At 55.4% G+C, this 57,671-nt stretch carries 50 protein-coding genes (1 of these 50 running past the window's edge); 31 read left to right on the forward strand and 19 right to left on the reverse strand.

What is annotated here, in order from left to right; translation table 11 throughout:
• Positions 1 to 788: 788 nt before the first annotated feature.
• From L383_RS23575 to L383_RS23540, 8 genes are all read right to left on the reverse strand, one after another.
• Entirely contained in the window at positions 789 to 1,169 is a 381-nt protein-coding gene (locus L383_RS23575; RefSeq protein WP_023332197.1) for a hypothetical protein, read from the reverse strand.
• A gap of 436 nt (positions 1,170 to 1,605) precedes the next feature.
• A complete protein-coding gene (locus L383_RS23570) occupies positions 1,606 to 2,073 on the reverse strand; it encodes a GNAT family N-acetyltransferase (protein WP_023332198.1) in 468 nt (155 codons plus the stop codon).
• 296 nt (positions 2,074 to 2,369) lie between these two features.
• Positions 2,370 to 3,140, reverse strand: a complete 771-nt coding sequence (locus tag L383_RS23565; RefSeq protein WP_023332199.1) for an SAM-dependent methyltransferase — start codon at positions 3,138 to 3,140, stop codon at positions 2,370 to 2,372.
• Positions 3,141 to 3,150: 10 nt separating this feature from the next.
• On the reverse strand, positions 3,151 to 3,408 hold the full coding sequence (locus L383_RS23560; RefSeq protein WP_014882706.1) for a YjhX family toxin: 258 nt from the start codon (positions 3,406 to 3,408) through the stop codon (positions 3,151 to 3,153).
• 238 nt (positions 3,409 to 3,646) lie between these two features.
• The gene (locus L383_RS23555) at positions 3,647 to 5,584 is read right to left on the reverse strand and encodes a putative bifunctional diguanylate cyclase/phosphodiesterase (protein ID WP_014882707.1); all 1,938 of its coding nucleotides are present in this window, start codon (positions 5,582 to 5,584) and stop codon (positions 3,647 to 3,649) included.
• A gap of 17 nt (positions 5,585 to 5,601) precedes the next feature.
• Positions 5,602 to 6,096, reverse strand: a complete 495-nt coding sequence (locus L383_RS23550; RefSeq protein WP_032628721.1) for a putative pterin-binding protein — start codon at positions 6,094 to 6,096, stop codon at positions 5,602 to 5,604.
• A gap of 320 nt (positions 6,097 to 6,416) precedes the next feature.
• Positions 6,417 to 7,634 carry an L-dopachrome tautomerase-related protein gene (locus tag L383_RS23545; RefSeq protein WP_023332200.1) on the reverse strand — a complete coding sequence of 406 codons (1,218 nt, stop codon included), beginning with the start codon at positions 7,632 to 7,634 and terminating at the stop codon, positions 6,417 to 6,419.
• A gap of 45 nt (positions 7,635 to 7,679) precedes the next feature.
• Positions 7,680 to 8,474, reverse strand: a complete 795-nt coding sequence (locus L383_RS23540) for an SDR family NAD(P)-dependent oxidoreductase (protein ID WP_023332201.1) — start codon at positions 8,472 to 8,474, stop codon at positions 7,680 to 7,682.
• Positions 8,475 to 8,572: 98 nt separating this feature from the next.
• On the opposite strand from L383_RS23540, the gene L383_RS23535 reads away from it, so the two are divergent.
• Positions 8,573 to 9,472: a LysR family transcriptional regulator gene (locus tag L383_RS23535; protein ID WP_023332202.1), complete on the forward strand. Its 900-nt coding sequence runs from the start codon at positions 8,573 to 8,575 to the stop codon at positions 9,470 to 9,472.
• 35 nt (positions 9,473 to 9,507) lie between these two features.
• Here L383_RS23535 and L383_RS23530 read toward each other — a convergent pair whose 3' ends face one another.
• Together L383_RS23530 and L383_RS23525 are read right to left on the reverse strand one after the other, a co-directional pair.
• Complete coding sequence (locus L383_RS23530) at positions 9,508 to 11,292, reverse strand: diguanylate cyclase (RefSeq protein ID WP_023332203.1); 1,785 nt, start codon at positions 11,290 to 11,292, stop codon at positions 9,508 to 9,510.
• A gap of 118 nt (positions 11,293 to 11,410) precedes the next feature.
• Positions 11,411 to 12,520, reverse strand: a complete 1,110-nt coding sequence (locus L383_RS23525; protein ID WP_014882713.1) for an AI-2E family transporter — start codon at positions 12,518 to 12,520, stop codon at positions 11,411 to 11,413.
• Between the two features lie 345 nt (positions 12,521 to 12,865).
• Between L383_RS23525 and mmuP the strand changes: the two genes are divergently transcribed.
• From mmuP to tauD, 6 genes are all read left to right on the forward strand, one after another.
• A complete protein-coding gene (mmuP, locus tag L383_RS23520; RefSeq protein WP_014882714.1) occupies positions 12,866 to 14,266 on the forward strand; it encodes an S-methylmethionine permease in 1,401 nt (466 codons plus the stop codon).
• On the forward strand, positions 14,253 to 15,185 hold the full coding sequence (gene mmuM / locus L383_RS23515) for a homocysteine S-methyltransferase (protein ID WP_023332204.1): 933 nt from the start codon (positions 14,253 to 14,255) through the stop codon (positions 15,183 to 15,185). Before mmuP ends, mmuM begins: the two co-directional genes overlap by 14 nt.
• Before the next feature lie 224 nt (positions 15,186 to 15,409).
• On the forward strand, positions 15,410 to 16,372 hold the full coding sequence (gene tauA, locus L383_RS23510) for a taurine ABC transporter substrate-binding protein (RefSeq protein ID WP_023332205.1): 963 nt from the start codon (positions 15,410 to 15,412) through the stop codon (positions 16,370 to 16,372).
• Between the two features lie 10 nt (positions 16,373 to 16,382).
• Positions 16,383 to 17,150 carry a taurine ABC transporter ATP-binding subunit gene (tauB, locus tag L383_RS23505; RefSeq protein WP_014882717.1) on the forward strand — a complete coding sequence of 256 codons (768 nt, stop codon included), beginning with the start codon at positions 16,383 to 16,385 and terminating at the stop codon, positions 17,148 to 17,150.
• Positions 17,147 to 17,974 (forward strand): taurine ABC transporter permease TauC, encoded by an 828-nt coding sequence (gene tauC / locus L383_RS23500; RefSeq protein ID WP_023332206.1) that lies wholly within the window; start codon positions 17,147 to 17,149, stop codon positions 17,972 to 17,974. Before tauB ends, tauC begins: the two co-directional genes overlap by 4 nt.
• Positions 17,971 to 18,819 carry a taurine dioxygenase gene (gene tauD, locus L383_RS23495; RefSeq protein ID WP_023332207.1) on the forward strand — a complete coding sequence of 283 codons (849 nt, stop codon included), beginning with the start codon at positions 17,971 to 17,973 and terminating at the stop codon, positions 18,817 to 18,819. The genes tauC and tauD overlap by 4 nt, the downstream gene beginning before the upstream one ends.
• An 88-nt stretch (positions 18,820 to 18,907) precedes the next feature.
• Here the strand turns inward: tauD and L383_RS23490 are convergent, their stop codons facing one another.
• The gene (locus L383_RS23490) at positions 18,908 to 20,611 is read right to left on the reverse strand and encodes a bifunctional ornithine lipid synthase OlsF (RefSeq protein ID WP_023332208.1); all 1,704 of its coding nucleotides are present in this window, start codon (positions 20,609 to 20,611) and stop codon (positions 18,908 to 18,910) included.
• Between the two features lie 72 nt (positions 20,612 to 20,683).
• The gene (gene hemB, locus L383_RS23485; protein ID WP_008503294.1) at positions 20,684 to 21,658 is read right to left on the reverse strand and encodes a porphobilinogen synthase; all 975 of its coding nucleotides are present in this window, start codon (positions 21,656 to 21,658) and stop codon (positions 20,684 to 20,686) included.
• A gap of 450 nt (positions 21,659 to 22,108) precedes the next feature.
• On the opposite strand from hemB, the gene L383_RS23480 reads away from it, so the two are divergent.
• Entirely contained in the window at positions 22,109 to 24,883 is a 2,775-nt protein-coding gene (locus tag L383_RS23480; RefSeq protein WP_023332209.1) for an autotransporter outer membrane beta-barrel domain-containing protein, read from the forward strand.
• A 92-nt stretch (positions 24,884 to 24,975) separates the two neighbouring features.
• Positions 24,976 to 25,599 carry a helix-turn-helix domain-containing protein gene (locus tag L383_RS23475; RefSeq protein ID WP_023332210.1) on the forward strand — a complete coding sequence of 208 codons (624 nt, stop codon included), beginning with the start codon at positions 24,976 to 24,978 and terminating at the stop codon, positions 25,597 to 25,599.
• 2 nt (positions 25,600 to 25,601) lie between these two features.
• Here L383_RS23475 and ampH read toward each other — a convergent pair whose 3' ends face one another.
• Entirely contained in the window at positions 25,602 to 26,762 is a 1,161-nt protein-coding gene (ampH, locus tag L383_RS23470; protein ID WP_023332211.1) for a D-alanyl-D-alanine-carboxypeptidase/endopeptidase AmpH, read from the reverse strand.
• 204 nt (positions 26,763 to 26,966) lie between these two features.
• Between ampH and L383_RS23465 the strand changes: the two genes are divergently transcribed.
• The 3 genes from L383_RS23465 to L383_RS23455 all read left to right on the forward strand — a co-directional run bounded on the left by L383_RS23465 (position 26,967) and on the right by L383_RS23455 (position 29,948).
• Positions 26,967 to 27,500, forward strand: coding sequence for an isochorismatase family protein (locus L383_RS23465; RefSeq protein ID WP_023332212.1), 534 nt, complete (start codon positions 26,967 to 26,969; stop codon positions 27,498 to 27,500).
• A 115-nt stretch (positions 27,501 to 27,615) separates the two neighbouring features.
• Positions 27,616 to 28,836, forward strand: a complete 1,221-nt coding sequence (gene sbmA / locus L383_RS23460; RefSeq protein ID WP_023332213.1) for a peptide antibiotic transporter SbmA — start codon at positions 27,616 to 27,618, stop codon at positions 28,834 to 28,836.
• Positions 28,837 to 28,850: 14 nt separating this feature from the next.
• Positions 28,851 to 29,948, forward strand: a complete 1,098-nt coding sequence (locus L383_RS23455; protein WP_023332214.1) for a DUF1615 domain-containing protein — start codon at positions 28,851 to 28,853, stop codon at positions 29,946 to 29,948.
• Here L383_RS23455 and L383_RS23450 read toward each other — a convergent pair.
• The gene (locus tag L383_RS23450) at positions 29,945 to 30,244 is read right to left on the reverse strand and encodes a DUF2755 family protein (RefSeq protein WP_014882725.1); all 300 of its coding nucleotides are present in this window, start codon (positions 30,242 to 30,244) and stop codon (positions 29,945 to 29,947) included. The genes L383_RS23455 and L383_RS23450 overlap by 4 nt on opposite strands.
• Before the next feature lie 249 nt (positions 30,245 to 30,493).
• Between L383_RS23450 and L383_RS23445 the strand changes: the two genes are divergently transcribed.
• On the forward strand, positions 30,494 to 30,724 hold the full coding sequence (locus tag L383_RS23445) for a DUF2754 family protein (RefSeq protein WP_014882726.1): 231 nt from the start codon (positions 30,494 to 30,496) through the stop codon (positions 30,722 to 30,724).
• On the opposite strand, the gene ddlA is transcribed toward L383_RS23445, so the two are convergent.
• Complete coding sequence (gene ddlA, locus L383_RS23440) at positions 30,721 to 31,821, reverse strand: D-alanine--D-alanine ligase (RefSeq protein WP_014882727.1); 1,101 nt, start codon at positions 31,819 to 31,821, stop codon at positions 30,721 to 30,723. The genes L383_RS23445 and ddlA overlap by 4 nt on opposite strands.
• Before the next feature lie 103 nt (positions 31,822 to 31,924).
• On the opposite strand from ddlA, the gene L383_RS23435 reads away from it, so the two are divergent.
• The 5 genes from L383_RS23435 (at position 31,925) to adrA (ending at position 36,264) form a co-directional block, all read left to right on the forward strand.
• On the forward strand, positions 31,925 to 32,608 hold the full coding sequence (locus tag L383_RS23435; protein WP_023332215.1) for an extensin-like domain-containing protein: 684 nt from the start codon (positions 31,925 to 31,927) through the stop codon (positions 32,606 to 32,608).
• Positions 32,609 to 32,776: 168 nt separating this feature from the next.
• On the forward strand, positions 32,777 to 33,991 hold the full coding sequence (locus L383_RS23430; protein WP_023332216.1) for a multidrug efflux MFS transporter: 1,215 nt from the start codon (positions 32,777 to 32,779) through the stop codon (positions 33,989 to 33,991).
• A 210-nt stretch (positions 33,992 to 34,201) separates the two neighbouring features.
• Positions 34,202 to 34,462, forward strand: coding sequence for an anti-adapter protein IraP (gene iraP, locus L383_RS23425; RefSeq protein WP_014882730.1), 261 nt, complete (start codon positions 34,202 to 34,204; stop codon positions 34,460 to 34,462).
• Between the two features lie 275 nt (positions 34,463 to 34,737).
• Entirely contained in the window at positions 34,738 to 35,058 is a 321-nt protein-coding gene (gene psiF / locus L383_RS23420; protein ID WP_014882731.1) for a phosphate starvation-inducible protein PsiF, read from the forward strand.
• A gap of 102 nt (positions 35,059 to 35,160) precedes the next feature.
• Positions 35,161 to 36,264 (forward strand): diguanylate cyclase AdrA, encoded by a 1,104-nt coding sequence (adrA, locus tag L383_RS23415; protein WP_023332217.1) that lies wholly within the window; start codon positions 35,161 to 35,163, stop codon positions 36,262 to 36,264.
• 14 nt (positions 36,265 to 36,278) lie between these two features.
• Here adrA and proC read toward each other — a convergent pair whose 3' ends face one another.
• Entirely contained in the window at positions 36,279 to 37,088 is an 810-nt protein-coding gene (gene proC / locus L383_RS23410; RefSeq protein WP_014882733.1) for a pyrroline-5-carboxylate reductase, read from the reverse strand.
• Between the two features lie 97 nt (positions 37,089 to 37,185).
• Here proC and L383_RS23405 point away from each other — a divergent pair, with 97 nt between their 5' ends.
• The 5 genes from L383_RS23405 (at position 37,186) to ppnP (ending at position 39,824) form a co-directional block, all read left to right on the forward strand.
• Positions 37,186 to 37,644, forward strand: a complete 459-nt coding sequence (locus tag L383_RS23405; protein ID WP_014882734.1) for a YaiI/YqxD family protein — start codon at positions 37,186 to 37,188, stop codon at positions 37,642 to 37,644.
• Between the two features lie 144 nt (positions 37,645 to 37,788).
• Entirely contained in the window at positions 37,789 to 38,313 is a 525-nt protein-coding gene (gene aroL / locus L383_RS23400) for a shikimate kinase AroL (RefSeq protein WP_014882735.1), read from the forward strand.
• Between the two features lie 44 nt (positions 38,314 to 38,357).
• Positions 38,358 to 38,549, forward strand: a complete 192-nt coding sequence (gene yaiA / locus L383_RS23395; RefSeq protein WP_014882736.1) for a protein YaiA — start codon at positions 38,358 to 38,360, stop codon at positions 38,547 to 38,549.
• A 238-nt stretch (positions 38,550 to 38,787) separates the two neighbouring features.
• On the forward strand, positions 38,788 to 39,465 hold the full coding sequence (locus L383_RS23390) for an AroM family protein (protein ID WP_014882737.1): 678 nt from the start codon (positions 38,788 to 38,790) through the stop codon (positions 39,463 to 39,465).
• Positions 39,466 to 39,536: 71 nt separating this feature from the next.
• Entirely contained in the window at positions 39,537 to 39,824 is a 288-nt protein-coding gene (gene ppnP, locus L383_RS23385; protein WP_014882738.1) for a pyrimidine/purine nucleoside phosphorylase, read from the forward strand.
• A gap of 46 nt (positions 39,825 to 39,870) precedes the next feature.
• Here ppnP and rdgC read toward each other — a convergent pair whose 3' ends face one another.
• A complete protein-coding gene (rdgC, locus tag L383_RS23380) occupies positions 39,871 to 40,785 on the reverse strand; it encodes a recombination-associated protein RdgC (RefSeq protein ID WP_014882739.1) in 915 nt (304 codons plus the stop codon).
• Between the two features lie 123 nt (positions 40,786 to 40,908).
• Here rdgC and mak point away from each other — a divergent pair, with 123 nt between their 5' ends.
• The gene (gene mak, locus L383_RS23375; protein ID WP_014882740.1) at positions 40,909 to 41,814 is read left to right on the forward strand and encodes a fructokinase; all 906 of its coding nucleotides are present in this window, start codon (positions 40,909 to 40,911) and stop codon (positions 41,812 to 41,814) included.
• 98 nt (positions 41,815 to 41,912) lie between these two features.
• On the opposite strand, the gene sbcC is transcribed toward mak, so the two are convergent.
• Both sbcC and sbcD read right to left on the reverse strand, forming a co-directional pair.
• A complete protein-coding gene (gene sbcC, locus L383_RS23370; RefSeq protein WP_023332218.1) occupies positions 41,913 to 45,044 on the reverse strand; it encodes an exonuclease subunit SbcC in 3,132 nt (1,043 codons plus the stop codon).
• The gene (gene sbcD / locus L383_RS23365) at positions 45,041 to 46,246 is read right to left on the reverse strand and encodes an exonuclease subunit SbcD (RefSeq protein ID WP_023332219.1); all 1,206 of its coding nucleotides are present in this window, start codon (positions 46,244 to 46,246) and stop codon (positions 45,041 to 45,043) included. Before sbcD ends, sbcC begins: the two co-directional genes overlap by 4 nt.
• Positions 46,247 to 46,432: 186 nt before the next feature.
• Between sbcD and phoB the strand changes: the two genes are divergently transcribed.
• From phoB to L383_RS23330, 7 genes are all read left to right on the forward strand, one after another.
• Positions 46,433 to 47,122: a phosphate response regulator transcription factor PhoB gene (gene phoB, locus L383_RS23360; RefSeq protein WP_008503265.1), complete on the forward strand. Its 690-nt coding sequence runs from the start codon at positions 46,433 to 46,435 to the stop codon at positions 47,120 to 47,122.
• Positions 47,123 to 47,143: 21 nt separating this feature from the next.
• Positions 47,144 to 48,439 carry a phosphate regulon sensor histidine kinase PhoR gene (gene phoR, locus L383_RS23355; RefSeq protein ID WP_014882743.1) on the forward strand — a complete coding sequence of 432 codons (1,296 nt, stop codon included), beginning with the start codon at positions 47,144 to 47,146 and terminating at the stop codon, positions 48,437 to 48,439.
• 409 nt (positions 48,440 to 48,848) lie between these two features.
• Positions 48,849 to 50,168, forward strand: a complete 1,320-nt coding sequence (gene brnQ / locus L383_RS23350) for a branched-chain amino acid transporter carrier protein BrnQ (protein ID WP_014882744.1) — start codon at positions 48,849 to 48,851, stop codon at positions 50,166 to 50,168.
• An 80-nt stretch (positions 50,169 to 50,248) separates the two neighbouring features.
• The gene (proY, locus tag L383_RS23345; RefSeq protein ID WP_032628726.1) at positions 50,249 to 51,622 is read left to right on the forward strand and encodes a proline-specific permease ProY; all 1,374 of its coding nucleotides are present in this window, start codon (positions 50,249 to 50,251) and stop codon (positions 51,620 to 51,622) included.
• 156 nt (positions 51,623 to 51,778) lie between these two features.
• Complete coding sequence (gene malZ, locus L383_RS23340; RefSeq protein ID WP_023332221.1) at positions 51,779 to 53,596, forward strand: maltodextrin glucosidase; 1,818 nt, start codon at positions 51,779 to 51,781, stop codon at positions 53,594 to 53,596.
• 89 nt (positions 53,597 to 53,685) lie between these two features.
• The gene (locus tag L383_RS23335) at positions 53,686 to 56,307 is read left to right on the forward strand and encodes a DUF2339 domain-containing protein (protein ID WP_023332222.1); all 2,622 of its coding nucleotides are present in this window, start codon (positions 53,686 to 53,688) and stop codon (positions 56,305 to 56,307) included.
• Positions 56,304 to 57,671 carry the 5' portion of a DUF3999 family protein gene (locus L383_RS23330; protein WP_023332223.1) on the forward strand. The gene runs 18 nt beyond the window's last position, so only the first 1,368 of its 1,386 coding nucleotides appear in the window; the start codon lies at positions 56,304 to 56,306; the stop codon falls past the right edge of the window. The genes L383_RS23335 and L383_RS23330 overlap by 4 nt, the downstream gene beginning before the upstream one ends.

Here is a 57,671-nt window from a genome sequence, read left to right on the forward strand (position 1 = left end):
GGTATCAATTCGGGTATCTAGGGATTTATTAAAAACAAAACACAGTAAATACATGTTGTTATTTGCTGTGTTTTACTCCTATTATCGGCACCATCTAATAAAATCAATCAGTTAGCGTCAAAAAATATACAGGGTTCTATCTTTCATTATCATCCTTGATAGACGCCTTTGTGTTGTATTGGCTCAAGTCGAGTACAATGTTTTGACCTGGCAGCTACCAGTCCCAGAAGCTGAAAGAGTTGCTGAACTCTCTAAACACATCACTTGAACCCTTGGGTATACGTTCCGCGCTTCGCGCGGTGCTCAATAATGCTACACGTCGAGATGATGTGGGGGAGGATAAAACAGCGTAATGTTGGGCAGACTAACCGGATCGGAAAAGAAACTGGCTCTGCCATGGTTTAGATAGCCGGAGCATAACGCTCACCTGGAAAGAGTTAGTGCTAAGGGGTTATCCTCTCTTCGGAAGCGCTACGCACCGTCTTTTCTTATGTGCCTAACAATAATGATCTACACCATTATGACTTTCATTGTAATTTCTCTCAGCTTTACGTTGAGCCCTGGCATATTCAGCGTAGGGGGGAGCATGTAAAAAAGCTAACCAAAAATCAGTTACAAAACGCAACAACCGCAAAATTCACACCCGTAAATTTCTGGCAACACCGGAGGGCAAATCATGGTTAGGGCGCATGAAAGTCAAAGAAGCTGAAATTAAGCTGGCTACAGAGAAGCGAGGAAATTTACCTAAGGGTGAAGGGTCTGTTGCTTTTAGCATATGCCCCCCTTCCTCAACTTTTTTGTGCGTCAGCCGCGATTCTTACACCACAGATGAAATCACCAAGACCAGCCCCAACACTGGTCCCATCAGCCACGTAATCACCTTTAAAAGCCAAACTTCCATCCATATAGAAAAATTTTATTTCACCATATCCATTATCACAATCTGTGTTTTTCATACTAATTTTGTAATATTCAACTTTTTTATCTGTTTTTTCATACATGAACAAAGCAGATGAATCACCTTTTACATTTCTGAATGTGCCTTTTTTGACTAAAAAAGCGCCATCTTTATTCGTTGTAACTTCAATCCAATTGCTTGAAGTCTCAGCGAAGGCAACTTGTGTAGCAAAAAGAGCCGACAAGCTCAGTAAAGTGATTTTCTTAACCATATGCGCCATTCCATTTATTTAAGAATTATCTTGATTTTATCCTTGTTTTGGAGAGTGTACAACGATAAGTCAGTCTGACATTTAGCTACTGCTGAATTTTTCGTATCCCAAAAAATAAGGGGACATGACCCCCCGGAGCTTACTTCTTCAATTCACCAGTACATTGATACCTCATAGTGACTATTGTTTCCATATATCACCTTGAGGATGGCTGAGAACAAAAAGAAGTTAAACCGCCGAAAGGCTCGGCACAAGAAGATCCCCATGCAGCGCAACTCCGTGCTGCCACTTGAGCACCTTGCCAAACGTTAACTTTAGGTGGTTCAGGAAGCCTTACTATATTCATAGAGTATCCGTGGCGATTCAATAGAAGATACTCACCAAACTTAAGACCAGCTACACATGGTCTTTTTAATTCTGTAGCGATCAACTAATCTCAACCCTGTTTTTCCCCACCCGTATAAATATCAGGCCGCGTAATCGTCCAGGCATAGTTTTCCCTGTTAACGGGCTCGTAGCCAAATTTCTCATAAAGCCAGGGCGCGGTGGTAGTAAATAACATGATCCTGCGAAGCGGCTCAAACACGGGGTGACTGTGAATGCATTCCATAACCCATCTTCCAAGCCCCTCACCCTGATAGTCTTCAAGTATATAAACATCGCAAAGGTAGGCGAAGGTTGCATAATCCGTTATCAGACGCGCGAAACCAATCTGGTTTCCATTATGGTAAACGCCAAAATTAAGGCTGTTTTCTATTGAGGAAGAGACTATGTCCAGGCGAATACCTTTTGCCCAGGTTGATCTCGTCAGATATTCATGGATGGCCTGCACGTCCAGCTTTTCTCTGTCTGTACTCACCAGGTAGTCATTCTTATACCATTCATAGTTGTCTGAAATACTCACGTTGGCTTCATCCCGGTAGAGAGAGGGAAATCTACCTTATCATTCGACTACCAACTTGTAATGCCTCATTCGTTCAGAACTGGGAACCAGGAGTTGACCAGTCAGGGCGTTTCACAAGGCAAAAAAGCCTTACCGCCCCGGAGGGGGCGGTAAGGGCAGGCGAAAGTGAGGCAATATCCTGGACAACGAAAATTGGTCATCCACTGTTTCTTCAGGCTTCTGCATAAACAGGCCATCAGACTATTACCCCACGGGTTTCGACAACGATTTATACTCTGTGTGATCCGGTTTCCCCTTTAGGCGGTACCGCAAACGTCCTCCTGTCGTGCCATTAACGCAAACACGCCCCAGCCGAGGTATTCCCGCGTGTAGGTCACATGGCGTTCAGGCGCGCTTTTCAGCTCCGCTCGCACCTCCTGCGCAAAGTCATCGTCAGGGTGTTGCTCCAGCCAGCGACTCAGCGTCATCCATTTCGCGGCTTCGTATCGGTCCCAGCCTTCCTGGTCGGCCAGCACCATTTCCACCAGGTCATAGCCTTGCCGATCGAAAGAGGCGACGAGGTCGGGCAGGGTGAGAAAGTCTGCGATGGACGAGGCGCCACAGGCCCGAGCCACCTCATCCGTTGCGGGAAGCCGCCGCCAGTAAGGTTCGCCGATGAGCATGATTCCCCCGCGCTTAAGGCTTTGTGCCAGCAGGCTCATCGTTCCGGCGACGCCACCTGCAATCCATGTGGCGCCAATACACGCCGCCACGTCACATTTTTCATCCGCAACGTAACCTGCCGCGTCGTTATGAATAAATTGAACGCGTTCGGCAACGTCCAGTTCCTCTGCGCGCAGTTTGGCCTGCGTAGTAAAGAGCGGGCTCATGTCGATGCCGGTGCCGGTAATTCCGTGGTCGCGTGCCCATGAGCAAAGCATCTCTCCCGATCCGCTGCCGAGATCGAGAATGCGCGTGTCTGGCTTCATGCGTAACACGCGGCCCAGCGTGGCGTACTTTTCTGGCGTAAAGGGGTTATGAATGCGGTGTTCGCTTTCGCTGACGGTAAAAATACGTGGGATATCCATATTCCTCTCCTTAACGATTGTCAGGCTGAGCACGAACGTTGTTCAGCCCGGTGGTATTGATGCGGTAGGGCTGACCCTTAACGGATTTGATCAGCTTTTTAGTTTTGAGTTTTTTAAAGACGGCGAGCGTGCAATCAGACAGCAGGAGCCCTTCGCGGCTGTAGCATTCCACGGCGGTGACGCGGCCGGACGTATCGCGGACGTGCACAATACGGCCACCTTTGGCGAGAACGTGTAAGGTACGTTGTTCCTGACGGGATAAATTCATACTGGAAAACCTGTTTAATCATCATGTGCAAAACGTGCAAACACACAGCGGTGCCCGCATTCGATTTCGGCGCATTGATAATCAGTCCGGCCTGAAAGGTCGGGGAGCTGATTATCGGATGATGACATTCTCCAGCATCAAAGCCTCGGGTTGAGTTGAAAGGTATTTACGGGGTGAATGGTAACAGCTGGTGAGGGGATGTGAATACCCACGGCTGAAAAGTGTGATCCCGGTGGGATCACGCTGCACCGCTTTTTATTTTTTTGTCGACTTCAGCCTGCGGTTTTCCGAACAGATAGCCCTGCACGAGGTCGCAGCCAAGCGCCTGAAGACGTTCGAGCTGAGCTTCGGTTTCGACGCCTTCTGCAATGACCCTCATATTAAGACTCTTCGCCATACCGGCGATCAGCTTAACGATATTCAGCGCTTCATCTTGCGTGGATATGGGATTCACAAAGGATTTATCTATTTTGATTTTATCAAAGTTGAGTTCACTGAGCCGTGAGAGCGATGAATACCCGGTACCGAAATCATCGATCGAAATTCTTACCCCCAGCGATCTGAGCTTTTTGAGAATAGTGACTGGCGTGTTGCTGTCACTGAAGAGTGAAGACTCGGTGACTTCTAACTCAAGGCGATTGGCCGGTAGCCCAGTCTCTTTCAGAATAGACTGCACCATCGCCGTAAAGGATTTCGTGCCTAACTGAACAGGCGAGACGTTCACCGAGATCCGTGCCGGAACCGCCCAGGAAACGGCCTCCCGGCAGGCAAGCTCAAGCACATTTTTACCGATCTCATTGATCATCCCTGTTTTTTCAGCGACAGAGATAAAGTAATCCGGCGACAGTATTCCCTTCTGCGGGTGTATCCAGCGAATAAGCGCTTCATAGCCGTAAATATCATTGCTGAATGCATCGACAATAGGCTGGTAATACACAACAAATTCATGGTGATCGAGCGCCAGCGCCATATCATGTTCAAGGGTTCTGCTTTCCTGCAGTTTTTGCAGCATCCACTGACGGAAGACTTTTATCTGCTGCGAGCCCTCTTTTTTGGCTTCGTAGAGGGCGAGATCGGCAAACTTGTAAAGATAATCAGAGCGTCGTTCGTTATCCGATAAAACAATACCCACGCAGGTGGCAATTTTTATCAGCTGGTTATTAATCGTATAGGGCTGGCTGATATGATCGCTGATCTCTTTGGCGCGTGAAACCGCAGCGCTTTCCGTCAGGCCGCTTGAGAGAAGGGCAAACTCGTCGCCACCCAAACGGTAAAACGTATCCGTCGCGCTGCTCATTGAGGTAAGGCGGCGGGAGACCTGGTTCAGCAGTAAATCTCCGGCATCATGACCATAGGTATCGTTGACCTCTTTAAACCGGTCTAAATCAAATAACATCACCGTGACGGGGATATGGTTTTTATCCGCCTGAAGATTAATTTTGTTGAGATCGTCCCAGAAGAAAAGGCGGTTTTTCATACCGGTCAGGGAATCATGATAAACATCATACTCCAGCTTCGCGTTCTGAATCTGCAGCGTTTCTTTTGATATCTGTAGTTCGTCAGCCAGGCTTTTAACCTGCATGTGGGCTTTGAGAATGTTTTTATTCTGGTAGATCATTAAAAAGCCCAGAATAAAGCTTAAGATCACCAGAAGTAATGAAAGTGCGGAGTAAATATAATACAGGATTTGGATTTTTCTGTTTGATTCATTAACTGTATTAATATCTTTTGTTAATGCCGTGGCCGAAAGTTGGCTGAGCGGCGCATCAAGCATATGCATATTTTTCAGGTATGCCTGTAACTCCGAATGGCTCATTTTTTCGAGATTGCCATCCAGATACGCCAGTATTTTCTCTAAACGCGAAGCGAGTTCCTGGTGCATTTTATCGCTGTCAATATAGCGACCTAAATCCCCGCCGTTCATTAAATCGCTCTGGCTTAGCATAATTTCAAGACGCATGCGGACCTGGTCTATCGTAACGTCATCGGTATCGGTTGCGTATAGACCAAGCCATGATTCAAATCGGTAATACTCTGATACCAGTTGAGCCACGGACCAGGACTCGGTGTATTGAGTCAGTTTTTGCAACTCCTGCTGTCGATCGTAAACAAGGAATGCAATATATCCTGTCGTGATAAAAAGAGAAAAAATGATACCAACCAGTATCCTGTTCATTATGTTCTCCTGAACTGCTACTCAATCTTCATTTTGCTAACCTGCCATGCTGAACGCGAATAATAAATTTGATTATTCAACTCAGGAAGACTGTCATAAGGGTAAACAATGAACGACGGGCCTTTGTCGCGGATGCGCATATATTCGCCATTGACCTTTAAGGCAAGAATGGCGTTGTATTTTTTGAAGTCGCTAAGAGGGATGACGGTAGAGTAATCATTGAGCGCAATGACGTTAACGTTAGTACCCTTTGCCCCCACATAATCCATGAGTTTTCTCATTGGGACACCCTCAAACTTAGTACGTCCGTTATACCAGGGCGATGTCGTCTCGAAACTCACCATCCCTAGTTTTTCAAGGCTGGCGAGATCAAACACTGCTTTTCCCTCTTCGTTGGTATTTTCTATATTACCGTAAATCGTCAAAATAGGTTTTCCAACAGGTTTTGGCAGTTCACCTGCCCAGGCTAAAGTTGGCACCAGACAGCACAACAGCATTAAGGTTAATCTCATTTTGACCCCCACTTTTTTAACGAAGTATATGAATTATAATTTAGTTATCACAGTAGTTTACATATTTTGTTGAGTAGCGGTTGTTACTGCACGTTTAGTTTAGTAAAAACCATTAAAAACAATGGGTTGGGTGGTTTTGGGGTAGGGTGTTTGATTTGTGGATGGTGCTACTGAAATTTTGAGACAAACTAACGTTACTTGAATAAGCTCTTTTGCGTTTAAAAAATAATCGTTTTAAATGAGCGTTATTTTCTCACGACACAGATTTTACCTGTCCATCACAGCTAAAAAAGCGCCACCCATGGGGTGGCGCAGCCATATTAGCGAGTGTTCATCGGCGGGTTCGTGTCCTGTCGCAAGCGCCACAGATCGTACCGTTCATGGCCTGGTTTGACCATTCCAGCGAAGTGGTCATTAAGGCTACTTGATGTGAAGATCAGGTCACCGTCCGGGCGAATAGCCGGTGTGTCTGGCCACTTTATGGCTTCATTTGCAGCAATAAGTAACATTTTACGGGTCTTCGGATCATATCTGACAATGCCGTTATGGGTGACATCTGTAATATAGAGGTAGCCTTTTGCATCGGTCACCAAACCGTCAGTATTACCTCCCACCGTGCCCAGATTCTGAATTTGAGCGGCAATCTGCGCATCAGTTGAATCATGTTGCTTCAGCACGGCAGTGGGCACCGCGTATGCATGTGTTCCCGTCGTCACCGTCCAGTACAATGTTTCTGCATCGGGAGACAGCGCAATGCCGTTGATACCAATCAATAGCGGTTTACCTGGCCATACCTCCGCGCCATGGGAAATGACGTTTACCCCCGGTTCAATCTGCAGGGCAGGGTGACTATTCAGCACGCGTCGGGCTGTGCCGGTGGCGAAATCAACGACGATCAGGCCGACACGGTTTTCTGGCGCACTGCGCGACCCGCTGTCGGAAATGTATGCGATACGATGATTCTCATCGACAACGACATCATTAAGGAAACTTGCCTTACGATCGGCCACGCCGTCCAGGGGGATACGTTTAACCGTTCGGCCCGAGTCGAGATCCAGTACGACCAATTTCTGCGAGCCTGAAGGGGATTCCGTTTCTCCCGCGATGAACCCCATATCCAGCGCCCATAACCAGCCGTTTTTACGATCAACATAAAAGCCGAGCACGTTGCGCAGGTTCTGATCGGGAGCGGAATCAACCGCATTACGCTCGAGGGACGGAAATGCTGTCAGGCGCGCGGGTCCGGACTGAGGATCGGTGTCGAGAATATTCAACGTGGCGGGGGCGCTGGCTGAAATCAGTCGGGGCGTACTGACAAAAGCCCGGCCCTTTGCATCAAAGTGAATGCCTGCTAAGGGGGCATTCACCGACCCGGAAAACACGGCTGGCATTTGCACGTTTTCAGGTTTATCCCAGCTTACGCCTGAGTAGCTGCGCCAGTGCTCAAGAGGCATCTGATCCGCCGCGCTGGCGCAGCTTGCGAAAGAGAACAATGCCGCCATTGCAATGGCGGGGAAAGTACCGATACGGTAGGACATACATGCTCCGGTGATGTGAGTAAGACGCGGTTTCTTAATGCGGTATCAAAGAATGGAGCGGAACGTTCCGCCTTCGACGCGTACCGCAGCCCCGTTTGATGCCGCGCCGAGTGGGCTTGCCAGTAGCGCGACCATAGCGGCTATCTCGTCAGCCTCGATCATTCGCGCGATCAGGGAACTGGGGCGGTAGGTCTGGAAGAAATGCGCTTCAATCTGCTGGTCTGTCATGCCAGGTTCAGGCGCTGTCTGGCGCAGGTAATCAATGATTCCGTCAGAGCGGGTTGCCGATGGCAGTACGCTGTTGACCGTTACGCCGGTACCCTTCGTCAGCTCTGCCATTCCTCGCGATACGGCGAGTTGAGCTGATTTACTGACGCCGTAATGCACCATGTCTGGCGGAGTGAAAGCGCCAACTTCGCTGGACATAAAAATCACCCGGCCCCAGTTGCGTGCTAGCATGCGTGGGAAGTAATGCCGTGAAAGACGAACGCCTGACATCACGTTAATGTTGAACATGCGTAGCCATTCCTCGTCGGTGATATCAGCGAAAGGGGTGGCTTCATAAAAACCCAGGTTATTGATAAGAATATCGGTATCCGTACAGGCCTTAATCAGCGCTTCTGCACCTTCAGCGTTAGCCAGATCGGCGACAATGGCTGATACCCGGGCCTGGGGAGCTGCCTGAGCAATTTTCGCTACCGCATTGTGCAGTTTTTCCCGATCGCGTCCGGTAATCGTGACGGCAACACCTTCGCGCGCAAGAGTACTGGCGATAGCCAGCCCAATGCCTGCGGTGGCCCCTGTAACAAGTGCTGTCTTACCGTTGAGTTGAAGATCCATCGTTTTTGCCTTTTGGTAACAAGTGCGGCTACTTTACTCATCGCTCAAACGGAGATAAATTAGCGAAAATGAAAAACATTTGTTCCTGAAAGAGCAAGATGAGCAGAAAATTCGATTATCTCGGCGATGTTGAGGTCTTCATTACTGTTGTTGAACATGGCTCATTTACCGCTGCAGCGGTCGCCCTTTCAACCACGCCCTCAGTGTTGAGTCGTGCGGTCTCCCGCCTTGAAGTGCGTCTTGGACGACAGCTATTGCAACGCACCACACGTCGTGTGGGACTAACGGAAGCCGGACGGATTTATCTTGAGCAGGCGCGTTCTGCTTTTTCCCTGCTTGATGACGCCGAACGCGATGGCCGGGGGCAGGAGGGGGATCTGACTGGCCGGGTACGGATCAGCGTCCCGACCACCTATGGGCATTATTGTCTGCCGCCCTTGCTGGCCCGCTTTTCCCAACAGTTTCCGCGCGTTCAGGTGGAGCTGAACATTACCAATCGCAATGTCGACCTGATCGCTGAGGGATTCGACCTGGCTATTCGCCTGGGTCAAATGCCTGACAGTGGATTCGTCGCGCGTAAATTGCAGGATGCGGCACTGCTGTTGGTTGCTTCACCCGCTTACCTTCATCGCATGGGAATGCCGCAGACGCTCGATGAACTGCGGCAGCATATGTGCCTGCCTTTTATTATGCCGCGTACCGGCCGTATTGCGCCCTGGGTATTTCGTGTGGATGAGCGGGATGTTGACTGGCAGCCAGATTCAATCATCGAGATTTCAGATGATGTCCTTGGCGTGGTTTCGCTGGCTGAACATGGAATAGGGATCTGTCAGAGCTACGAATTCATTGTCCGCGAGAAGATACAGCGCGGCCAGTTAGTTGAGATACTTCCGCAACTTCGTGGACGATCGCGACCTTTCTCGCTCATCTATGCGCCCCATCGACGCCAGTCAGCAGCCACACGGGCCATGATTGATCTTCTGGCGTCAGAACAATGACATGAACATCATGCGTCATGAATAAGAGTCTAACCTTAACCCGCTTCCAGCATTCCAAAACTCACAATCCGCGCCCGGCCCAGCTCTTTCGCCCGGTATAAGGCGACATCCGCGGCGCGCAGCAGGTTGTCGCTCTGGGCATGCTCTGGATAGCTGGCAATACCAATCGAGACATCCACCGGGCCAATCTCTGAGAGGCCGTAACGCAGCGACAGCGCACGTACACCGTCATAAATCTTCTGCGCACAGGCATGCGCTTCTGCTTCTCCGGCGCCGGGAAGCAGTACCAGAAACTCTTCCCCCCCGAAGCGAAAGGCCAGCCCGCTGTCATGCCCGGCCCGCTGAACAATCAGCGCCACGCTTTTAATGACCAGGTCTCCGGCCTCATGGCCGAAACGGTCATTAATGCTCTTGAAGTGATCGATGTCGATCATCAGGCAGCTAACCGGTTCATCGTTACGCATGGCTTGTGCCATCTGGGTGTGCAGGGTGTCTTCCAGATGATGGCGATTACGCAGGCCGGTGAGCTGGTCAAACAGGGCTTTTTCCAGTAACGCGTCGCGCAGACGTTGGTTCGCCAGCGCCAGTCCTAGCGCCTCAGCCATCAGTTCAAGATACGGGCGGGAAGGGGCATTGTCCGCGTTGATGTTCTGGAAAGAGAGCAAGCCAATGGCCTCACCCTGGGCGATAAGCGGCACGCACAGCGCGCTGTTCGTCGTCTCTTCCTGCAGGTGATAGCAGGCGATATCCGGCTCACCGTTGACCGGCGGATGGCTCTGACCACGACGCACGGCCCAGCACTCGTCAGGATGGAATGTTGTCTCGTCACCCACCGGCGCAAGCCATTGCGCGACGCAGCGCATCTGCCACGGATCCCGGTCGAGAACGTAGAGTCGGCCAGGGATCCCCGGTGCAATATTGGGCGCAAACAACTCCGCCACGTTAATCACATCGTTTACGTTCTCACATCCCTGCAGCCTCTGGGTCATGCGCGCCAGCAGCTCGCGGATGGCCCAGTCGGCATCGCGCTCTTTTTCCAGACGCTGGCGCGCAAGGCCGTTTTCACGGAAGATGCGGATAGCCTGCGCCATATCGCCGATCTCATCAATCTGGTTGAAGTTGGGCGTTTCCACCGCGTAGTCCTGTGATGCCAGGCGGTGCACCACGTCGCTCAGGCGCACGACAGGACGCAGCACGCGGCGTTTTAATATAAAGCCAAGCACAAACAGGAACAGCAGGGCGGTGAGGCCAACCATCAACTCAGAGGCCGTTCGCAGCGCTTTCGATTTTTTTGTCGCCTCCCGTACGGACGTGATCACACGTTTATCGAGTATCTGGCGAAAGTGATCGATCTGGTTCTGGGCGCGCTCAAGCTCTTGCTCATAAGAGGCACCATAGAGCAGGGCGATGGCCTGAGCGTCTTCACCCCGCGCCGTGTTCGCCAGGGCCATTTGCTGTTCGTCCTGCAGCTCATCAACGATCTTTAAGCCTTCATGCAGCAGGGCAAGCTCGTCATCCGATGCGCCAGCGTCCTGCAGTTTTTCCAGCTTCAGCTCGATGTGCTTCAGGCTATTCTCTGACTGGTTATACTCTTTGAGGATTTGAGGATCTTTTTTGACGACGTACAGGCGCGCTAAATCGGACTGTACCCAGGCATCAGTTTCAATATTTTCCGTCAGCTCATCAAAACGTTGACGCTGTTCAATGGCCTGACGCTCGGCGGTGTCGGCGCCGGAAGCCAGCAGCATGATAATGCCGGACGCAATGGTCAGGCAGACCGTGGCACCATAGGCCCAGTTAGTAATTGTCGCGATTCGCACCTGGTGATCCTTTTACAACTTGAAGAGGATGGCGTTCTTCAGATTATAGAAAACGGCTGATTTAAGGCGAAAAAAAGGCGGCACAGTGCCGCCTGGTGGGGTATATATCGTCACATCCTTACAAATCTGGAGGGTTTTTTCCCTCTTCAATGAAATCGGCATCCAGCTCTTCAGCATTTCCTTCGTGGTCGCGGCCGGAGAAGAGGTTCCAGCAGGCGATAAACAGCGCGGCAATCAGCGGCCCAATGACAAAGCCATTAATGCCGTACAGCTCCATGCCGCCGAGGGTGGAGATCAGTATCAGATAGTCCGGCATTTTGGTGTCTTTACCCACCAGCAGCGGTCGCAGGATGTTGTCCACCAGTCCGACGACAATCACAAAGAAGCCGACAATGAACAGCCCCTGCCAGATCTGGTGCGTGGCGAACAGGAAGATGGCGGCAGGGACCCAGACAATCGCCGAACCGATGGCAGGTACCAGCGAGAGGAAAGCCATCAGCGCGCCCCAGAGGACGCTGCCGTCGAGGCCCACAATGGCAAACGCAATCCCGCCGAGTATGCCCTGGACCACCGCCACCGCCGCCGTGCCTTTTACCGTGGCACGCGATACGCCGACAAATTTGGCGAACAGGTGTTGTTTGGCGAAATCAGACAGGGGCAGGGAGTCGAGGATCTGGCGCACCAGATACGGTCCGTCTTTCAGCAGGAAGAACAGCAGATAAAGCATGATGCCGAAGCTAATCGCAAAGCCAAACGTACCTTTGCCGATCAGAAACGCGCTACCCGCCAGATACTGCCCGCCCTGCAGCGCAACATCGGAGAGTTTTTTCTGGATCTGCGCCGCGTTGTTCAGGTTGTGATCCGCGAGGAAGCCGCTGGCCCAGTCCGGCAGGTGGTTAAAGATGCTCGCCACCACTTCCGGAAACTGCGTGTTGTTCTCCTGAAGCTTCGTGTACACCACGTTCAGCTCAATGGCGAGTGAGGAGAGGATCACCATCAGCGGAATAAAGACGATCAGGCAGATAATGCCGATGGTCAGCAGCGAGGCCAGCCCGTTGCGATCCCCCAGCGCGGTGCGCAGCTTGTTTTTTACCGGGTTAAAAATCACGGTCAGAATAGCGGCCCACAGTATTGCGGAGAAGTAGGGCGACAGCACGTCGAAGAAGGCCCATGTCACAAGGGCGAGGATGAAAATAAAGAAACCTTTGGTCAGTCCGTTAAAGCGCATCAGTCATTCCTGGTTACTAAGAAACTGTTCGACTATAGAACTGATTGTGAGAATTACCAACCTTTGCGCCTTACCTGTTCTGTGGACAGTGTTGCGGTATGAATCCACTCTTCACGGATCCCACTTTCGACTGACCGAAGATCGTCTCTTCCCGCACCATGATATACATATCAGCTTGCGGAGGTGCTTATGGCCTGGCGTCCTTTTCTCTATGTGATCCTGACATCCCACCCCAGACTCAGCGCGCGGCGCGCTCGTTTGCGTCTGGTCATCTAGCTTTTTATTAACAATCGCGGTATAACACCTTCTTTGGATGTTTAGATGTCCATACGTATAGAAGGTAATATGCAAACACAACAAGAAAATGGGCAGCTGAAGCGCACCATGAAAACACGCCACCTGATTATGCTCTCGCTGGGCGGCGTGATTGGGACTGGGTTATTTTTTAATACGGGCTATATCATTTCCACGACCGGGGCGGCGGGCACGCTGCTGGCATACCTGATTGGCGCGCTGGTGGTCTGGCTGGTGATGCAGTGTCTTGGTGAGCTTTCCGTGGCGATGCCGGAAACCGGCGCGTTCCACGTTTATGCCGCCCGTTATCTTGGTCCGGCGACGGGCTACACCGTGGCGTGGCTCTACTGGCTCACCTGGACGGTGGCGCTCGGGTCGAGCTTTACCGCCGCCGGGTTCTGCATGCAGTACTGGTTCCCGCAGGTGCCCGTCTGGACGTGGTGCGTGGTCTTCTGCGTGGTGATTTTTGGCCTTAACGTCATCTCCACGCGCTTCTTTGCTGAAGGCGAATTCTGGTTCTCGCTGGTGAAAGTTATCACCATCATCGCCTTTATTATCCTCGGCGGGGCGGCGGTCTTTGGCTTTATCCCGATGCAGGACGGTTCTCCTGCGCCGGGGTTAAGCAACATTACCGCTGAGGGCTGGTTCCCGCACGGTGGCCTGCCGATCCTGATGACCATGGTGGCGGTGAACTTTGCCTTCTCCGGCACCGAACTTATTGGTATCGCGGCGGGCGAAACCCAAAATCCGCACAAGGTCATTCCGGTCGCAATCCGCACCACCATCGCGCGGCTGATTATCTTCTTTATCGGCACCGTGTTTGTACTGGCGGCGCTGATCCCGATGCAGCAGGCGGGCGTGGAAAAGAGCCCGTTCGTGCTGGTGTTTGAGAAGGTCGGTATTCCTTACGCGGCAGATATCTTTAACTTCGTGATCCTGACGGCAATCCTCTCGGCGGCCAACTCCGGGTTGTATGCCTCCGGGCGCATGCTGTGGTCGCTCTCTAACGAGAAAACGTTGCCGCGCTGCTTTGCCCGGGTGAACAAAAATGGCGTGCCGTTGACGGCGCTTTCGGTTTCCATGCTCGGTGGCGTGCTGGCGCTGTTCTCAAGCGTTATCGCCCCGGACACGGTGTTTGTCGCGCTCTCGGCCATTTCCGGCTTTGCGGTGGTGGCGGTCTGGATCAGCATCTGCGCGTCGCACTTCGTTTTCCGTCGCCGACATCTGCAGTCCGGCCAGCCGCTCTCTGCGTTGCAGTATCGCGCACCGTGGTATCCGCTGGTGCCGGTACTCGGTTTTATTCTCTGCGTGGTTGCCTGTGTCGGCCTGTGGTTTGACCCGAGCCAGCGTATTGCCCTTTATTGCGGGCTTCCGTTTGTCGCCCTGTGTTATGGTGCGTACTACCTGACCCGAAATATGACATCGCAGGAGCCTGAACATGTCGCAGAATAATCCGCTTACCGCCCTTCTCGAAAAACAGCCGTATGTGGTGCTGGATGGGGCGATGGCAACGGAGCTGGAAGCGCGCGGGTGTAACCTTGCAGACAGCCTCTGGTCTGCCAAAGTGCTGGTAGAAAACCCGGAACTTATCCGCGAAGTGCATCTTGATTATTACCGCGCAGGGGCGCAGGTGGCGATCACTGCCAGCTACCAGGCCACGCCCGCGGGCTTCGCGGCACGCGGGCTGGACGAGGCACAGTCCCGGGCGTTGATTGGCAAAAGCGTGGAACTGGCGCGTAAGGCGCGCGAAGCGTATCTGGCTGAAAACCCGCACGCAGGTACGCTGCTGGTGGCAGGCTCCGTGGGGCCGTACGGCGCGTATCTGGCGGATGGTTCGGAATATCGCGGCGACTACGTGCGCAGCGCCGAGGCGTTTACCGCCTTCCACCGCCCGCGCGTGGAAGCGCTGCTGGATGCGGGGGCAGACCTGCTGGCCTGCGAAACGCTGCCTTCGTTTGGGGAAATTAAGGCGCTGGCGGCGCTTCTGGCGGAGTATCCTCGCGCCCGGGCGTGGTTCTCGTTTACCCTGCGTGATAGCGAGCACCTGAGCGACGGCACGCCGCTGCGTGAGGTGGTCGACGTGCTGGCAAACTCCCCGCACATTGTCGCGCTGGGCATCAACTGCATCGCCCTGGAAAACACCACCGCGGCGTTGAAACATCTGCAAAGCCTGACGGCGCTGCCGCTGGTGGTCTACCCGAACTCGGGCGAGCACTATGATGCGGTGACCAAAACCTGGCACCACCACGGCGAAGCGTGCGAGACGCTGGCGGGCTATTTGCCTCAGTGGCTGGCGGCTGGAGCGAAATTAATCGGTGGATGCTGTCGCACCACACCGAAGGATATTGCTGAGCTAAACGCAAAGCGCTGACTTCTCTGCCGGGTGGCGGCTACGCCTTACCCGGCCTACGGATAGCACAATTTGTAGGCCGGGTAGGCGTAGCGCCACCCGGCACAAACCAACCGCACAAAACCAACTATCCTTTCTCACTTTTTATCTAAAAACGAATCGTTATGAGCGATGCGTTTTAATTCCTTTATCAAAATTCCCGCGCCGGAAATACTGCCCTCATAACAACAAGGGGAGCAGATATTATGGCAATTTCATCGCGAATCACACTTCTCGGCGCGCTGGCGCTGTGGGCCTTTCAGGCGCAGGCGGTAGACGTCACCGTCGCGTATCAAACCTCTGCGGAACCGGCGAAAGTTGCGCAGGCGGATAACACCTTTGCCAAAGCGAGCGGCGCGAACGTCGACTGGCGCAAGTTCGACAGCGGGGCGTCCGTCGTGCGTGCGTTAGCCTCCGGCGACGTGCAGATCGGCAATATCGGATCCAGCCCGCTGGCGGTCGCGGCCAGCCAGCAGGTGCCGATTGAGGTGTTCCTGCTCGCCTCGCAGCTCGGTAACTCTGAAGCGCTGGTGGTGAAGAAAAACATCACCAAGCCGGAAGACCTGATCGGCAAGCGCATCGCCGTGCCGTTTATCTCTACCACCCACTACAGCCTGCTGGCGGCGCTCAAACACTGGGGCATCAAGCCGGGGCAGGTTCAGATTCTTAATCTCCAGCCACCCGCGATAATCGCGGCCTGGCAGCGTGGGGATATTGACGGAGCCTATGTCTGGGCCCCAGCCGTGAACGAGCTGGAAAAAGACGGCACCGTGCTGACCGACTCCGAAAAGGTGGGCCAGTGGGGCGCGCCGACGCTCGACGTGTGGGTCGTGCGCAAAGACTTTGCTGAGAAACATCCCGAGGTGGTGAAAGCCTTTGCCAAAAGCGCCCTCGACGCCCAACAGCCCTATATCAGTAACCCCGATGAATGGCTGAAGCAGTCCGCCAATCTGGAAAAACTCGCCCGACTGAGCGGCGTGCCGGAAGCGGACGTGCCGGGGCTGGTGAAAGGCAATACCTACCTGACCCCTGCGCAGCAGGTGCAGCAGCTGACCGGGCCGGTGAACAAAGCGATTGTCGATACCGCCACCTTCCTGAAAGCGCAGGGCAAAGTGCCCGCGGTAGCGGCGGATTACAGCCAGTACGTCACCGACCGCTTTGTGAAATAAGGAGTCCGCCATGCTGAGCATAACGAACCTGTATGCCGATTACGGCGGCAAACCTGCGCTGGAGGAGATCAACCTGACGCTGGCCAGCGGTGAACTGCTGGTGGTGCTGGGCCCCTCCGGGTGTGGGAAAACTACGCTACTGAATCTGATTGCCGGTTTTGTCCCTTATCAGCGTGGCACCATCCAACTGGAAGGCAAAAAGGTGGAAGGCCCCGGCGCCGAGCGCGGCGTGGTTTTCCAGAATGAAGGTTTGCTCCCCTGGCGCAACGTGCAGGAAAACGTGGCATTTGGGCTACAGCTTGCGGGGGTGAACCGCGAACAGCGGCTGGAAACGGCACGGCAGATGCTGAAAAAAGTGGGTCTCGAAGGGGCGGAAAAACGCTTTATCTGGCAGCTTTCCGGCGGTCAGCGCCAGCGTGTCGGCATTGCCCGTGCGCTGGCGGCAAACCCGCAGCTGTTGCTGCTGGACGAGCCGTTCGGCGCACTGGACGCCTTTACCCGCGAGCAGATGCAAACCCTGCTGTTGCGTCTCTGGCATGAGACGGGCAAGCAGGTCCTGTTGATCACCCACGACATCGAAGAAGCGGTGTTTATGGCGACCGAGCTGGTGCTGTTATCGCCGGGGCCGGGGCGCGTGGTGGAACGCTTGCCGCTCGAGTTCGCGCGCCGTTATGTCGCCGGAGAACCCGTGCGCAGCATCAAATCCGATCCGCAGTTTATCGACCAGCGTGAGTACATCCTAAGCCGCGTGTTTGACCAACGGGAGGCTTTCTCATGAGCATCGTCTTCAGTGAAAAAACGCGCCGCACGCGTCAGGCGCTGCGCTGGCCGTTCTCCCGCCAGCTCACGTTGAGCGTCGGGACGCTGCTGGTGTTACTGGCGGTGTGGTGGCTGGTGGCGGCACTGCAGTGGATCAGCCCGCTTTTTCTGCCGCCGCCGGGACAGGTGCTGGCCAAACTTATTGCCATCGCCGGGCCGCAGGGGTTTATGGATGCCACGCTCTGGCAGCATCTGGGCGCAAGCCTGACGCGCATTCTGGTGGCGCTGCTGGCTGCGGTGATGATCGGCATTCCGGTTGGCATCGCGATGGGCTTAAGACCGACGGTGCGCGGCATCCTCGATCCGCTGATTGAGCTTTACCGCCCGGTGCCGCCGCTGGCCTATCTGCCGCTGATGGTAATTTGGTTTGGCATCGGTGAAACGTCAAAAATCCTGCTGATCTATCTGGCGATTTTCGCCCCGGTTGCGATGTCGGCGCTGGCGGGCGTCAAAAGTGCCCAGCAGGTGCGGATCCGCGCGGCGCAGTCGCTGGGCGCCAGCCGGACACAGGTGCTGCTGTTCGTGATTTTACCGGGCGCGCTGCCGGAGATCTTAACCGGGCTGCGCATCGGCCTCGGCGTGGGGTGGTCCACGCTGGTGGCGGCAGAGCTGATCGCCGCCACGCGAGGATTAGGGTTTATGGTGCAGTCGGCGGGAGAGTTCCTGGCGACTGACGTGGTGCTGGCTGGGATCGCGGTCATTGCCGCGATCGCCTTCGGATTAGAGCTGGGGCTGCGCGCTCTACAGCGTCGTCTGACGCCCTGGCATGGAGAAATACAATGAGTGAACGTCTGACCATTACCCCGCTGGGGCCGTATATTGGCGCGCAGGTGTCGGGCCTGGATGTAACCCGTCCGCTGAGCGATAACCAGTTCGAGCAGCTGTATCACGCGGTGCTGCGCCATCAGGTGGTGTTCCTGCGCGAGCAGGCGATCACCCCGCAGCAGCAGCGCGCGCTGGCGCTACGCTTTGGCGATCTGCATATCCATCCGGTCTATCCGCATGCGGAAGGGGTGGAGGAGATTATCGTCCTGGATACCCATAACGATAATCCGCCGGATAATGACAACTGGCACACCGATGTGACCTTTATCGAGACGCCGCCCGCAGGGGCGATCCTCGCGGCAAAATTGCTGCCGGAGACCGGAGGCGATACGCTGTGGGCGAGCGGCATTGCGGCTTTCGAGGCGCTGTCCGCACCGTTCCGGACGCTGCTGAGTGGTCTGCGGGCGGAGCACGATTTCAAAAAATCGTTCCAGGAATACAAGTACCGTAAAAGCGAAGAGGAGCATCAGCGCTGGCTGGATGCGGTTGCAAAACATCCTCCGCTGCTGCACCCGGTGGTGCGTACCCATCCGGTCACGGGCAAGCAGGCGTTATTCGTGAACGAAGGGTTTACCACGCGCATTGTGGACGTGACGGAAAAAGAGAGCGAGGCGCTGCTACGCTTCCTGTTTGCGCATATCACCAAACCGGAGTTTCAGGTGCGCTGGCGCTGGCAGGAGAACGATCTCGCGATCTGGGATAACCGCGTGACGCAGCACTATGCCAATGCGGATTATCTGCCGCAGCGTCGGATTATGCAGCGGGCGACGATTTTGGGGGATAAGCCGTTTTATCGCCCATGATCCTGTAGTACCTGTAGGTCGGGTAAGGCGTAGCCGCCACCCGGCAATTTTGCACCGTTTTTGCCGGGTGGCGCTGCGCTTACCCGGCCTACAAAGAGTGTACCCCTATATACCGCTGATAGCGGTTCGTCTTCAGGTAGCACAAATCCACCAGCACCAGCCCGTCGACGCAGTTGTTGAACGCCGGGTCGCTGCCAAAATCAATAAACTGCACGCCGCCCGGTTCGCACAGCTCGGAATACTGCTTGTAGAGTGGCGGAATGCCGCAGCCCAGATTGCCGAGCAGGGATTTCAGCTTCGTCAGATCGTCCACGTAATCCACGCCGCCAAACTGTGCCAGCACGTCCGGTAACGATGCAGGATAAGGCTGGCGCGACGCGGCCAGCGGATGGTTTGCCGGGAACCACAGACGGTAAAATGCCACCAGCAGATCCCGCGCCGCTGGCGGTAAGCCTCCGGAGATCGAGACCGGGCCAAACAGATAACGGTAGTGCGGATAACGTGCCAGATAAGCCCCAATCCCGGACCAGAGATAATCCAGGCCGCGGCGTCCCCAGTAGCGCGGCTGAATAAAGCTGCGACCCAGTTCAATGCCGTGCTCCAGCACGTCCTGCATTTTATCGTCGTAGTGGAACAGGCTGTAGCTGTACAACCCTTCCGGACCCCGATGCGCAATCTGCTTTGCGGTGGGCATAAAGCGATACGCCCCCACGATCTCCAGATCCTCATCATCCCACAGGATCAGGTGCAGATAATCGTCATCGTAACGGTCGGTGTCCCGGCGCTTGCCGCTCCCTTCCTCCACCGCACGAAACGCAATTTCGCGCAGGCGGCCCAGCTCGCGCAGCAGCGGAGCCTCTTCCTGGCCGTTGCGCTGCCACAGATAGATGAGCTTACCGTCGCCGGTTTTGCCCAGACACTCGGCCTGCGTCAGCGCGCGTTTCAGAGTCGCCCGGTCCTCCGGACGAGCAATGGCGCACTGGGTTTTAAAGACGCCAGGCATTCCCTTGCCAAGACGCATCACGTGCTGACGGCACTGCTCGGCCATCTCACGCGACGAAAGGGTGGCGCTGTGCCAGTGATGCCAGGCGATCTGCTGGCCGATTTTAATCGGCAGCTGGCTATGGCGGCGGCGGAACATCTGCTGCATTAACAGCAGCATCGACAATGTCGGCGACACCAGCGTGCTGGCATAAAAGAGGAGACTATTGTGCGCCTGAATATGCACCGGCAGCAGCGGCGCGCGCAGCTTGCTGGCGAGCTTGATAAAGCCCGGGTGCCATTTTTTATCGTGAATGCCTTTGCGCGTCGGACGTGAAACTTCTCCCGCCGGGAAGAAGATCAGTACGCCCGCATTTTGCAGATGTTGTTCCATCTGCACCAGGGAGGATTTCGCCGTCCTGCCCCCCATATTGTCCACCGGGATAAAGAGTGAACTGAGAGGCTCAAGGTGGGTCAGCATCCGGTTGGTCACGACTTTTACGTCACGGCGTACGCGGGAGACGGCGTACAACAGCGCCAGCCCGTCCAGCGTACCCGTCGGGTGGTTGGCAATAATGACCAGCGGGCCATGTTCGGGGATTTGTTCGAGATCGCGGGCGGAAACGGTGCAGAGAATATCAAGGTGCTCCAGAACTTGCTCCACCATGTCCAGTCCTTTGAGGTGGCGGTGCGCGGCGGCAAACTGCTGGAATTCTTCTTCGTAAAACAGTCTTTTTAACAGACTTTTTTGCCAGGGTGCAGGCCTCGCCTGAGGCCAAAGATCGTCGAGAACGCTATCGAGGCTAAACATGGTTACTCCTCCTGCCGTCTTGCGAAGACAGTAGAAGGAGCAGATGTCGGTTGTATTGCAGTTTGGTGAAGATTAGCGGAGGATTTTTTTCTCAGCCAGATCCAGCGCGAAGTAGCTGAAGATCAGGTCCGCGCCCGCACGTTTGATCGCACCCAGGCTTTCTAGGATCACTTTCTCTTCGTCAATCGCTCCCGCCTGCGCGGCGAATTTGATCATCGCGTACTCGCCGCTCACCTGGTAAGCGCCCAGCGGCAGTTCAGTGCGTTCGCGGATGTCGCGCAGAATATCAAGATACGCGCCAGCCGGTTTGACCATCAGGCAGTCTGCGCCCTGAGCTTCATCCAGCAGGGATTCGCGAATCGCTTCCCGGCGGTTCAGCGGGTTCATCTGATAGGTTTTACGGTCGCCCTTCAGCGCCGTGCCAGCCGCTTCACGGAACGGGCCGTAGAAGGAGGAGGCAAATTTGGTGGAGTAGGACATGATGGCCGTGTCGGTGAAGCCTGCCGCATCCAGCGCCTGACGAATCGCCTGAACCTGTCCATCCATCGCGGCAGAGGGGGCGATGAAATCTGCACCCGCAGCGGCCGCGACCACGGCCTGCTTGCCGAGATTCAGCAGGGTGGCATCGTTATCCACGCCATGATCGCACAGCACGCCGCAGTGGCCGTGAGAGGTGTATTCGCAGAAGCAGGTGTCTGACATGACGACCATTTCCGGCACGGTCTCTTTGCAGATGCGGGACATACGGGCGACAAGGCCATCTTCTTTCCACGCATCGCTGCCGGTGGCGTCGGTATGATGGGAGATGCCAAAGGTCATCACCGAGCGGATCCCCGCGTTGGCGATGCGTTCGATCTCGCGCGCCAGATATTTTTCCGGAATGCGCATCACGCCCGGCATGGCTTCGATGGCTTTGTAGTCATCGATCTCTTCTTCAACAAAAATCGGCAACACCAGATCGTTTAAGGTCAGGGTTGTCTCTTCAAACATAGCGCGCAGTGCAGGTGACTTGCGCAGACGGCGGGGACGTGCAATTAAATCGGTCATGGGATGCCTGATGTTTGTGGAACAAAGAGGCCTAGTGTACCTCAAAGTGAAGGCCGTTGTTTTACGAAAGTAGGCTTTTTTCTTTTCTCAAATTGACGGCTGAAGAACCTTTTTTCACTCTACACTCGCGCGGTCTGCTTTTTTCATGAAAAGGGGAATGATTAGTATGATTTCTATATCAGATAGAATATATAAAAAATAATGATCTATTTATTTTAATAATATTAATGTGAGTTATGAAATTAATTTTCAACTTTCTGTTTTTATAATGTTTATAATGATTGCCTGCTGTGTGGTTGACCTTTTTTCTGTTTTTTGTCTGTATGCGGACTTAATGGAATCATTCATTGAACCTTTTCTAAATGCAACTGCATAATTCTCTCCGCAATTGAATATTGCACAATGATTTGACGGACAAACTTGCTTACGTCCCTGAGGAGGGATGACCCAATGCAAACATGGAAAAAGAAACTGGTTGTATCTCAACTTGCATTAGCCTGTACCCTGGCTATCGCTTCTCAGGCCAATGCGAAAGATATTTCCGGTACGACGTATAATACATTTGGATATGATAACGCCGCCTCAACCCCGTGGTATTATGGTTATGCTGACTGGGATTACACTGATGCCAGCCACGACGGTGATATTTATCCGGTGATCAATAAATCAACGGTGAATGGCGTTATTTCGACGTATTATCTGGATGACGGCATCAATGGTCATTCAAATGCGCTCAGCATTTCTAACAGCACCATCAACGGTATGATTACCTCTGAGTGTATGACCGCAAACTGTGCCGACGGCGTAGACGCCGACGGTACCGCACATACTCAGTTCGATCGTTTTAGCCTGACTGTCGATAACAGCACGATCAACGACGCTTACGAGCATTACGCTTATGACGTCGTGAAGGGCGAAACATCGGAAACCCATTACCTGGATACCTACGCTCTCGGTAACGCGATTACGCTGGACGTGGAGTCTGATATTGTTATCCAGAATAATTCCCACGTAGCGGGCATTACGCTAACGCAGGGCTATCAGGAGCTCGATAATACTCCGTATGACGGCGTTGAAGGCGTGGCGAACAGCGCAAACGTGTTCACCGATACGCTGGTGGTTAAAGACTCCGTGCTGACGTCAGGCGCCTACAGCGATCTGGGTACCAGCGGATTCTACGGTCAAACGGCTAAGCCGAGCGACTACGGTGAAACCCACGCCACGGGTGCGGATGACGCGGCGCTGATCGTTGCGGCCAGCGCATCTGACAACGCCATGCAGACCACCGCCACGTTCGACCATTCTACCGTCACCGGCGACATCCTGTTCGCCAGCACCTTCGATAACAACTTCTACGAAAATGGCGATCCGGCAACCGATACCACCGATGATGGCGTCTATAACCCAACCACTAATGGCTGGGATGGCACCGACAGGCTGGACGTGACGCTGACCAACGGCAGCAAGTGGGTCGGTGCGGCGCAGTCCAGCGTTGAAGCCATTGGCACTTCGCAGATGTACGGTCTGGGTTACAGCAACGTTGACTGGCATGCGCTGGCGCCTAATAGCATCTGGCCTGACTCCACCTTTGACAGCAACGGCCACGTAGCGGGCGAAGAGGTCTACCAGAGCGGCCTGTTCAACGTAACGCTGGACAACGGTTCCGAGTGGGATACCCGTAAGATCTCTAACATCGACGCGCTGGCGGTGAATAACCGCTCTCAGGTCAACGTTGAAAACGCTGGCCTGCTGGCGGACTCCATTACCCTAACCAATGCTTCATCGCTGAATATTGGCGACAGCGGCGGCGTAGCGACCGACAGCCTCTATCTGGACAGCGATAGCCGTGCAGCTCTGACCGAAGAGACGGCCGCGCTGTATGCGAATACGATCACCGTCGATAACGGTGCCGAGCTGGCGCTGGGTCTGGGTCAGGTCGACACGCACAATATGGTGCTGACCGACGGCGGCGTACTGAACGTAGCCAGCCGTGATTACTTGCTGAACAGCGATCTGAATAACGCGCGTTATATCACTAACGATCGTTACAGCGCGGACTACGACTATGGTGTCGTCGCACTGAACTCAGACGGCCATCTGGCGGTGAACGGTGACGTTGCCGGTAACTATAAAGTGCGCATTGATGATGCGACCGGCGCAGGCTCTGTCGCTGATTACAAAAACAAAGAGATCGTCCGTGTTTATGATAACAATCCGGATACTGCAGCCCACTTTACTGCCGCAAACAAAGCGGATTTAGGGGCTTACACCTATCAGGCACAGCAGCAGGGTGATACCGTTGTCCTTGAGCAGAAAGCGCTGACCGACTACGCCAACATGGCGCTGAGCATTCCTTCTGCCAATACCAATATCTGGAATCTGCAGCAGGATACCGTCGGTTCGCGTCTGACCAACAGCCGTCATGGCCTGGCGGATAATGGCGGAGCCTGGGTGAGCTACTTCGGTGGCAACTACGACGGTGACAATGGCGTTATCAGCTACGATCAGGACGTGAGCGGCATTATGGTCGGTCTGGACACCCAGATTGACGGTAACAATGCGAAGTGGATCGTCGGCGGTGCAGCAGGCTTCGCGAAGGGGGATATCAGCGATCGTACCGGTCAGGTCGATCAGGACAGCCAGACGGCAATGATCTATGCCTCTGCGAAGTTTGCGAACGATATGTTCCTCGACAGCTCCCTGAGCTACACCCGCTTTAACAACGACCTTTCAGCTACCATGAGCAACGGTCAATACGTTGACGGTGACACGACCACCGATGCGGTTGGCTTTGGCATGAAGCTGGGCTATGACTGGAAACCAAACCTGTCTGGCTACGTAACCCCTTACGCGGCGGTATCCGGTCTGTTCCAGTCCGGGGATGATTATCGCCTGAGTAATGACATGCGCGTTGATGGGCAATCTTACGATAGCCTGCGCTATGAACTCGGCCTGGATGCGGGTTATACCTTCAACTACGGTGGCGAGCAGGCGCTGACGCCTTACTTCAAGCTGGCTTATGTCTATGATGATGCTGATAACACTGCGGATATCAACGACGACAGCATCGACAACGGCGTTAAAGGCTCTGCGGTGCGTGTAGGGCTGGGTACGCAGTTCAGCTTCACGAAGAACTTCAGCGCGTACACGGATGCCACGTATCTTGGCGGCGGTGACGTTGACCAGAACTGGGGCGCCAATTTGGGTGTGAAATATACCTGGTAATACCTGAAAGCGGGGGAGAATATCCCCCGCTTTTTTACGATAAAAACAAAAAACAATATTGAACCGACCAATACGGATGTCTTGAGGTCTGCATGAACGTTAATGCGAAACCGCTTTCTGAATTAAGCCGGCTCGAACAGTGTCTGATAGCAGCCAGTAGTACGTTTCAATGTGCTCCACAACAAATCATTACTTCTCACGAGTGCAATGAGTCACGCACGGTCGTATTACAGACCGGTATAATCGAAATCTATCGTTATCCAGATGAATTGCTGTTGGGGATCGCGAAAGCGCCATTTATTTTTGGGCTATCCACCGTGATGATTAAACACTGTCACGAATACAAAGTTATCGCCAAAACACCCTGTACGGGTTTTTATTTATCCACGGAAACCACCCGTCAGCTCATACAACAGAATGCGCTCTGGAAAGAGGCCTTCACCTGGTTATCATGGATAAATTACATTCTTGCGAAACGCGACATGCAGCTGGTGGGAAATAATTCTTATCACCAGATCCGCGCCATGTTGCTGAATATGGCGGAGTGGGATGAAACGTTGCGCTCGAAAATTGGTGTGATGAATCATATTCAACAAAGCACCCGTATTTCGCGCTCGGTTGTTGCAGAGGTTCTCGCTGCGCTGCGGCAGGGAAACTACATTAATATGAGCCGGGGCAAGCTGGTCAGCATCAACCGCTTGCCCACGGAATATTAAGATCAGTTAGACGCGGTCAGCACCTGGGCTTTATTGGCGCTCAGTTCAGCCACCAGGTTATTAATGCCATCACTCATATTAACGAAACGCGTATGCGGGGAGCGGGTGACCACCACAAATGCGCCCACGTTGGACTGCGGGATCATCGCCATATAGGTAATGAACCCGCCACCGCCGCCGGTTTTCTGAATAATACCCGGACGGCCATTTTTTGGTGCCATATAGACCCAGCCCAGGCCGAGCGCATCGGCTTTACCCGGTACGTCCATTCCGACCACACGGTGCAGCTGAGTTCGCTGATAAATCAGGGTCTGCATACGGTCGGCCTGGCTGCTGCGCGAATAGAAATCCGATGAGAGGAACTGCTGCATCCAGCGCATCATGTCGCCTGGGGTGGAATAGACCCCGCCGCTCCCCACTGCCGCCAGCGTGTTGTTACACGGGCTTGCGCCTTTCTCCGCCACCATCAGGCGACGGCACTGGTCCGGAGAAGGGGTAAAGGTGGTGTCTTTCATCCCCAGCGGACGGGTTATCTGCTCTTCAAACAGCTGCGTGTAGGGTTTGCCCGCAGCCGCTGAGAGGGCATCCGCCAGCAGGTCGAACGCCAGATTGGAGTAAGAGGCCTGCGAACCCGGGGCCGCCTTCAGCGTGGCGGTGCTCAGGTAGTTCCAGCGCTGCTCACGGGTGGGCCAGACAAACACGTCGCGGTGCGCCGCTCCGCCAGGCTGCTCACGCGGCAGCGCGCTGGTGTGCGTCGCGAGGTTCACAAGGCGAATGGGCGTTCCCTGATACGTCGGCACTCGTGCACCCGGTGGGGCGTATTTGCTGAGCGGATCGTCGAGCTTCACCACGCCCTGGTCGAGCAGTTTCACCAGCATTTCGCTGGTCATCAGCTTGGTTAAGGACGCGATGCGAACGACGGAATCCAGCTGCGGGTGAATGTTATTGCCTGGGCGCGTTTCACCGAAGCTGCGGAATACGCGCTGGTTGCCATCAATAACCACCATTGCCATCCCGGTTGCGCCGCTGCCGTAATAGATCAGGTTCGCGTAGCGATCGGCAATGTCTGAAGCCAAAACGGGAGCCGTCAGCGGTTGGGCCGCCTGGGCGGTGGAGAAGCTCACCGCACACAGCGCGGCAAAAGAGAGCAGACAACGTTTCAACGAAAAGCATCCATGAAGTGAATGAAGAAAGTAATGGGTATTTATACTACTAATCTCTACCGTGCAATGCCCGGAATAGCATAACGATAGCCAGAAAAACGTAACCATGGGTAAATATGAATAATTTACTTGCGAGCGCTCTCCCATTTTCTGGCATCGGGCTTATGATAGGCACCAGTATTACTCAATCTTACGGAGAACGGTATGTCTGAAAAGCGTGTGGTCATGGTGGTTGATATGCAAAACGGGGTATTTGAAAACCCTCGTCATCAGCGCGAAAAGTGTGTCTCTCTGATCAACCAGCTTACGCAGGCGGCCGACACCGTCATTTTTATTCAGCATACCGAGGCCGGGGGGCTGGAAGAAGGAAGTGAAGGGTTTGCGCTGCTGCCTGAACTCCATCAACCGGCTGATGCGCTTTACGTTACCAAGACCGCCTGTGATTCTTTTTACAACACATCGCTTGAAGCGCTGTTACGTGAACACGGAATTTGTGAGTTTGTCATCTGCGGCTGCGCCACGGATTACTGCGTGGACGCGACAATTAAAAACGGCGTCAGTCGGGGCTACCACATTACCGTGGCTGAGGATGCCCATACCACCGCGAATCGCCCGGCGGCTGAAGCACAGATTCTGATTAACCACCATAATGACGTCTGGCGTAACTTCATTGCACCGATGAACCCTCCCGCGGTGAAACGCACCGAAACAATTCTCGAAAACTGGAAAGCGAACTAATAATCAACCCTCGGGTCTGACCTTTTTGCCCGAGCCGGTCTTCCGGCCCGGGCAGGGTATTCGTTTGGTCATGTGTTGAGCACAGCAACAACCATAACAACAAGAAGGAAGCATCATGTTTAAGTCTTTTTTCCCAAAGCCGGGGCCATTTTTCCTGTCGGCATTTATTTGGGCTCTTATCGCGGTCGTTTTCTGGCAGGCGGGCGGCGGTGCATGGCTGGCACGCATAGCCGGGGCGACAGGCGACGTGCCGATTAGCGCAGCGCGCTTCTGGTCACTGAGCTATCTGCTGTTTTACGCCTACTACATGCTGTGCGTAGGGCTGTTTGCGCTGTTCTGGTTTGTCTATTCTCCGCACCGCTGGCAGTACTGGTCGATTCTCGGTACCTCGCTGATCATCTTTGTGACGTGGTTCCTGGTGGAAGTGGGGGTGGCGGTAAACGCCTGGTATGCACCGTTCTACGATCTGATTCAGACCGCACTGAGTTCGCCGCACAAGGTCACCATTAACCAGTTCTACCATGAAGTCGGCGTCTTCCTCGGTATCGCGCTTATTGCGGTGATCATTGGTGTTATGAACAATTTCTTCGTCAGCCACTATGTTTTCCGCTGGCGTACCGCGATGAACGAACATTACATGGCGCACTGGCAGCATCTGCGTCATATCGAAGGTGCCGCGCAGCGTGTGCAGGAAGACACCATGCGTTTTGCCTCCACCCTTGAAGATATGGGCGTCAGTTTCATCAACGCCATCATGACGCTGATTGCTTTCCTGCCGGTACTGGTGACGCTCTCTGCGCATGTGCCGGATCTGCCGATTGTCGGCCATCTGCCGTATGGTCTGGTGATTGCCGCGATTGTCTGGTCGCTGATGGGCACGGGCCTGCTGGCGGTGGTGGGGATCAAGCTGCCGGGTCTGGAGTTTAAAAATCAGCGCGTCGAAGCGGCGTATCGTAAAGAGCTGGTTTACGGGGAAGATGATGCCAGCCGCGCGTCGCCACCGACCGTCCGTGAGCTGTTTGGTGCCGTGCGTCGTAACTACTTCCGCCTTTACTTCCACTATATGTATTTCAACATTGCGCGCATTTTGTATCTGCAGGTGGATAACGTTTTCGGCTTGTTCCTGCTGTTTCCGTCGATTGTTGCGGGTACGATTACGCTCGGTCTGATGACGCAGATCACCAATGTTTTCGGTCAGGTGCGCGGGTCGTTCCAGTATCTGATCAGCTCCTGGACCACGCTGGTGGAGTTGATGTCCATCTACAAACGTCTCCGCAGCTTTGAGCGTGAGCTGGACGATCGTGACCTGCAGGAAGTGACCAATACCTTTAGCTAATACAGGGAGTTGCTATGTCTTTTGCCGTACCGCGCGCGTTATCGCTGTCCTTACTGGCCGCTCTGGTGCTGGCGGGCTGTGCCGAAAAAGGGGCAGCCCCGCTCAAAAAGGGTGAAAAGCCCGTGGATGTGGCAAGCGTTGTGCGGCAAAAAATGCCCGCCAGCGTGAAGGATCGCAATGCGTGGGCAGATGCGCTGGCTAAAACCTTTGAAAGCCAGAAGATTGCCCCGACCGAGGAAAATATCTGCTCGGTGCTGGCGGTGGCGCAGCAGGAGTCCATGTACCAGTCAGACCCGGTGGTGCCGGGTCTGAATAAAATTGCCTGGAAAGAGATCGACCGCCGCGCGGAATCGATGCATATCCCGGTGTTCCTCGTGCATACCGCACTGAAAATCACCTCGCCGAACGGTAAAAGCTACAGCGACCGGCTGGACACGGTGAAAACCGAAAAACAGCTCAGCGCCATTTTTGATGATTTCATCAACATGGTGCCAATGGGGCAGAAACTGTTTGGCTCGCTCAACCCGGTTCACACCGGCGGACCAATGCAGGTGAGCATCGCGTTTGCCGAGAAGCATACCGACGGCTATCCATGGAAAATTGACGGTACGGTGCGCCAGGAGGTCTTCTCACTGCGCGGTGGACTGTGGTTCGGCACGTATCATCTGCTGAACTATCCGGCGAATTACAACGCGCCGCTGTACCGCTTCGCAGACTTTAATGCCGGCTGGTATGCCAGCCGTAACGCGGCGTTTCAAAGTGCGCTTAGCCGCGCAAGCGGCGTCAAGCTGGCGCTGGACGGCGATCTCATCGCCTACGGCAGCAGCGAGGCGGGAGGCACCGAAAGCGCGGTACGGACATTATCGACAGCGCTTGATATGAGCAACAGCGATATCCGCCGTCAGCTTGAAAAAGGCGATAGCCTGGCATTCGAGAAAACGGATCTCTACAAGAAGGTGTTTGCCCTTGCGGAGCAGAAGAGTGGGAAAACGTTACCGAGGGCTATCCTGCCGGGTATTCAGCTGGAAAGCCCGAAGATCACACGTAACCTGACCACCGCCTGGTTTGCGAAGCGCGTGGACGATCGCCGGGCTCGCTGTATGGGGCTTTAATGGCGACGACGAAAGCGCAGGACTAACGCGACTACGCCTAAAATCATACACCCCGCGAGGAAAGGAACGAGACCGAACAGCGTGCTCACGCCAAATCCAATCTCCACTCGCGGACGCCCGTTATCCTGCACCTGCATCAGGTGTTCATAAACACCTGGCGCATGGACCAGCATATTGAGCAGCTGGGAGCCTGCCCAGAAGCAGAAAAGGACAAACAAGGCATACGCGATATTACCCGCCGTAGAGGTTTTTGGTTTGCCGCCAAAAATCGGTTTCGACAATGTAAAGTCAGCCATGTTGACCTCCCGAGGTATAACTCTGTTTTAATACGCGTCTTACGGGGTGAGTTTGACAGGTGATTGCATTTGTCAATATCAGAATCGTGTTAATTTACGCTCAGGAATTCTCCTGGATTATTGATTTCTGCAGCGCGTCACAATTTTTAAACTTAAGTGAAATTGCGTCGCGTTTCAGAATTTCCGCATCTGCCACAGACCTCGTGCTTAAACTGTGAGAGGATGTCTTTTTTTCCTGCCGGAGTTGTTATGAAGCTCACGTCCAAACTTCGCCGTGACTGGCACTACTATGCCTTTGCTATTGGGCTGATTTTTATTCTTAACGGCGTCGTGGGGCTGTTAGGATTTGAAGCAAAAGGGTGGCAAACCTATGCCGTCGGGCTGGTGACCTGGGTGATCAGTTTCTGGCTGGCGGGGTTGATTATCCGCCGTCGCCCGGAAGAGACGACGACGGAAGAGACGGCGAAGGGTGCCGATTAACCGTTAACGGAACTTTTCAGCGCGCTGTCGGCGGCGTGACGCTCCAGCGCCAGTTCGATCAGGCGGGTGATCAGCTCAGAGTAGCCAAGCCCGCTGGCCTGCCACAGTTTTGGATACATGCTGATATTGGTGAAACCCGGCAGCGTGTTGATCTCATTGATTACCACGTCGTTCTCCGGCGTCAGGAAGACATCCACGCGCGCCATGCCGCTGCAGCCGAGAGTCTGGTAGGCGCTGATGGCGATCGCCCGGATCTTGTCGTTGATCGCCGGATCGATATCCGCAGGTACAACGACCTGTGCGCCTTTATCATCAATGTATTTGGTGTCGTAGGAGTAGAAGTCGCTGTTTAAGACCACTTCACCGCAGGTGCTCGCCTGTGGAAAATCGTTGCCCAGCACGGCGCACTCAATTTCGCGACCTTTGATCCCTTGCTCAATAACCACTTTATGGTCAAATTCAAACGCCAGACGGACGGCTTGCGTGAACTCTGCTTCGCTGGCGACTTTGCTAACGCCCACGGATGACCCCTGGTTGGCAGGCTTCACAAACAGCGGCAGCCCCAGTTGACCGCTAACCTGCGCGAAGCTGTACTTGTCGCGGTTGGCGCGGGTGAGCGTGACGAATGGCGCGATATTCAGTCCGGCATCGCGCAGCAGGCGTTTGGTGACGTCTTTGTCCATGCACGCGGCGGATCCCAGTACGTCTGATCCGACGAACGGCAGGTTGGCCATGCGCAACATCCCCTGCAGGGAACCATCTTCCCCGAGCGTGCCGTGTACGATAGGGAAGACCACGTCGATCTGAGTGAGAGCCTGCGCATTGCCGGCGTCGATGAGCTGTCCCTTCATGACGCCAGGAACGGTCGCGACGCTGATGTCCGAAGGATTGAGGGCGATGTGCGCCGGATCGTGGGCATTCAGCAAATACTGGCTGGCGTCGTTAACATGCCACTGGCCCTGTTTATCAATGCCCAGCAGGACCACGTCAAACCGGCTTTTATCGATCGCATCAACGATATTTTTGGCCGATTGCAATGACACCTCGTGTTCCGCTGATTTTCCCCCAAAGACAATACCTACGCGCTGCTTTGCCATCTCACTCTCTTCCAGTCTGACGAAAAGCCAATAACATACCACGATGCCCTGCGGGTTTCGCGGCCTTCTGCCATAATGTTTTGGGGAAGAGTGAGGGGGGAACGTGAAAGGAAAAACTCTGCTGACCGTTTTCATCCTGGGGGCAGTTGCAACGGCGGGTTATCGCTGGTTGCCGTCTTACTACAATCCATTTAAACCGCTGGCCCTGGACGATCCCCCTGGCCGTATTACCCAGTATAAACTGCGACGTTTAACCCCCGAAGCCTGCGCGAGCCTGTTAACGCAGGCCAATCAACGAAACCTTATCCGCACCCAACCGGTCGCTGACGGCGGCGGGACATGTCCGCTGCGCAACGTCGTGCGCGTGCGTGACTTCGGCCCGGTGAGTCTGAACGGCAGTTTTCTTGCCAGCTGTCCGCTGGCGCTCAGCTCTGCACTGTTTGTCAGCCAGCAGGTCCGGCCACTGACGCAGCGCTTCACGGGACATGAGCTGACGCGCATTGAGCACCTTGGCAGCTTTGCCTGTCGCAATATCTACCACCGGCCCGATGCGCGGCGCAGTGAGCATGCCACCGCAGACGCGCTGGATATCGCCGCTTTTCGGCTGGCGAACGGGGAGCGCGTCACGGTGCTGAACGGCTGGAAATCGGCAAAAACGCAGCCATGGCTGAAGGCCCTGCTGGCGGCCAGCTGCGGCTACTACGGTAACGGTTTGGGGCCGGAGTATAACGCGGCGCATGCCAACCATTTTCATCTGGGGATGCGCGGTTTCGGACTCTGTCGCTGAAGCATAATCTTCCGCCAGAAAGTGGATGATTTGTGACTTATTTCACAAATATGATGACTGGGAAGATAAAACACCAAAGTCAGCAAAGCCGCATCTCTGGTGCGACGCCGGCGTGCGTAACTTGCTAATCTGACGGCGAATTCGCCTAAAAATGAAGACTATTTCTTTATGGAATCCTGGAAAGTTAATCTCATCTCGGTCTGGTTCGGCTGCTTTTTTACCGGGCTGGCCATTAGCCAGATCCTGCCGTTCCTGCCGCTGTACGTGTCGCAGTTGGGGGTTACCTCCCACGAAGCGCTCTCCATGTGGTCCGGTCTGACGTTCAGCGTCACGTTTCTGGTCTCCGCCATTGTGTCTCCGATGTGGGGCAGCCTGGCGGATCGGAAAGGCCGTAAGCTGATGCTGCTGCGCGCCTCGCTCGGGATGGCGATTGCGATTCTGCTCCAGGCCTTCGCCACGAACGTCTGGCAGCTGTTTTTCCTGCGGGCGGTGATGGGGCTGACGTCCGGGTACATTCCGAATGCCATGGCGCTGGTGGCCTCTCAGGTGCCACGCGAACGAAGCGGCTGGGCGCTGAGCACCCTCTCAACGGCGCAGATAAGCGGCGTCATCGGTGGCCCGCTGCTGGGCGGCTTTCTGGCAGACCACGTTGGGCTGCGCGCGGTATTTATCATCACTGCGATCCTGCTGGTGGTTAGCTTTCTGGTCACGCTCTTTCTGATCAAAGAGGGAGGGCGCCCCGTTGTCAGCAAGTCTGAACGCCTGAGCGGTAAGGCCGTCTTCGCCTCGCTGCCTTACCCAGGGTTGATGATCAGCCTGTTTGTCACCACCATGGTGATCCAGCTCTGTAACGGCTCGGTGGGGCCCATTCTGGCGCTGTTTATTAAATCAATGGAGCCAGACAGCAATAATATTGCTTTTCTCAGCGGGATGATTGCCGCCGTGCCGGGCGTTTCCGCGCTGATCTCTGCGCCACGTCTGGGGAAGCTGGGGGACAGGATCGGCACGGCGCGTATCCTGATGGCGACGCTGATTTTTGCGGTGGTGCTCTTTTTCGCGATGTCGTTTGTTACCTCTCCGCTTCAGCTGGGCGTGCTGCGATTTTTACTCGGTTTCGCCGATGGGGCTATGTTGCCTGCCGTACAGACCTTGCTGGTCAAATATTCCAGCGACCAGGTCACCGGACGTATTTTTGGTTATAACCAGTCGTTTATGTATTTAGGCAACGTTGCCGGTCCGCTTATTGGCGCATCCGTTTCTGCGATGGCAGGTTTTCGTTGGGTATTTGCTGCTACGGCAATTGTCGTTTTAATCAATATTATCCAGCTGGCGATTGCCCTGCGCCGTCGAACACGAATGGCGGAGGCGAAATCAGCGAAATAGTCCTTTCGCGGGTGTATTATATATTCTTATGGTAGCCGTATTTTTATATAACTAAATGCGGCGTTTTTTTATAGAAAAACGTTTCGCTAATAAGGGTGGCACCCTAATTTGGCGGTAATGTCACTTTTACATAAGATAATACTTTTCTCCGCTTTGCATATTTCATTCCTGGTGTTAATTTCAGAGGAAACCCCATAAGGAAATAGCACGATGAAGAATCTCATTGCTGAGTTGCTGGTTAAGCTTGCACAAAAGGAAGAAGAGTCTAAAGAACTGGTTGCCCAGGTCGAAGCGCTGGAAATTGTCGTCACCGCGCTATTGCGGCGGATGGATACATCCGATCAGCAGGCGTTAATCAATAGCATCGAAGGGGCGCTGGATAAGGCGCGACCCGACACTCAGGTTCCACCAGAGGATGCCGAATTGCTGCAGCAATACGTAAAGAAGCTGTTGAGGCATCCGCGCAGTTAAGCCGTCACGAACGGTTCTGACGTTTCACAAAATTGTCATGCAGGATGCCTGGCGCTGCTCTGTATTTATTTTTTATCTGTTTGTACCGCGAGAAAATAAAAGTGAAACAGAGCACACGTGTTATCGCGTTACTTCCCCTATCCTTTATGTCGATACCGCCAATACCGGTACGTTGGGTCTGAAATGAGAAATTCCCGGCAAAATCACCGCTGCCGGGTGGTTTTTTTCCTGTTACGAACCAGACTTACAGGGAATATTCACAAAAGGATGGTGCAATGAAAACAACATTACTGGTTACTCTGCTCTCCGGCCTGTTCCTGATCTCATCGGCGAATGCGGAAGAGAAAACGCTAACGCCTCAGCAGCAACGGATGACGACCTGTAATCAACAGGCGACGTCCCAGAGTCTGAAAGGCGATGCCCGTAAGACCTATATGAGCGACTGCCTTAAAAACGGTGCCGCGAAGCCTGGCGAAAAAAGTCTGACGCCGCAGCAGCAAAAAATGCGCGAGTGTAATGCGAAAGCGACCGAACAGTCCCTGAAGGGAGACGATCGCAGCAAGTTCATGAGTGCCTGTCTGAAGAAACAAGTGTAGTTCTAACGGGTGAGTGGCGTCGGCTGCTCACCCGAAATTTCATACTTTCCCCGCAGTCCCCCTCTCTATAATTTGGGAAAATGTTTCAGAATATTCCCAAAAATGATGAATGATGAAACGTATTACAACAAAAAGCGCATTCGGGAAGAGTGGAGTTTAACCCTTTCTCAGGATGACCCTTATCGCGCCGGCATCCAGTTTGCCCGGCGGGTTCGGCTGGCGCGCGCTGTTGGTCTGGCAGCCATGTTTTTCCCCGTGGCGGGAATGCTGGTCATCCATTTTTTACCCGGCGGATGGTGGTTGATCCTGGTAGGGTGGGCGTTCGTCTGGCCCCATTTTGCCTGGCAGTTATCCTGCCGCGCCGCGTCACCTCACCAGCAGGAGATTTTCAACCTTAAGATGGATGCCATTATCGCCGGGCTCTGGATTGGCGTGATGGGGCTGTATGCATTACCCACGGCAGCGCTGGTAATGATGGTGGGAATGAACATGATGGGCTCCGGTGGCTGCCGCCTGTTTCTTGTGGGGATAACGTTAACCCTCCTGACCGCGCTGGTGACGCTGCCCCTCGTCGGGAAAGTAACTGTCTTCAACCCCGATCCCGTGGAGTGGGGCTTAACGCTTCCGGTGCTCATGCTTTATCCCATGCTGTTTGCCTGGCTCAGCCACCGGACGGCCATCAGGCTTGCGGAACATAAGCGGCGGCTGGAAATGATGAGTACCCGCGACGGCATGACCGGGGTCTTTAACCGACGACACTGGGAAATGCTGCTGCGTAATGAGTTTGAGCACTGCCGCCGGAGCCACTGCAACGCCACCATTTTGCTGATTGATATCGACCATTTTAAAAACATCAATGATACCTGGGGGCATGACGTGGGCGATAAGGCGATTGTTGCTCTTACCCGTCAGCTTCAGATGTCAGTCAGGTCAGGCGATGCGATAGGCCGTTTTGGCGGAGATGAGTTTGCCGTGATTATGTCGCAGACAGCGGCTGAAAGCGCCATCGCCGTCATGTCTCGGGTTCACGAGCGTCTGGAAACGTTGTCCTTACCGTGCGCACCGAAAGAGCCTCTGCGCATCAGCGTAGGCATTGCCCCCTGGGGGCCACAGTTTGGACATTATCGGGAATGGCTGAAGGCGGCAGATGTGGCGCTGTATAAGGCGAAAAATGCCGGGCGCGGCCGCACCGAAGTGGCCGCCTGACGCCCGGTCAGAAATCAGGATTTACTCAGCTTCTCTGATTTTTCCATGCATTTTGCCATCGCCTCGATGACGGCAGAGCGGAATCCACGTTCTTCCAACACTCGTACCGCTTCGATGGTCGTGCCGCCAGGCGAGCAGACCATGTCCTTCAGTTCGCCCGGATGTTTACCGGTCTCCAGCACCATTTTGGCGGAACCCATCACCGCCTGCGCGGCGAATTTATACGCCTGCGCACGCGGCATGCCGCCAAGCACGGCGGCGTCGGCCATGGCTTCTAAAAACATGAACACGTATGCAGGTGCAGAGCCGCTGACGCCGACAACAGGATGGATCATGGATTCCGCAATCACTTCCGCCTCACCGAAGCAGCGGAAAATGTTCAGCACATCAGCCACCTCTTCTGAGGTCACCAGCGCGTTAGGGGTGACGGAGGTCATACCGGCATTAACCAGTGAGGGAGTATTGGGCATCGCGCGGACGATTTTACGGTCATGACCGAGCGCGCGGGCCAGTTGATCGAGCGTCACGCCCGCGGCAATCGACACGACCAGCGTCTCTTTATTCAGACTGGAGGTGATGTCGCTCAACACTTTGATCATGATGTTCGGCTTAACGGCGCCAAAGACGATATCGGCGACCTGGGCGACTTCCTGCGCGCTTTCGGCGGCGTTGATCCCGTATTGATCGCGCAATGCGGCGACGTTGTCCGGTGACGGGGTATAGACCCAAATCTGACCGGGCAGAACCTGCCCGCTGGCGATCAGGCCGCCCAGGATGGCTTTGCCCATGTTACCGCAGCCGATAAACCCGATTTTCTTATCCATCACGATTCTCCGTCATTATGCGTTGTTTTCTCTGATTGATAGCTTAACAACGAAATGCAGGCGACAATAGTCGGCAGAGACATTATGGGGAGACAATATGGCGATTTGGGTTGATGCGGACGCGTGTCCGAATGTGATTAAAGAGATTTTATTCCGCGCCGCCGAGCGCGTTCAGATGCCACTGACGCTGGTGGCGAACCAGAATATCCGCGTTCCGCCTTCGCGCTTTATCCGTTCCTTGCGCGTCCCGGCCGGGTTCGACGTGGCGGATAATGAAATTGTTCGTCTGTGCAGCCCGGAGGATCTGGTCATTACCGCTGATATTCCACTGGCGGCGGAAGTGCTGGAGAAAGGCGCAGCGGCGCTCAACCCGCGCGGTGAACGTTATTCGCCTTCAACCATCCGGGAAAAACTCACTATGCGTGATTTTATGGATACCATGCGGGCCAGCGGCGTGCAGACCGGAGGGCCGGACAGCCTGTCCCAGCGCGATCGCCAGCAGTTTGCTGCCGAACTGGATAAATGGCTGCTGGAAGTGAAGCGTCGCACAGCGTAATGATAATTATTGTCACTTTGTGGTACAGTGTGGCTTCCGCAGGGTTGTCATCCCGTACCGCTTTGCAGTAAAGTATTCTACACATCTTCTGCAATGATTTCTTTACACTCTTCAGCCATCCGGCATCAAGGGGAACACCTGGCTATGACCCAACCCATCTTTTTAGTTGGCCCCCGCGGCTGTGGGAAAACCACCGTTGGCCTGGAACTGGCACGCGCATGTCATCGTCAGTTTGTTGATACCGACCACTGGCTGCAAACCGAGGCCGGCAGAACCATCGCGGACATTGTTGAGCAAGAGGGATGGGAGAGCTTTCGCGCACGCGAAACGGCCGCGCTGAAAGCGGTCACCACGCCGTCAGCCGTGATTGCGACAGGAGGGGGGATTGTTCTCGCCGAGTGTAACCGGCATTTTATGCGTGAAAAGGGCATTGTGATCTATCTCTGCGCGCCGGTTTCGGCTCTCGTGGGGCGCCTTGAGGCCTTTCCGGAGGAGGGACAACGTCCGGCGCTGACCTCCAGACCGCTCAGCGAAGAGGTGAGCGAAGTCCTGGCCGAGCGTGATGCCCTGTACCGTGAAGCGGCGCACCACGTTGTGGATGCTTCTGCGGCACCGGAAGAGGTGGTGATTCAGATTATTACCGCCCTGCGTTTGGCTTGTGCCAGCTAACCGCCGTCTATACTGATAGCTCAGACATAAAAAAAGGATGAGCTATGCCAACCAGACCTCCCTATCCGCGCGAAGCACGTATCGTTACCGTTGAAAAAGGCACAGGCGATCAAACCGTGACCTGGTATCAGCTGCGTGCCGATCACCCCAAACCGGACTCGCTGATCAGTGAACATGAGACTGAACAGGAAGCCCTGGATGCCAAACGGCGCTACGAAGATCCCGAAAAGTCATAGATGTTTTCCTAAACGCTCCAATACCGTGCCTGAATCACACTTTTTACTCATCGCCAATGTTAAGCAGGAGTTAATATTTAGTTATTACAGGTGACTCCGTTACCCGCAGGTGATCTTTACATTTCGCGATGCAGATCACCTGCTACGCTTGGTGCTGTTTTGTTGAAAAAACGAACTGTGCAGCGTAGTGAGCCTGTACCTGTGTAATAAGATTTTGTAGTAATGGAAGGCGAAGACGATGAAGGCAACGTTGGCGATCCTCACTATTGGTGTGGTCCCTGTAAGCGAAGTGTTACCGCTTTTAACCGAGCATGTCTCTGAACAGCAGATCACGCATCTCAGCCTGCTTGGTAAGATGAGCCGGGAAGAGGTCATGGAGGACTACGCTGTTGAGGCGGGGGAGGAGCCCCTGGCGACGTTATTAAGCGACGGTAAACTGGCGCATGTTTCACGACAGAAAATTGAGCGTTCGCTGCAGGCAGTGATAGAAGTGCTCGATAATCAAGATTATGACGTTATTTTGCTGATGAGTACCGCCCCCATTAAGGGACTGGTGGCGCGCAATGCGATTTTGCTTGAGCCAATGCGCATCATTCCGCCGTTGGTGGCCTCTATTGTTGACGGGCATCAGGTGGGGGTGATTGTGCCGATGGAAGAGCTCATGAACAACCAGGAAGCAAAATGGCACGTGCTTGAAAAAACGCCTCTGTATGCCCTGGCAAATCCCTTCTGGGACAGCGAGGCCAAACTGATCGCTGCCGGGAAGGCGCTACTGGAGAAAGGGGCGGATGTGTTGATACTGGACTGCCTCGGTTTCCATCAGCATCACCGTGATTTATTGCAAAAGGCGCTGGACGTGCCGGTGCTGTTATCAAATGTTCTGATGGCGCGCCTGGCTTCCGAACTCCTGATGTAATGATTTTGCGTGACAGGCAATGAGCATGGCCCCTATAGTGAATTTTTATCTCTGAATATAAGGGCCAGTTCATGCTTCAAAGTAACGAATACTTTTCCGGTAAAGTGAAATCCATTGGTTTTACCAGCAGCAGCACGGGCCGCGCCAGTGTGGGCGTCATGGCTGAAGGGGAATACACCTTTGGCACGGCCGAAGCGGAAGAGATGACGGTAGTCAGCGGCGCGCTGAACGTCTTACTGCCGGGTGAAACGGAATGGAAAGTTTACGCTGCCGGGGAAGCCTTCAACGTTCCTGGCCACAGCGAATTTCATTTGCAGGTTGCTGAACCGACCTCTTATCTGTGCCGCTATTTGAAATAAAAAAAGCCGGGTGGCGCTAACGCTTACCCGGCCTGTGTTTTGCCTGTTATCTCTGCGCTTCGCCGCCGAGGCCTTCCACCAGATTCTGAATTAACGCCGCCAGCTCACCGGTCATCAGGATAAAGTCCGCATCAAAACGCTGGGCGTAATCTTCCCGGTCAATATCTTCGTTTTGATCGCGCAGCTCATCACAGAACTTCAGACGCTTCACGGAGCCGTCATCACACATCACGAACTGAATGCGCTGCTGCCAGTCGAGCGCCAGTTTGGTAACGACTTTCCCGGCTTCGATGTGTACCGCGATTTCGTCACTCACCAGATCCTGCTTTTTGGCGCGGATCACGCCGCCATCTTCCAGCAGGGCTTTCAGCTCGGCTTCATCCAGAATCTGGAAACCTTGCGCCGCAGTACCACTGCGAACCCATTCTGTCAGGGTCAGCTCAATCGGCGTTTCCAGTGCCAGCGGAACGACCGGTAAAGAACCGATACTTTTACGCAGCAGGGCCAGGGTATCTTCTGCTTTTTTGGCGCTGGCGCAGTCGACCATGATCAGCCCGTTAACGGTATCGATCCACATCATCGTCTGGCTAAAGCGGCTAAAAGCGCGCGGCAGCAGAGAGTGCAGGACTTCATCTTTCAGCGAATCTTTTTCGGTTTTTTTCAGCTTGCGGCCCTGCTCGGCTTCCAGCTTGAAGATTTTTGCTTCAAGCGCTTGCTTCACCACCGGCGTGGGCAGAATTTTCTCTTCTTTGCGAGCGCAAACGATGATTTGTCCCGTGCTGCTGGCGTGGGTCAGGGCATCGCTTTGTGAACCCATTGGCGGAACCCAACCGGTTTTTGCCATATCCTGGCTACCGCAAGGGGAAAAGCTATAAGCGGCTAACTGTTTTTCCATCTCTTCTGCACGCAGCGAAACGTCGCGGCTGAGACGGTAAACCATCAAATTTTTGAACCACAGCATGATAATTTCCACGGCCTTGTCGTTAAATCAGCGGGCATGATAACGAATTGTCGCATCGCTTGCATTGCTAATCGGGAAGCGTGCTTCTACTCTGTTGATAATCAAAAGAATGAGGAGAGTCTTGTGCGTATTGGGATTGATTTGGGCGGCACCAAAACAGAAGTCATTGCACTGAGCGAGCAGGGGGAACAGCTGTTCCGCCACCGTCTGCCTACGCCGCGCGATGATTACCACCAGACCATCGAGACGATTGCCCGGCTGGTCGATATGGCCGAGCAGGCGACAGGGCAAAGCGGTACCGTCGGGATGGGTATCCCGGGGTCAATCTCCCCTTATACCGGCGTGGTTAAAAATGCTAACTCCACCTGGCTGAACGGTCAGCCGTTTGATAAAGATTTAAGCGCGCGTCTGAACCGGGAAGTGCGTCTGGCCAATGACGCCAACTGCCTGGCGGTCTCCGAAGCCGTTGATGGCGCCGCCGCAGGGGCGCAGACCGTTTTTGCGGTGATTATCGGGACCGGCTGCGGTGCGGGCGTGGCGTTTGGGGGGCGTTCGCACATCGGTGGCAACGGCACGGCGGGCGAGTGGGGGCACAATCCGCTGCCGTGGATGGATGAAGATGAACTCAAATACCGCGCCGACGTGCCGTGTTACTGCGGCAAGCAGGGCTGTATTGAGACGTTTATCTCCGGCACCGGTTTTGCGACCGATTACCACCGCCTGAGCGGTCGACCGCTCAAGGGTAATGAAATCATGCGTCTGGTTGAAGAACAGGATCCGGTGGCTGAACTAGCCCTGAGCCGTTACGAAATGCGTCTGGCAAAATCGCTGGCGCACGTCGTGAATATTCTCGATCCGGACGTGATTGTGCTGGGGGGCGGGATGAGCAACGTTGACCGCTTGTACGCCACGGTGCCAAATCTTGTGAAGCAATGGGTTTTCGGCGGCGAGTGTGAAACCCCGATCCGCAAAGCCGTCCACGGCGACTCCAGCGGCGTGCGCGGCGCGGCGTGGCTGTGGCCGGAATAAAAGCAAAACAGCAACGCAAGTTGCTGTTTTTGATGTTTGTACCCTCTCCCTGTGGGAGAGGGCCAGGGTGAGGGCACCAGACCGCAGCGACCCTTTATTCACCCCACCGCAAACTCCCTGTCCAGCCTGCTATACCCCAGCCCATTAATCTTCTTCACCTTAATCTGCACCGGTATGCGCTCTTTCATCGCCTCGACGTGGCTAATGACGCCGATGGTTTTCCCGGTAGCGTTCAGCGCGTCGAGCGCATCCAGTGCGATATCCAGCGTTTCACTGTCGAGGGTGCCGAATCCTTCATCCAGGAACAGCGAATCGATTCGCGTTTTGTGGCTCACCAGATCGGAAAGCGCCAGCGCCAGCGCCAGGCTGACCAGGAAGCTCTCGCCGCCAGAGAGCGTGCGTGTATCGCGTACGGCATCTGCCTGCCAGGTGTCGACCACTTCCAGCTCCAGCGCATCGCTGGCTTTGCGCTGCAGCAGATAACGCCCGTGCAGGCGATTTAGCTGCTGGTTAGCAAGCCAGACGAGATTATCCAGCGTCAGCCCCTGAGCGAACTTACGGAACTTATCGCCGGTACTGGAGCCGATCAGCGCGTTCAGATAGCCCCAGTCGTCGGCCTGACGCGCGGCCTCTTCAATTTGCTGCATCAACGTCAGCTGATGCTGACGGTTGTCGCTGTCCTGCTTGAGCTGCTGGCGGATCTCGCCCTGATGCGTGGTGTTCTCGCGAAGCTGTTGCGCCAGCTGCTGCAGCTGGATTTGCAAAGTGGATGCATCGGCCTCGAGACCTTCCGGGCGCAGCGCAACATGCGCCTGTAGCTGCTGGTTCGCCTGGCCGGATAGCGCCGTGGCCTGCTGTATCTGGTTTTCCAGCGACTGCTTCAGCTGTTCGAGGCCACGGAGGATGTCATCATCCAGCAGAGCGGCAATGAACGCCTCCCTGTCGGCAAAACAGCTGGCAGAGAGCGCCGCGGAGAATTGGGTCTGCGACTGTTGCAGGCGCTCTTGCTCCAGCGCCTCCTGTTGCTGCAGGGCGGTAAGCTGGCTTTGCAGCGATACGCATTCATCGTGAATGGCGCGCCAGCCATCAGGAATGGCCGGTTCGGTCTCTTCGGTGTGGGTTGCCGGAAGTGTGTCGAGCAACGGCTTCAGAGCGTTGCTGCGTTCCACAAGCACGCCGTGCTGCGTTTGTTTTTCCTGCCACTGCGCGAATTCTCCTTCGCGGACGTGCAGCCAGGCGGCTTCGTTCCCCTCTTCGGGAACGCTAAGCGACAGCGTGAGCAGGGTATGTTCCAGCGTCTGGCGTGTCGCCGTCAGCTGCTGCTGATACTGGCGCGCCTGCGCTTCCTGTTCGTTCAGCTGGTTTTGCAGGGTAAGACGCTGGCTGAGCTGATAAAGCTGGCGCTCATAGTGTTCCTGCTCGTTTATCCATGGCGCGATATCTTCCTGAATATTCAATGTGATATTCAGGGACGCGCAGATCTCAAGCCACTCTTTAGTGAGTGCTTGCTCTTCCTCAGACAGGGTCTGCACGTCGCCCGTCTCGCGCTGAATCTGCTGAGCCAGGGCATTAACCTGCCCCAGCACCAGCAGGCCTTCTTCTTTTAGCGCGGCCACCTCTTTTTCCAGCGCATCACGGCGGCGCTGGTTATCCGTCAGCTCAAGCGATTGATATTGCTCAATGGCGGGATGCTCGCAGGAACCGCACAGGGGACAAGGTTTGCCTGCCTCAAGCTGTGAACGATAGCTTTCCAGATCTTTAATTGTCGCTTCACGCTCGCACAGGGCCTTCAGATCCAGATAGTGCTGGTGTTTCTCTTTGTACTGCTGGCGGCGCAGCGTCAACGTTTCATTAAGTTTGCTCTGCTCCGCCTGGGCTTTCTGTACGCTTTCATTGCTCTGGCGCAGGCGCTTTTGCAGCGGCTGATAGCGAGCGTGTAGCGACGTCAGCCGCTGGCGCTGCGTGCGTGACCGGGACTGCTGCTCCATTGCCACGTTGACCTCATCCGCCGTCAGCGTGAGCGTATTTTCCGGCATGTCAGTCAGCTTGTTACGTAACTCAGTCATCCGCGCAGCGTGCGTGGCCAACTGGTTTTTATCGCGGTTAAGCTGTGAGAAGAGCGCGCGCCATCCGGCAATCTCCTGACCCAGCAGGCGATAACGCTCGTGCTCCGCCAGCCACTGCGCCAGCGCCGTCAGTTCAGTATGAAGCTCGGCGTGGGTACGCAGGGCAGTATTACGGATCCGCGCGCGCAGCGCGGTTTTGGCTTGTAAGCGAGTATTTACTTCAATAATTCGCTGCTGGGTTTGCGTCAGACGCGCGGTTTGCTCCTGCTGGTGCGCCCAGAGCGGACGAAGCTGGGCGGCGGGCTGCGCAAGCTGGAGCTTTGCCAGCTCAGGCGCAGCGTCCGTCAGAGCCTGTTGTGCCTGCTGCTGCAATGCGGTGATGCGTTGTTGCTCGCGCACAAGCTCATCATGACGGGTAAGCCACTGAAAATGTTTCTGCTGGTTTTGCTGCTGCGCCAGCAACGTTTTCTCTTCGTCAGTAAGTGCCTGCAAACTTTGCTGTAATTGCTGCTGCTGTTCTTCACTCAGCAGCACGACGCCCGCTGCCTGCGCCTCGCACTTTTCCAGCAGGCTGCGGGCGGCTTTGTGTTTTTCAAACACCATGGCGGAAATCTGGCCGTAGATTTCGGTGCCGGTCAGCTCTTCCAGCAGCTCTGCGCGATCGCTCGGTTTGGCATTCAGGAAGGCGGCAAATTGCCCCTGTGAGAGCAACATTGAACGGGTAAAGCGGCCATAGTCCAGACCGGTGAGCGCGGCGGTTTGCTCCAGCTTGTCCGTGACTTTATCGGCGAGGATTTTGCCATCTTCGCAGCGGGCCAGCTCCACGCGCGGCGCCTGCAGGTTGCCGTCCGGCTGGTTGCGTGCCCGGTTCTGGCTCCAGAAGGCGCGGTAGGCGATACCTTTTACCTCAAACTCCACTTCCGCCAGACACTCGGCGGTATCTCGCGTCATCAGGTCGTTTTGTGCCTGGGAAACCTTACTCAGGCGCGGCGTTTCGTGATAAAGCGCCAGACAGATGGCGTCAAGCAGGGTGGTTTTACCTGCGCCTGTGGCGCCGGTAATGGCAAACAGCCCGTTACTGGCAAAGGGTTCAGCGGTAAAGTCAATTTTCCACTCGCCCTTGAGGGAGTTGAGATTTTTCAGACGCAGGCTCAAAATTTTCATGCGTTTTCTTCCTCGTCATTGAGGGCATGCAGGGTATGGGTGAACAGTTCGCTGAGTCTTTCGCGCTTCGCGTCGTCAATATCCTCCTGCAAGAGCCTGCGCTCAAACACCTCTTCTACCCGCAACTCGCTGAGCGTTTCCCGCTGGGCGCTTAACAGAATTTTCTCGCGCTGCTCGCGGCTGCGGCGCACCAGTAAGACCTCTACCGGCAAGTCTTCCGTCAGCGCCTGGATTTTTCGCTGCATATCATGCAGGTAGTCATCCGTAGTGATTTCGATATCCAGCCAGACGGGGGGATTAAGCGCGGTGCCGCTCCACTGTTCAAGCTGAGCGGTGATGGCCTCCAGATCGCCTTTCAGCACCGCCAGCGGCTGGGTGACCGGCACCTCCAGCGTCTCGACGGCACTGAGTTTGCCCTCGCTGAAGCTCACCAGATGCACGGATTTGGCTTTGCCGGTTTCATCGAAACTGAGCGAAATAGGGGATCCGCAGTAGCGAATATGCTCGCAGCCGCCGATAACCTGGGCGCGGTGAATATGCCCGAGCGCAATGTAGTCCGCAGGCGGAAAGTTCTGCGCCGGAAAGGCGTCCAGCGTGCCGATATAGATGTCACGCACGGCGTCACTTTTACTGGCCCCAACGGTGGTGAGATGCCCGGTCGCAATCACCGGTATCGGCTGTTCGCCACGCAGGTTGCAGGCATCCGCGTGCTGCTGGTGATAATAGTCGGTGATGGCCTGTAATAAATGTTGCTGCTTTTCCGTGCCCGACAGTCCCGCCTGACTTTGTACGATATCGCGCGGGCGTAAAAAGGGGATCGGGCACAGCACTGCCCCCGGCGTACCGTCGCGTTTTTTCAGGATCTGCGGGGCATGCCCGGCGCTGGCGACGACGGTAGTATTGAGAAACGCCAGAATGTCACGGGATTCATTGAGCGTTGCCACGGAGTCATGGTTACCGGCGACTATCACCAGATGACAGCCGGTCTGCTGCAAGTTCACCACGAAGCGGTTATACAGCTCGCGCGCATAGCTGGGGGGCGACCCCGTATCAAAGATGTCACCCGCGACAATAATCGCATCGACCTCGTGGGCCTGCGCCGTCTCCAGCAGCCAGTTCAGGAACGCTTCATGTTCAGCCGCACGGCTTTTGCTGTAAAAATTTTGACCGAGATGCCAGTCCGAGGTGTGAAGTATGCGCATAGCGGTTCCGTGGCAAAAATGAGAAAGCAGGATTATAAACGTTCAGAGAAGGGAAAATAACCGCTGTAATAAAACAACGGTTTGCCCGCTTCCGTGGTAATGTTTTTCATAAATCTGTCATAAATCTGACGCATAATGGCGCCGAATTACAAACGTGTAACTTAATAAGATAAGACAGGGCAAAGTATGGCGAGACGTATTCTGGTCGTAGAAGATGAAGCTCCAATTCGTGAAATGGTGTGCTTCGTGCTCGAGCAAAATGGCTTCCAGCCGGTTGAAGCGGAAGATTATGACAGCGCAGTGAACCAGCTGAATGAACCCTGGCCCGATCTGATTCTGCTGGACTGGATGTTGCCTGGCGGCTCCGGACTGCAGTTTATCAAACACCTGAAGCGTGAGGCTCTGACCCGCGACATCCCGGTTGTCATGCTCACGGCGCGCGGAGAGGAAGAGGATCGCGTGCGCGGACTAGAAACCGGCGCGGACGATTACATCACTAAACCGTTCTCCCCAAAAGAGCTGGTCGCCCGCATTAAAGCCGTGATGCGCCGTATTTCACCGATGGCGGTGGAAGAGGTGATAGAGATGCAGGGACTCAGCCTTGACCCGACCTCGCACCGCGTGATGACCGGCGAAAACCCCCTCGATATGGGCCCTACCGAATTTAAACTCCTGCACTTCTTTATGACTCACCCGGAACGCGTATACAGCCGCGAGCAGTTGCTGAATAACGTCTGGGGAACTAACGTGTATGTCGAAGACCGGACGGTTGACGTACATATTCGCCGCCTGCGAAAAGCGCTGGAACTGAGCGGCCACGATCGCATGGTACAGACGGTCCGCGGCACGGGTTATCGTTTTTCGACCCGTTTCTGAACAATGACAGGAGTGTGACGCGTGCTGGAACGTCTGTCATGGAAAAGGCTCGTCTTTGAACTGATCTTATGCTGTATTCCGGCCTTCCTTCTTGGGGCCTTTCTCGGACATCTGCCGTGGTTTCTGCTGGCGTCGGTCACCGGGCTGCTGATCTGGCATTTCTGGAACCTGCTGCGCCTCTCCTGGTGGCTGTGGGTTGACCGCAGTATGACCCCACCGCCGGGCAGCGGCAGCTGGGAGCCCCTGCTGTACGGCCTGCACCAGATGCAGATGCGTAATAAAAAGCGCCGTCGCGAGCTGGGAAGCCTGATTAAGCGTTTTCGCAGCGGGGCGGAGTCGTTGCCGGATGCGGTCATCCTGACCACTGAAGAAGGCACCATCTTCTGGTGTAACGGCCTGGCGCAACAGCTGCTGGGCCTTCGCTGGCCGGACGATAACGGTCAGAACATCCTTAACCTTTTACGCTATCCCGAATTCACGCTGTATCTGAAAAAGCGTGATTTTACCCGCCCGCACAATCTGAAGCTCAATAATGGTCGCCATCTGGAAATCCGCGTGATGCCTTACAGCGATAAGCAGTGGCTGATGGTGGCGCGCGATGTCACCCAAATGCACCAGCTTGAGGGCGCGCGCCGTAATTTCTTTGCGAACGTCAGCCACGAACTGCGTACTCCGTTGACCGTGCTTCAGGGCTATCTGGAGATGATGCAGGAGCAAACGCTGGAAGGTGCGCCGCGTGAAAAAGCGCTGCATACCATGCGCGAGCAAACGCATCGCATGGAAGGGCTGGTGAAGCAGCTGCTGACGCTCTCGAAGATTGAAGCGGCGCCTACGCTTGCGCTGAATGACACGATAGATGTGCCGATGATGCTGCGGGTCGTGGAGCGTGAAGCGCAGACGTTAAGCCACAAAAAGCATCACCTGACCTTCGAGGTCGACAGCACGCTAAAGGTGCTGGGCAGTGAGGATGAGCTTCGTAGCGCCATATCCAACCTGGTGTACAACGCAGTGAACCATACGCCGGAAGGGACGGATATTATGGTGCGCTGGAACCGTACCCCTACGGGCGCCGAGTTTAGCGTGGAAGATAACGGGCCGGGGATCGCACCGGAGCATATCCCGCGTCTGACCGAACGCTTCTACCGCGTGGATAAAGCGCGGTCTCGGCAAACAGGGGGGAGCGGCCTGGGGCTGGCGATTGTGAAGCACGCGGTAAATCACCACGAAAGCCGACTTGATATTCAGAGTACGCTGGGGAAAGGAACCCGCTTCAGTTTCGTTATTCCGGAACGATTAATTGCCAAAAAGACCGCCTGAGGGCAGGTGTGTCATTTTCCCTTTCCACGGGTCAGCGTCTGCTGGCCCGTTTGCTTTGCAGTCAAGCGAAACGCGGATGAATAATATACGGCTGGGTGTTTTTTGTTCGCATGATTAGCCATGAGTTTTTCCTGTAAATAGCGTATTGTGCTGGCGTGTATTTTCATGCTGGCATATTGTTCTGGTTTTGAGATCCCACCTTGCCTTTAAACGTTATAAGCGTTTAAATTGCCCCCCAGATACTGTCAGACCGACTGTATTTGCGTGGTAAATCGAAAAACTATTCTTCTCCACGCCAGGACGGGAGCATTTCCCGCTGAAATTGAGCAATTTTTCGGCTGTATCGTCCCGTCAGGGAAAACGAAAATCTCAATGTTTTCAACACCACATCCACAGGCAGTAAGGTTTTATGACCCATCACTTAAAATCGCGTGACATCATCGCGCTGGGCTTTATGACATTTGCGCTGTTCGTTGGCGCAGGCAACATTATTTTCCCTCCAATGGTTGGCTTACAGGCGGGTGAACACGTCTGGACCGCTGCGTTTGGTTTCCTGATTACTGCCGTGGGTCTACCGGTACTGACCGTCGTCGCGCTGGCGAAAGTCGGTGGCGGCGTGGACAGCCTCAGCACGCCGATTGGCAAAGTCGCAGGTGTTCTGCTGGCCACCGTCTGCTATCTGGCCGTGGGCCCGCTGTTTGCCACCCCGCGCACGGCGACCGTTTCCTTTGAAGTGGGGATTGCTCCGCTGACCGGCGACGGCCCGATGCCGCTGTTTATCTACAGCCTGGTCTACTTCGCGATTGTCATTCTGGTCTCCCTCTATCCAGGTAAACTGCTGGATACCGTGGGTAACTTCCTGGCGCCGCTGAAAATCATCGCCCTGATCGTTCTCGCCGTGGCCGCTATCATCTGGCCAGCAGGCCCGATCAGCGACGCAATGGACGCCTATAAAAACGCCGCGTTCTCTAACGGTTTTGTGAACGGCTACCTGACGATGGATACGCTGGGCGCAATGGTGTTTGGTATTGTTATCGTTAACGCCGCGCGTTCCCGCGGTGTGACCGAAGCGCGTCTGCTGACCCGCTATACCATCTGGGCTGGCCTGATGGCTGGTGTGGGTCTGACGCTACTGTATCTGGCGCTGTTCCGCCTGGGCTCTGATAGCGCCATGCTGGTTGATCAGAACGCGAACGGTGCGGCTATTCTGCACGCTTACGTCCAGCACACCTTCGGTGGTGCGGGCAGTATGCTGCTGGCGGCGCTGATTTTCCTGGCGTGTCTGGTGACCGCAGTGGGCCTGACCTGCGCCTGTGCTGAGTTCTTTGCGCAGTATCTGCCGCTCTCTTACCGCACCCTGGTGTTTATCCTCGGTATCTTCTCCATGGCGGTGTCCAACCTCGGTCTGAGCCACCTGATTCAGGTCTCTATTCCGGTGCTGACGGCCATCTATCCGCCGTGCATCGTGCTGGTGGTGCTGAGCTTCACCCGTCCGTGGTGGAATAACTCCTCACGAATTATTGCGCCAGCCATGTTTATCAGCCTGATTTTTGGTATCCTTGACGGGATTAAAGCATCAGCGTTCGCCGCGATTCTGCCCGCCTGGACACAGCGTCTGCCGCTGTCCGAGCAGGGCCTGGCCTGGCTGATGCCTACCGTTGTTGCACTGGTTCTGGCGATTATCTGGGACCGTGCTGCAGGGCGCCAGGTTGCATCTAACGCCCATTAATCAACGGCAACAAACTGTTTAACCACGGGGCTTAAGGCCCCGTGGTTTTTTGTTTTTTCGTGTTGAATGGCAAGATTTTAATGGAAAGCACTAACAAACTTAAACGTGGTCTCAGCACACGCCACATTCGCTTTATGGCGCTGGGCTCTGCGATTGGTACCGGTCTTTTTTATGGCTCGGCAGATGCCATCAAAATGGCCGGTCCAAGCGTTCTGCTGGCCTACATCATCGGTGGCGTGGCGGCGTATATCATCATGCGCGCCCTCGGAGAGATGTCGGTTCACAATCCTTCTGCCAGTTCGTTCTCGCGCTATGCGCAGGAAAACCTCGGACCGCTGGCCGGGTTTATCACTGGCTGGACCTACTGCTTTGAAATTTTGATTGTGGCCATTGCCGATGTTACGGCGTTTGGTATCTATATGGGCGTCTGGTTCCCGACGGTGCCGCACTGGATCTGGGTGCTGAGCGTGGTGCTGCTCATCTGCGCCGTCAACCTGATGAGCGTGAAGGTGTTCGGCGAACTTGAGTTCTGGTTCTCCTTCTTCAAGGTCGCCACCATTATCATCATGATTGTGGCCGGTTTCGGCATCATCCTCTGGGGGATTGGCAACGGCGGTCAGCCGACCGGGATCCATAACCTCTGGAGCAACGGGGGCTTCTTCAGCAACGGCTGGCTCGGGATGGTGATGTCGCTGCAGATGGTGATGTTCGCCTACGGCGGTATTGAAATTATTGGTATCACCGCCGGGGAAGCGAAAGACCCTGAGAAATCCATTCCACGTGCCATCAACTCCGTGCCGATGCGTATTCTGGTGTTCTATGTGGGCACGCTGTTCGTGATTATGTCCATCTACCCATGGAACCAGGTCGGTACCAACGGTAGCCCGTTTGTGCTGACCTTCCAGCATATGGGCATTGCGTTTGCTGCCAGCATTCTGAACTTCGTGGTGCTGACCGCGTCGCTTTCCGCGATCAACAGTGACGTCTTTGGCGTGGGCCGTATGCTACACGGCATGGCGGAGCAGGGCAGTGCGCCGAAGGTGTTCGCTAAAACCTCCCGCCGCGGCACGCCGTGGGTGACGGTGGTGGTCATGACCGTTGCGCTGCTGTTCTCGGTTTACCTGAACTACATCATGCCGGAGAACGTCTTCCTGGTGATTGCGTCGCTGGCGACCTTCGCGACCGTGTGGGTGTGGATCATGATCCTGCTGTCGCAGATTGCGTTCCGCCGTCGCCTGTCGCCGGAAGAGGCGAAAGCGCTGAAGTTTAAAGTCCCGGGTGGCGTTGCAACAACCGTCGTCGGGCTGATCTTCCTGGTGTTTATCATTGGCCTGATTGGCTACCATCCGGATACCCGTATTTCCCTCTACGTGGGCTGTGCGTGGATCGTCCTGCTGCTGATTGGCTGGGTGTTTAAATGCCGCCGCGATCGCCAACTGGCAGAAGCGCAGTAATTTTTTTATTCCCTCTCCCTGTGGGAGAGGGTTAGGGCATCAGGCCGCACTGATCCCTCCTCCCCCGTCCTCCTCCCCCAATAAATCACGTCATGGTGAGCTATCCTTAACCACCCTGTGGCAAGGTGACGTCAATTTCATCAAAGGGGATTCGTGATGTTAAATGCCTGGCACCTTCCGGTTGCCCCATTTGTTAAGCAAAACAAAGACAACCTTGTGATTACGCTCTGGCTGGCGGGGGAAAATCAGCCAGAACGCGTGACGCTCCGCGCCGAAAATGATAATGAAGAGACCGGGCTGAAAATGCACAAGCTGCGCAGCCAGCCGCAGCCGGGGATCACCGCCTGGCGGGCGAATATCGATTTGCGTAGCGGACAGCCGCGCCGCCGTTATAGCTTCAAGCTGCTGTGGAACCATCGTCAGCTGTGGTTTACCCCGCAGGGGTTTAGCCGGTTCCCGCCCGCACGGCTGGAACAGTTTGCCGTTGATTATCCGGATAGCGGACCGCAGTGGGTTAACGATCAGGTCTTTTACCAGATTTTCCCGGACCGCTTTGCGCGTAGCGAAAAACGCACTGCCGACCAGGATAAGGTCTATCACCACCACGCGGCGGGCCACGACATTATCCTGAAAAAATGGGATGAGCCGGTGACGGCGCAGGCGGGCGGCTCGACGTTTTACGGCGGCGATCTCGACGGCATCAGCGAAAAGCTGCCGTACCTGAAAAAACTGGGCGTGACGGCGCTCTACCTCAACCCGGTGTTTAAAGCCCCGAGCGTACATAAATACGATACACAGGATTATCGCCACGTTGACGCGCAGTTTGGCGGGGACGAGGCACTGCTGCGCCTGCGAGAGAACACCCTTAAGGAAGGCATGCGCCTGATTCTGGACGGCGTGTTTAACCACAGCGGAGATTCGCACGCCTGGTTTGACTGTCATAACCAGTCGATGGGCGGAGCATGTCATAACCCGGACTCGCCGCAGCGTGACTGGTACAGCTTTAATGAGGAGGGGCGTGCCCTGGACTGGCTGGGCTACCCCAGTCTGCCGAAGCTGGATTTCCAGTCATCAACGCTGGTTAATGAGATTTACGGCGGCGAAGACAGCATCGTCCGCCACTGGCTGAACGCCCCGTGGAATATGGACGGCTGGCGTCTGGACGTCGTACATATGCTGGGTGAAGCGGGTGGGGCGCGAAATAACCTGCAGCACGTCGGCGGGATCACGCGCTCGGCAAAAGCGGCCCGGCCTGAAGCGTTCGTGTTTGGCGAACACTTTGGCGACGCGCGCCAGTGGCTGCAAAACGATGCCGAAGATGCGGCGATGAACTATCGCGGTTTTACCTTCCCGCTATGGGGATTCCTGGCGAATACCGATATCTCCTACGATCCGAACCACATTGACGCCGAAACCTGTGCAGCGTGGATGGATAACTACCGCGCCGGGCTGTCTCATCAGCAGCAGCTGAGGATGTTTAACCAGCTTGATAGTCACGATACCGCACGCTTTAAATCCCTGCTCGGCAAGGATGTGGCACGTCTGCCGCTGGCGGTCACTTGGCTCTTCACCTGGCCGGGCGTACCGTGTATCTACTACGGAGACGAAGTGGGACTGGACGGCAACAACGATCCGTTCTGTCGCAAAACCTTCCCGTGGGCGCCAGAAAAACAGGACAAGGTGCTGTTCAGCCTCTATCAGCGGCTGGCGAAGCTGCGCAAACAGAGTCTAGCCCTGCGCTACGGCGGCTGCCAGGTGGTGTACGCCCACGATAACGTGGTGGTCTTTGTCCGCGTCTATAACCAGCAGCGCGTGCTGGTGGCTATCAACCGGGGCGAGGCTTGTGAAGTGGTGCTGGATGATTCCCCGCTGTTGAAGGTGGCTACGTGGAAGAATAAAGAGGGCAAGGCGACGATTCAGGACGGCGTGCTGGCGCTGCCGGCGATATCCGCGACGATCTGGGTCGGCAGCTAACGCGACGGTAAATGTTTCCACCTTTAAGATGGCGCAAATGCAACGATTTGTGTCAATCTTAACGAATAGTTTACGGTGAAGGTGGAAACATGGACGAGCTCTACATCCTTGGCTGTTTGTTACTGGTTTTTGCGCTGGTGGTTGCGCCCGTGCTTGCGGTTATTGGCTTTAATCGGAGCACGGCGGCGCGGCAGGAGATCGCCAGGCTTCGCCAGCGCATTGAAGCGCTTGAGCAGCGTGGTGCCGCTGAGATAGCGCCGGAGACGGCGAAGACCGCCGCGCCGGTGGTTGTGACCGCGCCAGTGGTGGAGCACACTCCCGCACCTGTCGACCCCTGGCGTCCGGACGCCCGCGTGCCCAGGGCTGAACCCGCTCCCGTTTCCGCTCCTGCCCCTGCGGCAAAACAGCCATCCGCCTTTGGCGGCATACTGACGTCGCTGGTGCGCTGGTTTATGCAGGGTAATCCGCTGGCGAAGCTGGGGATCCTGCTGCTTTTCCTCGGTCTCTCTTTCCTGCTGCGCTATACCGTCGAACATTCCCTGTTCCCGCTTGAGTTGCGCCTGGTGGCGACGGCGCTGTTTGCCATCGTTCTGCTGGCGATTGGCTGGCGACTGCGGCATAAGCAGCCGGTTTATGCGCTTATCTTACAGGGTGGGGCGACGGGCATTCTTTACCTGACGGTCTTTGGTGCCTTCCGACTCTGGCAAATGTTGCCGATGACGCTGGCTTTTGCGCTGCTGGTAGCGATTTGCGCCGCGAGCGTCGGGCTGGCCGTGCTGCAGAAGGCCTTGAGCCTGGCCATGCTGGCGAGCCTCGGCGGGTATCTGGCACCGCTGCTCCTGTCTACCGGAGGCGGCAACTTTGTGGCGCTGTTCTCTTTCTATCTCCTGCTTTCCATCGGTATTCTCGCCATCAGCATCTGGCAGCACTGGCGCGAGCTCAATCTGCTCGGTCTGCTTTTTACGTTTGGCGTGGGTGGCCTCTGGGGGCTGAGCGACTATCAGCCTGAACACTATTGGGTGTGCCAGCTGTTCCTGATTGCCAATACGCTGATATTCGGCGTGCTGTGCGTGGCGCTGTCGCTGCGGGCGCAGGAAAAAGGGAAACAGATTATTGACGGCGTACTGCTGTTTGCTCCGCCGCTGATTGGCTTCGGGATGCAGTACGGCATGACCCGGCACTGGGAATATGGCCCGGCGCTGAGCGCGCTCGGATATGGGGCATTTTATCTTACCCTTGCGTTCCTCGCGCTGCGGCGCTATCCGTCCATCGGACGACCACTGGTCATGGCGGCGCTGGCCATCGGCGGCGGGTTCGCTACGCTCGCCATTCCGCTGGCACTCTCGGCGCGCTGGACGGCGATGGCCTGGGCGCTGGAGGGGCTGGGTATCCTCTGGCTGGGCATGCAGCAGAACCAGCGTCGTATGAGCTATAGCGGGACGGCGCTGCTGGTGCTGGCACTCGGCAGCGCGCTGTGGGCACAAATGGACGGCGTGACGTCGCTGAGCCTGTTCCTTATCTTCGCCATCCTCAGCCTTTGCTGGCTGGCTGCGGCGTGGCTATGGCGCAAAAGTGTTCTGCCGGTCAGTTGGGCGTTGTTGGCAGGCGGCCTGTTGTTCTGGATCGTGGCGCTATTGGGTGCCTCGCAACGGGTGCTGAAACAAGAATTACCTGTTCTGGCAGGCGTGCTGGCGCTCTCGGCCGTCTCGGTCTGGGGCTGGCGCCAGGCTGCCGCTCGTCTGGCGTGGCGGGAGCTGGATGCCAGCAAATGGCTGCTGTGGCCACTGATGCTGGTGATGGTGGTTTACCAGCTTTCGTATCAGCAGATCGTTGCCGCTGGCTGGTCAAATCTGGCCTGGTGCATTGCACTTCCTGCCGCACTGATGCTGCTGCGACGTGACGGTGAAAGACTGCTGCCGCGCGTCGCGATGGGGCTGCACCTGACGCTTTGCTGGATGATTTTACTGGCGCTGGCGGCTGAGCTTTACTGGTTTGCTCGCGCGCTACCGTGGGGCATGGCGGCGTGGGGCAGTGGACTGGCGATGGCGGCTGGGGGCGGCGTGATTCTGGCGCTTTCCGCGGCGGTGCGTCGCCGCGCGTGGCCGTTCGGGGAGTGGCCTGCGCTCTATACCTGCCTGGCGCCGATCCCTGTCGTCGTGGTGCTGCTGGTGCTGCTGGTCGTGACCAATTTCCAGGACGGCGTCGTTTACCGGCAAACCTGGCTGCCGCTGGTGAACCCGCTTGAGGAAGGCGCGGCATTCGCGCTGCTGGGGCTGGTGGTCTTTTATCGGGCAGTGGATCGCTACTATCCCGCGTTGCTTGCTCAGGCTCGCCCGTGGCCTGCCGTTGCTATCATGGCGTTTGGCTTCTGGTGGCTTAACGGGGCGCTGATGCGCGCCCTGGCCTGGTATGGGGATGTGGCCTGGAATATGGCGTCGCTGTGGGATTCGCGGCTTATCCAGACCACGTTTGCCCTGTTCTGGATGCTGATCGCGCTGGTGGTCATGGTCCATGCTACCCGCCGGGCCTCCCGCCAGGAGTGGCTCTGCGGGGCCGCCTTGCTGGGGGTCGTGATGGTTAAACTGATGCTGGTGGACAGCGCAGGCGGAGGCGGCCTGTCCCGTGCCGTGGCGTTTATCGGCGTGGCGATACTGGTCCTGATCGTGGGGTATTTCTCGCCACTACCGCCTAAAACTGGAGATGAAAAATGAAATGGATGAAAGCGGTAGTCTGTACCACGCTGCTGGCGCTATCGGGCATGGCGTTCTGCGACGAGATACAAACGGAATCGCCGCGGGATTATGCCTTTGGTCGTTCACTGGAAACGTCGGTTCCTTCCCAGTGGTATCGGGTATTGCTGCCGCTCGCCGTCTATGAACAGAGCACCTCCCCGAATCTGGACGATGTCCGCGTCTTTAATCAGTCGGGTGAGCCGGTTCCCTTCAGCCTGGTCACCGCGACGCGCCCGCAGGTGGTGGCGCAATCCACGGCGCTGCGTCTTTTTCCTCTGGACGCCTCACCGCTTGCCGCGGCGCCAGATGCCGGTCAGAGCAATAAGATCCTGCTCCGTTCCGGAAATGGCGTTGAGATTGTGCTCGAAGGGCAGAAAGCTGCCGTGGCCGGGCAACATTATCTGCTGACCTTGCCAGAGCAGGCGACGGGTGAGATGGCTATATCCCAGCTGCAGCTGCTCTGGAATCCCCCTCAGACGTCGTGGCAGGGAACGGCGTCGGTCTATTACAGCGAGGATTTGAAGCGCTGGTATACCCTACGCGAGGATATGCCCTTGCTGGACGTCGTCAGTGGCCAGGATCGCATTAAGCTCGATCGGATCGATACCGATACGGTTTTATCTCCTGATGCGAATCGCTATCTCATGGTGGTGCTGAATACGCAGAGCCAGGGCATGACCTTGACCGGCGTAAACGCGATTAGCGCCCCTGCGCAGATGGCTCCGGAAGCGATCGACCTGGAGGGGGAAGGGGAACAGCTATCGACAAGCGAAGCGCAGTGGCACTGGGCGCACCCGCAGCCATTGAGCGCGGTCAGCTTCTTGCTGAATGGCGACGGTGTTCTGCCCGTGGAGATCGCGTGGCGAAGTACGGAAAAAGACACATGGCACCCCCTGAAAAAAGAGGTTCTTTACCGCCTGGAGGGCAAAACGTCTGCGCCGGTTTCGCTTAACGGAGAGCGGGTCCAGGCGGTAAAAATCACGACGCTGAATGCGCGTCTGCCTGAATACCTTCCGAACGTCATAGGGCATCGCGACCGCGTTGATCTGGTGTTTAACGCGCAGGGGAAAGCACCGTACGTGCTCGCCTGGGGAAACGGGGCGGCAAAACCAGCAAACCTGGAACCTGGCATGCTGATCCCCGCCGACCTGCGCAAAACCTATGATATGGCGAATCTGCCGCAGGCCGATATTGTGGATGATGTCGCGTTAGGTGGTGAGGCGCGTTTAACCGCCACTTCTGCGGGCGAGCGGGAGAGCCGGATGAACGCGCTGCTGGTGTGGAGCGTGCTGATTGTGGGCGTGATCCTGCTGGCGCTCATGGCCTGGCGCATCTGGCGAGAG

Source organism: Enterobacter sp. MGH 37 (assembly GCF_000534515.1).
Classification (GTDB): Bacteria; Pseudomonadota; Gammaproteobacteria; order Enterobacterales; family Enterobacteriaceae; genus Enterobacter; species Enterobacter kobei.

What these genes read in the sequence shown, in the direction of transcription:
- tauD (WP_023332207.1), top strand. Translation starts at nt 17,971, where the DNA reads ATGAGTGAACGTCTGACCATTACCCCGCTGGGGCCGTATATTGGCGCG.
- iraP (WP_014882730.1), top strand. Translation starts at nt 34,202, where the DNA reads ATGAAGAATCTCATTGCTGAGTTGCTGGTTAAGCTTGCACAAAAGGAA.
- tauC (WP_023332206.1), top strand. Translation starts at nt 17,147, where the DNA reads ATGAGCATCGTCTTCAGTGAAAAAACGCGCCGCACGCGTCAGGCGCTG.
- L383_RS23550 (WP_032628721.1), bottom strand. Translation starts at nt 6,096, where the DNA reads ATGAGATTAACCTTAATGCTGTTGTGCTGTCTGGTGCCAACTTTAGCC.
- proC (WP_014882733.1), bottom strand. Translation starts at nt 37,088, where the DNA reads ATGGATAAGAAAATCGGGTTTATCGGCTGCGGTAACATGGGCAAAGCC.
- L383_RS23430 (WP_023332216.1), top strand. Translation starts at nt 32,777, where the DNA reads ATGGAATCCTGGAAAGTTAATCTCATCTCGGTCTGGTTCGGCTGCTTT.
- phoB (WP_008503265.1), top strand. Translation starts at nt 46,433, where the DNA reads ATGGCGAGACGTATTCTGGTCGTAGAAGATGAAGCTCCAATTCGTGAA.
- psiF (WP_014882731.1), top strand. Translation starts at nt 34,738, where the DNA reads ATGAAAACAACATTACTGGTTACTCTGCTCTCCGGCCTGTTCCTGATC.
- adrA (WP_023332217.1), top strand. Translation starts at nt 35,161, where the DNA reads ATGATGAATGATGAAACGTATTACAACAAAAAGCGCATTCGGGAAGAG.
- L383_RS23545 (WP_023332200.1), bottom strand. Translation starts at nt 7,634, where the DNA reads ATGTCCTACCGTATCGGTACTTTCCCCGCCATTGCAATGGCGGCATTG.
- L383_RS23405 (WP_014882734.1), top strand. Translation starts at nt 37,186, where the DNA reads ATGGCGATTTGGGTTGATGCGGACGCGTGTCCGAATGTGATTAAAGAG.
- L383_RS23335 (WP_023332222.1), top strand. Translation starts at nt 53,686, where the DNA reads ATGGACGAGCTCTACATCCTTGGCTGTTTGTTACTGGTTTTTGCGCTG.
- hemB (WP_008503294.1), bottom strand. Translation starts at nt 21,658, where the DNA reads ATGACCGATTTAATTGCACGTCCCCGCCGTCTGCGCAAGTCACCTGCA.
- L383_RS23555 (WP_014882707.1), bottom strand. Translation starts at nt 5,584, where the DNA reads ATGAACAGGATACTGGTTGGTATCATTTTTTCTCTTTTTATCACGACA.
- sbcD (WP_023332219.1), bottom strand. Translation starts at nt 46,246, where the DNA reads ATGCGCATACTTCACACCTCGGACTGGCATCTCGGTCAAAATTTTTAC.
- L383_RS23560 (WP_014882706.1), bottom strand. Translation starts at nt 3,408, where the DNA reads ATGAATTTATCCCGTCAGGAACAACGTACCTTACACGTTCTCGCCAAA.
- L383_RS23540 (WP_023332201.1), bottom strand. Translation starts at nt 8,474, where the DNA reads ATGGATCTTCAACTCAACGGTAAGACAGCACTTGTTACAGGGGCCACC.
- L383_RS23455 (WP_023332214.1), top strand. Translation starts at nt 28,851, where the DNA reads ATGTCTTTTGCCGTACCGCGCGCGTTATCGCTGTCCTTACTGGCCGCT.
- yaiA (WP_014882736.1), top strand. Translation starts at nt 38,358, where the DNA reads ATGCCAACCAGACCTCCCTATCCGCGCGAAGCACGTATCGTTACCGTT.
- L383_RS23475 (WP_023332210.1), top strand. Translation starts at nt 24,976, where the DNA reads ATGAACGTTAATGCGAAACCGCTTTCTGAATTAAGCCGGCTCGAACAG.
- L383_RS23565 (WP_023332199.1), bottom strand. Translation starts at nt 3,140, where the DNA reads ATGGATATCCCACGTATTTTTACCGTCAGCGAAAGCGAACACCGCATT.
- ddlA (WP_014882727.1), bottom strand. Translation starts at nt 31,821, where the DNA reads ATGGCAAAGCAGCGCGTAGGTATTGTCTTTGGGGGAAAATCAGCGGAA.
- L383_RS23445 (WP_014882726.1), top strand. Translation starts at nt 30,494, where the DNA reads ATGAAGCTCACGTCCAAACTTCGCCGTGACTGGCACTACTATGCCTTT.
- aroL (WP_014882735.1), top strand. Translation starts at nt 37,789, where the DNA reads ATGACCCAACCCATCTTTTTAGTTGGCCCCCGCGGCTGTGGGAAAACC.
- brnQ (WP_014882744.1), top strand. Translation starts at nt 48,849, where the DNA reads ATGACCCATCACTTAAAATCGCGTGACATCATCGCGCTGGGCTTTATG.
- L383_RS23450 (WP_014882725.1), bottom strand. Translation starts at nt 30,244, where the DNA reads ATGGCTGACTTTACATTGTCGAAACCGATTTTTGGCGGCAAACCAAAA.
- sbcC (WP_023332218.1), bottom strand. Translation starts at nt 45,044, where the DNA reads ATGAAAATTTTGAGCCTGCGTCTGAAAAATCTCAACTCCCTCAAGGGC.
- L383_RS23390 (WP_014882737.1), top strand. Translation starts at nt 38,788, where the DNA reads ATGAAGGCAACGTTGGCGATCCTCACTATTGGTGTGGTCCCTGTAAGC.
- rdgC (WP_014882739.1), bottom strand. Translation starts at nt 40,785, where the DNA reads ATGCTGTGGTTCAAAAATTTGATGGTTTACCGTCTCAGCCGCGACGTT.
- L383_RS23480 (WP_023332209.1), top strand. Translation starts at nt 22,109, where the DNA reads ATGCAAACATGGAAAAAGAAACTGGTTGTATCTCAACTTGCATTAGCC.
- mmuP (WP_014882714.1), top strand. Translation starts at nt 12,866, where the DNA reads ATGCAAACACAACAAGAAAATGGGCAGCTGAAGCGCACCATGAAAACA.
- L383_RS23535 (WP_023332202.1), top strand. Translation starts at nt 8,573, where the DNA reads ATGAGCAGAAAATTCGATTATCTCGGCGATGTTGAGGTCTTCATTACT.
- malZ (WP_023332221.1), top strand. Translation starts at nt 51,779, where the DNA reads ATGTTAAATGCCTGGCACCTTCCGGTTGCCCCATTTGTTAAGCAAAAC.
- proY (WP_032628726.1), top strand. Translation starts at nt 50,249, where the DNA reads ATGGAAAGCACTAACAAACTTAAACGTGGTCTCAGCACACGCCACATT.
- ppnP (WP_014882738.1), top strand. Translation starts at nt 39,537, where the DNA reads ATGCTTCAAAGTAACGAATACTTTTCCGGTAAAGTGAAATCCATTGGT.
- sbmA (WP_023332213.1), top strand. Translation starts at nt 27,616, where the DNA reads ATGTTTAAGTCTTTTTTCCCAAAGCCGGGGCCATTTTTCCTGTCGGCA.
- L383_RS23490 (WP_023332208.1), bottom strand. Translation starts at nt 20,611, where the DNA reads ATGTTTAGCCTCGATAGCGTTCTCGACGATCTTTGGCCTCAGGCGAGG.
- tauA (WP_023332205.1), top strand. Translation starts at nt 15,410, where the DNA reads ATGGCAATTTCATCGCGAATCACACTTCTCGGCGCGCTGGCGCTGTGG.
- L383_RS23525 (WP_014882713.1), bottom strand. Translation starts at nt 12,520, where the DNA reads ATGCGCTTTAACGGACTGACCAAAGGTTTCTTTATTTTCATCCTCGCC.
- L383_RS23465 (WP_023332212.1), top strand. Translation starts at nt 26,967, where the DNA reads ATGTCTGAAAAGCGTGTGGTCATGGTGGTTGATATGCAAAACGGGGTA.
- mmuM (WP_023332204.1), top strand. Translation starts at nt 14,253, where the DNA reads ATGTCGCAGAATAATCCGCTTACCGCCCTTCTCGAAAAACAGCCGTAT.
- L383_RS23575 (WP_023332197.1), bottom strand. Translation starts at nt 1,169, where the DNA reads ATGGTTAAGAAAATCACTTTACTGAGCTTGTCGGCTCTTTTTGCTACA.
- tauB (WP_014882717.1), top strand. Translation starts at nt 16,383, where the DNA reads ATGCTGAGCATAACGAACCTGTATGCCGATTACGGCGGCAAACCTGCG.